This window comes from Clostridium sp. YIM B02500 (assembly GCF_022324665.1).
GTDB classification, from domain to species: Bacteria; Bacillota; Clostridia; order Clostridiales; family Clostridiaceae; genus Clostridium; species Clostridium beijerinckii.
Genome location: NZ_JAKGTE010000002.1, coordinates 230,685 through 288,355, shown reverse-complemented (window position 1 = coordinate 288,355; position 57,671 = coordinate 230,685). Strand labels below are relative to the sequence as shown.

At 29.0% G+C, this 57,671-nt stretch carries 57 protein-coding genes (2 of these 57 cut by a window edge); 10 read left to right on the top strand and 47 right to left on the bottom strand.

Features of this window, described 5'->3' with window-relative positions:
• Positions 1 to 193: the beginning of a PTS sugar transporter subunit IIC gene (locus L1S46_RS02480; protein ID WP_077869533.1), read on the bottom strand. The gene continues 1,058 nt to the left of window position 1, outside the view; 193 of the gene's 1,251 nt are visible here — the first part of the coding sequence; its start codon is at positions 191 to 193; its stop codon lies beyond the left edge, outside the window.
• 28 nt (positions 194 to 221) lie between these two features.
• The gene (locus L1S46_RS02475) at positions 222 to 530 is read right to left on the bottom strand and encodes a PTS sugar transporter subunit IIB (RefSeq protein WP_087701974.1); all 309 of its coding nucleotides are present in this window, start codon (positions 528 to 530) and stop codon (positions 222 to 224) included.
• A 315-nt stretch (positions 531 to 845) separates the two neighbouring features.
• Between L1S46_RS02475 and L1S46_RS02470 the strand changes: the two genes are divergently transcribed.
• Positions 846 to 1,892 (top strand): fatty acid desaturase, encoded by a 1,047-nt coding sequence (locus tag L1S46_RS02470; protein ID WP_238899145.1) that lies wholly within the window; start codon positions 846 to 848, stop codon positions 1,890 to 1,892.
• A gap of 408 nt (positions 1,893 to 2,300) precedes the next feature.
• On the opposite strand, the gene L1S46_RS02465 is transcribed toward L1S46_RS02470, so the two are convergent.
• Both L1S46_RS02465 and L1S46_RS02460 read right to left on the bottom strand, forming a co-directional pair.
• A complete protein-coding gene (locus L1S46_RS02465; RefSeq protein ID WP_077306963.1) occupies positions 2,301 to 3,026 on the bottom strand; it encodes an ABC transporter permease in 726 nt (241 codons plus the stop codon).
• Entirely contained in the window at positions 3,023 to 3,943 is a 921-nt protein-coding gene (locus tag L1S46_RS02460) for an ATP-binding cassette domain-containing protein (RefSeq protein ID WP_238899143.1), read from the bottom strand. The genes L1S46_RS02465 and L1S46_RS02460 overlap by 4 nt, the downstream gene beginning before the upstream one ends.
• Positions 3,944 to 4,503: 560 nt before the next feature.
• Between L1S46_RS02460 and L1S46_RS02455 the strand changes: the two genes are divergently transcribed.
• Together L1S46_RS02455 and L1S46_RS02450 are read left to right on the top strand one after the other, a co-directional pair.
• Entirely contained in the window at positions 4,504 to 6,759 is a 2,256-nt protein-coding gene (locus tag L1S46_RS02455; RefSeq protein ID WP_238899141.1) for an SPFH domain-containing protein, read from the top strand.
• A 654-nt stretch (positions 6,760 to 7,413) separates the two neighbouring features.
• Positions 7,414 to 7,551, top strand: a complete 138-nt coding sequence (locus L1S46_RS02450; RefSeq protein ID WP_023975606.1) for a hypothetical protein — start codon at positions 7,414 to 7,416, stop codon at positions 7,549 to 7,551.
• A gap of 160 nt (positions 7,552 to 7,711) precedes the next feature.
• On the opposite strand, the gene L1S46_RS02445 is transcribed toward L1S46_RS02450, so the two are convergent.
• The 5 genes from L1S46_RS02445 to L1S46_RS02425 form a co-directional block, all read right to left on the bottom strand.
• Positions 7,712 to 7,960, bottom strand: coding sequence for a hypothetical protein (locus L1S46_RS02445; RefSeq protein WP_023975607.1), 249 nt, complete (start codon positions 7,958 to 7,960; stop codon positions 7,712 to 7,714).
• 196 nt (positions 7,961 to 8,156) lie between these two features.
• Positions 8,157 to 8,789: a YkgJ family cysteine cluster protein gene (locus L1S46_RS02440; RefSeq protein ID WP_077869886.1), complete on the bottom strand. Its 633-nt coding sequence runs from the start codon at positions 8,787 to 8,789 to the stop codon at positions 8,157 to 8,159.
• A gap of 252 nt (positions 8,790 to 9,041) precedes the next feature.
• Positions 9,042 to 9,218 carry a 30S ribosomal protein S21 gene (gene rpsU, locus L1S46_RS02435; protein ID WP_012058882.1) on the bottom strand — a complete coding sequence of 59 codons (177 nt, stop codon included), beginning with the start codon at positions 9,216 to 9,218 and terminating at the stop codon, positions 9,042 to 9,044.
• A 426-nt stretch (positions 9,219 to 9,644) separates the two neighbouring features.
• Positions 9,645 to 11,912: a discoidin domain-containing protein gene (locus tag L1S46_RS02430; protein WP_238899139.1), complete on the bottom strand. Its 2,268-nt coding sequence runs from the start codon at positions 11,910 to 11,912 to the stop codon at positions 9,645 to 9,647.
• 734 nt (positions 11,913 to 12,646) lie between these two features.
• Complete coding sequence (locus L1S46_RS02425; protein WP_238899138.1) at positions 12,647 to 13,855, bottom strand: aldo/keto reductase; 1,209 nt, start codon at positions 13,853 to 13,855, stop codon at positions 12,647 to 12,649.
• Positions 13,856 to 14,152: 297 nt separating this feature from the next.
• On the opposite strand from L1S46_RS02425, the gene L1S46_RS02420 reads away from it, so the two are divergent.
• Complete coding sequence (locus L1S46_RS02420; RefSeq protein ID WP_238899136.1) at positions 14,153 to 14,770, top strand: hypothetical protein; 618 nt, start codon at positions 14,153 to 14,155, stop codon at positions 14,768 to 14,770.
• 126 nt (positions 14,771 to 14,896) lie between these two features.
• On the opposite strand, the gene L1S46_RS02415 is transcribed toward L1S46_RS02420, so the two are convergent.
• Positions 14,897 to 15,913, bottom strand: coding sequence for a pirin family protein (locus L1S46_RS02415; RefSeq protein WP_238899134.1), 1,017 nt, complete (start codon positions 15,911 to 15,913; stop codon positions 14,897 to 14,899).
• A gap of 695 nt (positions 15,914 to 16,608) precedes the next feature.
• On the opposite strand from L1S46_RS02415, the gene L1S46_RS02410 reads away from it, so the two are divergent.
• Positions 16,609 to 17,208 (top strand): GPR1/FUN34/YaaH family transporter, encoded by a 600-nt coding sequence (locus tag L1S46_RS02410; protein ID WP_012058887.1) that lies wholly within the window; start codon positions 16,609 to 16,611, stop codon positions 17,206 to 17,208.
• A 454-nt stretch (positions 17,209 to 17,662) separates the two neighbouring features.
• Here the strand turns inward: L1S46_RS02410 and tpx are convergent, their stop codons facing one another.
• A complete protein-coding gene (gene tpx / locus L1S46_RS02405; protein ID WP_238899132.1) occupies positions 17,663 to 18,148 on the bottom strand; it encodes a thiol peroxidase in 486 nt (161 codons plus the stop codon).
• 45 nt (positions 18,149 to 18,193) lie between these two features.
• The gene (gene trxB / locus L1S46_RS02400; RefSeq protein ID WP_077306975.1) at positions 18,194 to 19,102 is read right to left on the bottom strand and encodes a thioredoxin-disulfide reductase; all 909 of its coding nucleotides are present in this window, start codon (positions 19,100 to 19,102) and stop codon (positions 18,194 to 18,196) included.
• A gap of 687 nt (positions 19,103 to 19,789) precedes the next feature.
• Here trxB and L1S46_RS02395 point away from each other — a divergent pair.
• Positions 19,790 to 20,347 (top strand): DUF5662 family protein, encoded by a 558-nt coding sequence (locus tag L1S46_RS02395; RefSeq protein WP_238899131.1) that lies wholly within the window; start codon positions 19,790 to 19,792, stop codon positions 20,345 to 20,347.
• Between the two features lie 88 nt (positions 20,348 to 20,435).
• Here L1S46_RS02395 and L1S46_RS02390 read toward each other — a convergent pair whose 3' ends face one another.
• From L1S46_RS02390 to L1S46_RS02320, 15 genes are all read right to left on the bottom strand, one after another.
• Positions 20,436 to 21,131 (bottom strand): alpha/beta hydrolase, encoded by a 696-nt coding sequence (locus tag L1S46_RS02390; protein WP_238899130.1) that lies wholly within the window; start codon positions 21,129 to 21,131, stop codon positions 20,436 to 20,438.
• Positions 21,110 to 21,739 carry an HD domain-containing protein gene (locus tag L1S46_RS02385; protein ID WP_238899129.1) on the bottom strand — a complete coding sequence of 210 codons (630 nt, stop codon included), beginning with the start codon at positions 21,737 to 21,739 and terminating at the stop codon, positions 21,110 to 21,112. Before L1S46_RS02385 ends, L1S46_RS02390 begins: the two co-directional genes overlap by 22 nt.
• A gap of 905 nt (positions 21,740 to 22,644) precedes the next feature.
• A complete protein-coding gene (locus tag L1S46_RS02380) occupies positions 22,645 to 23,463 on the bottom strand; it encodes a MerR family transcriptional regulator (RefSeq protein WP_238899128.1) in 819 nt (272 codons plus the stop codon).
• Positions 23,464 to 23,584: 121 nt separating this feature from the next.
• Positions 23,585 to 24,061: a hypothetical protein gene (locus L1S46_RS02375; protein ID WP_238899126.1), complete on the bottom strand. Its 477-nt coding sequence runs from the start codon at positions 24,059 to 24,061 to the stop codon at positions 23,585 to 23,587.
• Positions 24,062 to 24,314: 253 nt separating this feature from the next.
• Complete coding sequence (locus tag L1S46_RS02370; RefSeq protein ID WP_023975620.1) at positions 24,315 to 24,830, bottom strand: GNAT family N-acetyltransferase; 516 nt, start codon at positions 24,828 to 24,830, stop codon at positions 24,315 to 24,317.
• Between the two features lie 195 nt (positions 24,831 to 25,025).
• Positions 25,026 to 25,373: a TIGR04076 family protein gene (locus L1S46_RS02365; RefSeq protein ID WP_077854412.1), complete on the bottom strand. Its 348-nt coding sequence runs from the start codon at positions 25,371 to 25,373 to the stop codon at positions 25,026 to 25,028.
• A gap of 110 nt (positions 25,374 to 25,483) precedes the next feature.
• Entirely contained in the window at positions 25,484 to 26,176 is a 693-nt protein-coding gene (locus L1S46_RS02360; RefSeq protein ID WP_087701962.1) for a GNAT family N-acetyltransferase, read from the bottom strand.
• Positions 26,166 to 27,104: a homocysteine S-methyltransferase family protein gene (locus L1S46_RS02355; protein ID WP_238899124.1), complete on the bottom strand. Its 939-nt coding sequence runs from the start codon at positions 27,102 to 27,104 to the stop codon at positions 26,166 to 26,168. The genes L1S46_RS02360 and L1S46_RS02355 overlap by 11 nt, the downstream gene beginning before the upstream one ends.
• Positions 27,105 to 27,259: 155 nt before the next feature.
• A complete protein-coding gene (locus L1S46_RS02350) occupies positions 27,260 to 27,523 on the bottom strand; it encodes a hypothetical protein (protein ID WP_238899122.1) in 264 nt (87 codons plus the stop codon).
• Positions 27,524 to 27,536: 13 nt separating this feature from the next.
• Positions 27,537 to 27,770, bottom strand: coding sequence for a hypothetical protein (locus L1S46_RS02345; RefSeq protein ID WP_238899120.1), 234 nt, complete (start codon positions 27,768 to 27,770; stop codon positions 27,537 to 27,539).
• 130 nt (positions 27,771 to 27,900) lie between these two features.
• Positions 27,901 to 28,146 carry a zeta toxin family protein gene (locus L1S46_RS02340; protein ID WP_238899118.1) on the bottom strand — a complete coding sequence of 82 codons (246 nt, stop codon included), beginning with the start codon at positions 28,144 to 28,146 and terminating at the stop codon, positions 27,901 to 27,903.
• A gap of 256 nt (positions 28,147 to 28,402) precedes the next feature.
• Positions 28,403 to 29,566, bottom strand: coding sequence for a hypothetical protein (locus L1S46_RS02335; protein WP_238899116.1), 1,164 nt, complete (start codon positions 29,564 to 29,566; stop codon positions 28,403 to 28,405).
• A complete protein-coding gene (locus tag L1S46_RS02330) occupies positions 29,553 to 30,044 on the bottom strand; it encodes a sigma-70 family RNA polymerase sigma factor (RefSeq protein ID WP_017210572.1) in 492 nt (163 codons plus the stop codon). Before L1S46_RS02330 ends, L1S46_RS02335 begins: the two co-directional genes overlap by 14 nt.
• 691 nt (positions 30,045 to 30,735) lie before the next feature.
• A complete protein-coding gene (locus L1S46_RS02325; protein WP_238899114.1) occupies positions 30,736 to 31,902 on the bottom strand; it encodes a stalk domain-containing protein in 1,167 nt (388 codons plus the stop codon).
• Between the two features lie 530 nt (positions 31,903 to 32,432).
• Positions 32,433 to 32,798 (bottom strand): helix-turn-helix domain-containing protein, encoded by a 366-nt coding sequence (locus L1S46_RS02320; protein WP_238899113.1) that lies wholly within the window; start codon positions 32,796 to 32,798, stop codon positions 32,433 to 32,435.
• Positions 32,799 to 32,963: 165 nt separating this feature from the next.
• Here L1S46_RS02320 and L1S46_RS02315 point away from each other — a divergent pair, with 165 nt between their 5' ends.
• A complete protein-coding gene (locus L1S46_RS02315) occupies positions 32,964 to 33,500 on the top strand; it encodes an NAD(P)H-dependent oxidoreductase (protein ID WP_238899111.1) in 537 nt (178 codons plus the stop codon).
• A gap of 127 nt (positions 33,501 to 33,627) precedes the next feature.
• On the opposite strand, the gene L1S46_RS02310 is transcribed toward L1S46_RS02315, so the two are convergent.
• The 5 genes from L1S46_RS02310 to L1S46_RS02290 are packed head-to-tail and all read right to left on the bottom strand — an operon-like array spanning position 33,628 to position 39,316.
• Positions 33,628 to 34,494: a ketose-bisphosphate aldolase gene (locus L1S46_RS02310; protein WP_238899109.1), complete on the bottom strand. Its 867-nt coding sequence runs from the start codon at positions 34,492 to 34,494 to the stop codon at positions 33,628 to 33,630.
• A 60-nt stretch (positions 34,495 to 34,554) separates the two neighbouring features.
• Positions 34,555 to 35,409 carry a class II fructose-bisphosphate aldolase gene (locus L1S46_RS02305; protein ID WP_238899106.1) on the bottom strand — a complete coding sequence of 285 codons (855 nt, stop codon included), beginning with the start codon at positions 35,407 to 35,409 and terminating at the stop codon, positions 34,555 to 34,557.
• 27 nt (positions 35,410 to 35,436) lie between these two features.
• The gene (locus L1S46_RS02300; RefSeq protein ID WP_026885984.1) at positions 35,437 to 36,516 is read right to left on the bottom strand and encodes a PTS fructose transporter subunit IIC; all 1,080 of its coding nucleotides are present in this window, start codon (positions 36,514 to 36,516) and stop codon (positions 35,437 to 35,439) included.
• A 30-nt stretch (positions 36,517 to 36,546) separates the two neighbouring features.
• The gene (locus L1S46_RS02295; protein WP_238899104.1) at positions 36,547 to 36,861 is read right to left on the bottom strand and encodes a fructose PTS transporter subunit IIB; all 315 of its coding nucleotides are present in this window, start codon (positions 36,859 to 36,861) and stop codon (positions 36,547 to 36,549) included.
• Positions 36,862 to 36,919: 58 nt separating this feature from the next.
• Positions 36,920 to 39,316, bottom strand: coding sequence for a fructose PTS transporter subunit IIA (locus tag L1S46_RS02290; protein WP_238899102.1), 2,397 nt, complete (start codon positions 39,314 to 39,316; stop codon positions 36,920 to 36,922).
• A gap of 373 nt (positions 39,317 to 39,689) precedes the next feature.
• Here L1S46_RS02290 and fliB point away from each other — a divergent pair, with 373 nt between their 5' ends.
• Together fliB and L1S46_RS02280 are read left to right on the top strand one after the other, a co-directional pair.
• Positions 39,690 to 40,850 (top strand): flagellin lysine-N-methylase, encoded by a 1,161-nt coding sequence (gene fliB, locus L1S46_RS02285; protein ID WP_238899099.1) that lies wholly within the window; start codon positions 39,690 to 39,692, stop codon positions 40,848 to 40,850.
• Between the two features lie 327 nt (positions 40,851 to 41,177).
• Positions 41,178 to 41,384, top strand: a complete 207-nt coding sequence (locus L1S46_RS02280; RefSeq protein ID WP_238899095.1) for a hypothetical protein — start codon at positions 41,178 to 41,180, stop codon at positions 41,382 to 41,384.
• 206 nt (positions 41,385 to 41,590) lie between these two features.
• Here L1S46_RS02280 and L1S46_RS02275 read toward each other — a convergent pair whose 3' ends face one another.
• Both L1S46_RS02275 and L1S46_RS02270 read right to left on the bottom strand, forming a co-directional pair.
• On the bottom strand, positions 41,591 to 43,036 hold the full coding sequence (locus L1S46_RS02275; RefSeq protein ID WP_238899093.1) for a triacylglycerol lipase: 1,446 nt from the start codon (positions 43,034 to 43,036) through the stop codon (positions 41,591 to 41,593).
• A 567-nt stretch (positions 43,037 to 43,603) separates the two neighbouring features.
• Complete coding sequence (locus L1S46_RS02270) at positions 43,604 to 43,891, bottom strand: antibiotic biosynthesis monooxygenase (protein WP_238899091.1); 288 nt, start codon at positions 43,889 to 43,891, stop codon at positions 43,604 to 43,606.
• A gap of 246 nt (positions 43,892 to 44,137) precedes the next feature.
• Here L1S46_RS02270 and L1S46_RS02265 point away from each other — a divergent pair, with 246 nt between their 5' ends.
• The gene (locus tag L1S46_RS02265) at positions 44,138 to 44,476 is read left to right on the top strand and encodes a hypothetical protein (protein ID WP_238899089.1); all 339 of its coding nucleotides are present in this window, start codon (positions 44,138 to 44,140) and stop codon (positions 44,474 to 44,476) included.
• A 366-nt stretch (positions 44,477 to 44,842) separates the two neighbouring features.
• On the opposite strand, the gene L1S46_RS02260 is transcribed toward L1S46_RS02265, so the two are convergent.
• The 13 genes from L1S46_RS02260 to L1S46_RS02200 form a co-directional block, all read right to left on the bottom strand.
• Positions 44,843 to 45,811, bottom strand: a complete 969-nt coding sequence (locus L1S46_RS02260; protein WP_238899087.1) for an alpha/beta hydrolase — start codon at positions 45,809 to 45,811, stop codon at positions 44,843 to 44,845.
• Positions 45,812 to 46,205: 394 nt separating this feature from the next.
• The gene (locus tag L1S46_RS02255) at positions 46,206 to 46,661 is read right to left on the bottom strand and encodes a GyrI-like domain-containing protein (RefSeq protein ID WP_238899085.1); all 456 of its coding nucleotides are present in this window, start codon (positions 46,659 to 46,661) and stop codon (positions 46,206 to 46,208) included.
• A gap of 435 nt (positions 46,662 to 47,096) precedes the next feature.
• Positions 47,097 to 47,600 (bottom strand): class I SAM-dependent methyltransferase, encoded by a 504-nt coding sequence (locus tag L1S46_RS02250; RefSeq protein WP_275298949.1) that lies wholly within the window; start codon positions 47,598 to 47,600, stop codon positions 47,097 to 47,099.
• A gap of 93 nt (positions 47,601 to 47,693) precedes the next feature.
• A complete protein-coding gene (locus L1S46_RS02245) occupies positions 47,694 to 48,152 on the bottom strand; it encodes an AraC family transcriptional regulator (protein WP_238899083.1) in 459 nt (152 codons plus the stop codon).
• Positions 48,153 to 48,214: 62 nt separating this feature from the next.
• Positions 48,215 to 48,835, bottom strand: a complete 621-nt coding sequence (locus L1S46_RS02240) for a GyrI-like domain-containing protein (RefSeq protein WP_238899081.1) — start codon at positions 48,833 to 48,835, stop codon at positions 48,215 to 48,217.
• A gap of 74 nt (positions 48,836 to 48,909) precedes the next feature.
• The gene (locus L1S46_RS02235; protein WP_238899078.1) at positions 48,910 to 49,713 is read right to left on the bottom strand and encodes an EFR1 family ferrodoxin; all 804 of its coding nucleotides are present in this window, start codon (positions 49,711 to 49,713) and stop codon (positions 48,910 to 48,912) included.
• A 125-nt stretch (positions 49,714 to 49,838) separates the two neighbouring features.
• A complete protein-coding gene (locus tag L1S46_RS02230; protein WP_238899077.1) occupies positions 49,839 to 50,246 on the bottom strand; it encodes a MerR family transcriptional regulator in 408 nt (135 codons plus the stop codon).
• 374 nt (positions 50,247 to 50,620) lie between these two features.
• Positions 50,621 to 50,998, bottom strand: coding sequence for a DUF1232 domain-containing protein (locus tag L1S46_RS02225; protein ID WP_238899075.1), 378 nt, complete (start codon positions 50,996 to 50,998; stop codon positions 50,621 to 50,623).
• A 177-nt stretch (positions 50,999 to 51,175) separates the two neighbouring features.
• Positions 51,176 to 52,207, bottom strand: coding sequence for a helix-turn-helix transcriptional regulator (locus L1S46_RS02220; RefSeq protein WP_238899073.1), 1,032 nt, complete (start codon positions 52,205 to 52,207; stop codon positions 51,176 to 51,178).
• A 374-nt stretch (positions 52,208 to 52,581) separates the two neighbouring features.
• Complete coding sequence (gene helD / locus L1S46_RS02215; protein WP_238899071.1) at positions 52,582 to 54,819, bottom strand: RNA polymerase recycling motor HelD; 2,238 nt, start codon at positions 54,817 to 54,819, stop codon at positions 52,582 to 52,584.
• 310 nt (positions 54,820 to 55,129) lie between these two features.
• Positions 55,130 to 56,401 (bottom strand): response regulator, encoded by a 1,272-nt coding sequence (locus L1S46_RS02210; RefSeq protein ID WP_238899069.1) that lies wholly within the window; start codon positions 56,399 to 56,401, stop codon positions 55,130 to 55,132.
• A gap of 12 nt (positions 56,402 to 56,413) precedes the next feature.
• Positions 56,414 to 57,439, bottom strand: a complete 1,026-nt coding sequence (locus tag L1S46_RS02205) for a response regulator (RefSeq protein WP_238899068.1) — start codon at positions 57,437 to 57,439, stop codon at positions 56,414 to 56,416.
• 1 nt (position 57,440) lies between these two features.
• Positions 57,441 to 57,671 carry the final stretch of an HDOD domain-containing protein gene (locus tag L1S46_RS02200; protein ID WP_238899067.1) on the bottom strand. Its footprint extends 945 nt past the window's final position, so the window shows 231 of its 1,176 coding nt (coding positions 946-1,176); its start codon lies off the right edge, out of view; its stop codon occupies positions 57,441 to 57,443.

Below are 57,671 nucleotides of genomic sequence, written 5' to 3'. Positions count from 1 at the left end.
TAACATATGGAGCCACTAATTGCTTTAGCCAGTCATTTGGCGGAACTGCAATTACGAGAAAAAAACTTCCAATTATTATAAGTGGAATAGTAGATACTATACCATCCCTAATAGCTTTTAAGTGCCTCTGCTCAGATAATTTAGTCATTGGTGGCAATAAGTACTTTTCTAGCCAATTAAAAAATTTATTCATACTTCCTCCTTATCTTTTATTACTGTTTTTACTTACAATAGCTCTTTATTTGCTTAAGAACTCTTGCTCCACCAAGTGGTGTATATCCCATTGGTTCAATAGCAGTTACTTCAAGACTATATTCATTAGCTTGATCTTTAAAACCATTTAACCTATGTCTTACTTGAGGCGCAACTAAAACTAAATCATATTTATTTTGCTGAATTTCATCCTCAAAATCGCTAGTTCCTACCGCTTTGATTTCTAGATCAAATCCTTCTTTATCAGCTTCCTTTTTTATCGCTTGTACAACAATTGCACTAGACATTCCCCCGGAGCAAACCATTAAAACTTTCATAACAATATCCCCCTTCAATTAGCAATATATTTAAATGCTGCTTTACAATATATGTATTTTAGTACTATCAGTATTATTACCCGCTTTTGGTTTTAATTTAATAAAGTTTCATAAAAAACTCTTATGATTGAAATTTTGTTTCATCAATTAGCAAAATTAAGATTTGCGAAGAAATATTAACAAATAATTATTGACAACTGATAATGATTATTGTTAACATGAATTAAGTACTTTGGAAATTATATTTTAAATCCATGTACGTTGATTAGATAAATATTATTGATACTTTATGGATCACGAAAGGCGGTAAAATCGATGAAAGAACTTCATAATATAGGGTGGTATGCTAATAAGATATCCCCCAAACTACCTAAAAATGCATTTAAACCAGTACCTTCGAGGCTGTTTGGAGGACTTGCATATACAATTATTATAATTTGTGGAATACTCACAATTACTCTATGTAGATTTAATAACATTATAAACTTTTTAATATCTTTAGTTTTAGGCTTTAGTTTTGCATCCATAGGCTTTCTTGGGCATGAAATTTTACATGGCACTGTTGTAAAAACACATTGGTTAAAAAACTTGCTTGGAGGTATGGCTTTTTTGCCCTTAAGCATAGGTCCAAACCTTTGGATTAAGTGGCACAATATGAGTCATCATGCTAACACTCAACATGAAATAAATGATCCAGATGCTTGGATGAGCTTTGAGCAATTTAGCAATAGATCTTTTATAAAGTACATTTATAAACTTCCTTTGTGGTTTCGCTCACTATTTAGTTTCTCAGCATTAAGTATTTCCTTTACTCTTCATGGAACTCGCATGTTCTTTATATATGTTAAAGAATTTAAAAGACAAAAAAGCATAAAACTATGGATTCAGTTTATACTCCCTTGGATTATATGGATAGGTTTATTCTTCTTAGTTGAAACTGATAAATGGATTTTCTCATATTTACTTCCATTCCTTATAGGAAATTTCATTGTAATGTGTTATATATCAAGTAATCATAGATTAAATCCTCTTGTACCTATAAATGATCCTTTGGTTAATAGTCTTTCGGTAACAGTTCCAAAGTGGCTTGATGTTCTACATTTTAATTTTTCTTACCACACAGAGCATCATCTATTTCCAGGAATGAATCCTAAATACTATTCTCTAGTAAAGGAAGAAATATTAAAACTCTGGCCAGATAGATATCATCAAATGCCGCTTTTAAGTGCTTTGAAGCTTCTTTGGAAAACTCCTAGAATCTATTATAATAACGAGGAATTAATAGATCCAAGAAACAAACGTATATATACTTCACTAGAAAAAGGATTAAAACCTAATAAAATTTCTTATCATAATCTATAAATAGAATTAGAGATATATAGATAAACCAAGTGAGACTTAAATTTATGCATACAACTCGCCGAAATGAATAATATACTTTTGTTCCAGTTTCTGGGTAATTATGATGGGTGATTCTAAGATTAAAAGCCATCAAATTTCTAATGAAACATTTCACAAAAGCATAATTCTTATTTCTAGTTGGGTTATCTATATAAATTATTAAGATTTAATTCGTCATAAATATTAGATTTTTATAAAAACAAAGACTTAAAGTATCTGTTAGTTACTTTAAGTCTTTGTTTTTATCATTTATAGATATCTAAATTAAAAATTTGAGTTATTAGATAAATATATTTTCATAGCTTTTCGGAACCAAAATATTTATGATTTTAGTAAGTTACCACATAAATTTAGATTTATGCTACATCTTTACTCAACATATCTATATTTTCTAATTGATATAGCGAGCCCAATTAAAAAAATAACTACTAGAGATATCATGCTTAAAGTATATGGAATAAAGATTCTTCCAACTCCTTCATGTGGACTTAGCAAGACTGGTGCACTCCATGGATAAAATGCTGATAACTGTGTATTTACTATTACTATATTTGCGAAAGTAGCTGAGATAACAAATATTATGCCTGGCAATACATTTTTTGAGTAGATAGCAACTGCACAAGTTATGCAAACAAGCATAAAGTGATATACTATCATCTTTAAAAGTGATATGAAATAATATATAAGTAAATCCATATTTAAGCTTTCATGCTTTAGTAAAAATCCTAAAATTATTGAAGTGAAGAATACTAATATTAAAGTAATTGCTATAATATAAAGAATGCATGCAAGCTTAGAAAATAAAAGCTTCATTCTATTAATAGGATAAGTAAACATTACGTTCATAGTTTTGGTTTCATATTCATGTCCAAAGATATAAGCAGCTATTATTCCATAAACTATAGGTGCTACAATATCATTTAGGAAAGAAAATATCACATTTAAATAACCTTCCCATAAAAGTAATGAATTATATTTTTTATTAAAGCCATATATTATAAATGAAATAACAGTTGGAATAAATAGCACTATTGTACAGAATTTGATCTTTGCCTTTCTATACTTAAAAATCTCTGCTAAAACATATTTCATCATAACCTTATTCCTCCTGAAATCCTTACAAAATAATCCTCCAAACCTTCCTTATGTTTAATTAATTCAAATAACTCCACACTATTATTTACTAGTGCTTTGCTTATATAGTTTGTTCTCATTTCTTTTCCTTTTATATTAAGTCTTAAATAGTTGTCATCAATTAATGAACTATCTAAGTTCAAATTTTCATTTAATACTTTTTGCGCTTTTTTCACATCGTCAACTTTAACATCAACATATTCCTCGTAACTATCATTAATCTCATTCATTGAAGCTTCTTTTAATAAGATTCCTTTTTCTATAATCCCAAGCTTAGTCACTGTAAGTTCTAGTTCACTTAATATATGACTTGATATTATAAAAGTCATATTGTCCTCATTAGCAAGTCTTAGTATGAAATTTCTAAGATCTCTTATTCCTAGTGGATCTAATCCATTAGTAGGCTCATCTAAAATTAAAAGCTTTGGCTTATGAAGAATTGCACGCGCTATACCAAGCCTTTGTTTCATACCTAATGAGTACTCTTTAACTTTTTTATTCTTATCATTTAAAAGATCAACTTTTTCTAAGCACTCGTCTATTATTCCCTTATCTTCCACCCCCATATAATTAGAATGAAGTTTTAAATTCTCATAAGCAGTTAGGTTTTCATAAGACGATGGAAATTCTATAATAGATCCTATATTTCTTAAATAAGAAATATTCTTTTTATTAACTTCCTTTCCCAAAACCGTTATTTTACCACTAGTTGCAGGAATCAATCCTAAGATCATCTTCAAAGTAGTTGTTTTTCCTGCTCCGTTTCTTCCTATAAACCCATATATATCATTTTCCTCGATGTTAATACATAAGTTACTTACACTCAATTGTGTTCCATACTGTTTTGTTAGATTATCAGTTTTCAATATATAATTCATATTAATATTCCCTTCAATTTGTCTTAAATATTCCTAAGTAAAATAGAAGCTGTTTCTCAACATGCCCAATTCCCATTATACCCCTAAATAATAAAATACTGTAATAAAAATTTATAAGCCTTAATTTATTGGATTCATACAATCTATATTATCATTGTTGAAACCTATACAATTCCTATAGATAAAAGCCATTTATCCCTAAGAGATATTCATTTAAAAGCAAGTGATACAATTGTATTAGTTTATGCAAACATAACATTAAAAAAATTTAATAATAGTGATTTCTGATAGCTTAATTACTAAAAAGTGCTCATAAATCAGGGTGCATTGAAATATTCTTAAAAAGTAAATATATCGGAGGTAGATTTAAAGCGATTGAATGATATTCCGAGAGATAACAAAGTTTAGTTTATTCTAATTGGTAACGGCAACAAATCTAATGAGGAAATCTGACTAATTTGGACATTTACAATTAATGCCTAATATAATATATTACTATCTATACCAATTAAACAAGAAAATGTCTTAGAAAAAGACAATAAATTTATGGAGGGAATTTTATGAATTCAGGAACAATATCAATTTTAATTTATGTGGGTATTGGAATCTTAGCGCTATTTATATTACTCTATGGCATAGGATTTACAAGTATCGGAACTGATGAGGTAGGTATAGTAGAAAAATGGTGGAGCTTAAAAGGATCTGTGCCTGCTGATGGTTTAATTGCATTGAAGGGTGAAGCTGGTTATCAGCCACACGTTCTAAGAGCTGGAGTGCATTTTAAAACTCCTTTTAAGTACAAGGTTAAGAAAGTAAGACTTGTAACAATTCCACAAGGACAGATAGGTTATGTATTTGCAAGATCAGGAGAAAGTCTTGCAGATGGACAAACTTTAGGAAAAGTTATTCCTGAGTGTAAATCCTTTCAGGATGTAGTAGCTTTTTTAAATAATAGAGGGCAAAAAGGTCCTCAAAGGCAAATTCTTCGTGAAGGTACTTATGCATTTAATCTAGCTCAGTTTATCATAATTACAAAGGATAAAGTACATTCAATATTTACTTCAAAGGATGAATCAGAGCAAATAGAAACTATGAGAAGTGACTTGCTTAGAGTTAATGGATTCATTCCTGTAGTTATCTCGAGCTCAAAAAATCTTGAACAAGATGAATTTGGAAACAATATTAAAACTAAAGATACAATTGGTATAGTAACTGTTAATGAAGGACCTACTCCAGATAACGGAGCTATAATCGCTCCAATAGTTGGTGATGGTATTACAAATGAATATTACCATAGTAACTTCCAAGAACCTGAAAAATTCTTAGCTGCTGGTGGTAGAAAAGGTAAGCAGATGCAGGTATTGACAGATGGCGTTTACTTTATTAATAGGTTATTTGCTAATGTGGACATAGTTCCAAAAAGTATTATAGATATTGGTTATGTAGGTGTTGTTGTTAGTTACTTTGGTGAAAAAGGTGAAGATGTATCTGGATCAGATTACTCTCATGGAGAACTTGTTGAGCAAGGCAAGAAAGGTATTTGGAGAGAATGTATGATGCCAGGTAAGTATCCATTTAATACTTATGCAGGTAAAATCATTCCAGTTCCTACTACTAATGTTATATTAAAATGGATTAGCGGTCAGGTTGGAGATCATAAACTAGATGATAATTTAAAAGAAATTAATCTTATAACTAAGGATGCTTTTGAACCTAATCTCCCACTTACTGTAGTGTTTAATATTGATTATAGAAAAGCTTCTTCAGTAATCCAAAGATTTGGTGATATTAAACTTCTTATTGAACAATCACTAGATCCTATGGTTGCAGGTTACTTTAAGAATATTGGACAAACTAAGACTTTAATTGAATTGGTACAGGATAGAAGCGCTATTCAAGAACAAGCTTCTAAAGAAATGAAGGAAAAATTCAAATTATATGATTTAGAATTACAGGAAGTATTAATTGGTACACCTGCTGCTTCTTCAACAGATAAGAGAATTGATCTAATCCTTGCACAACTTAGAGATAGACAAGTTGCATTGGAAGAAATTAAAACAAATGAAGCAAAACAAAAGTCAGCAGAAAAACAAAGAGAACTTAATGAAGCAATTGCTAAAAGTGCAGCTCAAGCGGCTCTTACTCAATCAAGTATCGATATAGAAGTTGCTGATAACAAAGGTAAATCTGAATTAAAACTTGCTGAACAATTAGCTTTAAAGACTCAAAAACTTGCTGAAGCCGATAAGTACAAGAGAACTCAAGAAGCTGATGCTTTAAGATATACAAAAGAAGCTGAAGCTGCCGCTAACGCTAAAGCTACTGAACTTAATGCAGCTGCTAATGCTAAACAAGTAGAATTACAAGCTGGAGCTGAAGCTTTCAAACTTGAAAAAGTCGGTGCAGCTCAAGCTTTAAATATCAAAGCTGTTGCAGAAGCTACTGCAGAACAAGAAACAAAGGTTGGTCTTGCAAAAGGTACTGCTGCTAAAGCCTTAGTTGATGCTTATGGCGGTCCTGAATTACAAGTACAACAAAGCGTATTAACTGCTTTTGCAGAAGCATTAAAGATAAGCAAATCCCCTCTTGTACCACAAACAGTAATTATGGGGGGGGCTGATGGAAAAACTCCTAATGCTATGGAAGGAATTTTAAGCATGATTTTAGCTAACATGGCTAGTGCTAATGGATCAATAGTAAATACTATTACTCCTGCACATTCTGCTATAACTAATCAATCAGAGAATAGTTCTTCTAAAGAATCAAAGATAGCTAAAAAGAAAGATAATATTTCAGCCAAGGAACCTGAAGTATAAACCTATTTTTACTTCTAGTATTATATAGATATCCAACTCTAAAACTAAATTTATGTGGTAACTTACCAAAATCACAAATATTTTGTTCCGAAAAGCTATGAAAATATCGCTGAAGCTTCTAAGCCGCAGGTTGTATCCATTTTAGCATGCTCCAACTTTCAGTTTGACAAGCTAAAATGGAACAACCTACAGCTAAGAACCTTTAACAGTTCATTTTCAAATGTTTTCTCCACAAATATATTTATGATTTCTAGTTGAGATACGAATTTAAATTCTTAACAACTTTATAAATATGTGTTTATCTAATAAGCCAAATCTTTAAATTTGATATCTATAAGAACGAGATGTATCTAAGTAACTTTTGAAGTTATTTGGATACATTTTTTTATAATCCCTAGAAATAAGCAGAACGTATTTGTTGCAATTCACAGTTATGGTTAAATATCTTATAACATTTTTTAGAATTATCATGAAAAATTATTTTTGCAACATATATATTTGTTTTAGTTTATAAACTTTTGAATCTATGATACAATCAATTATAAAATTGTAAAATCATTTGGATTATATGATTTATTATAGGCATATGAAAGAAAATATACGAGAGTTACGACTTGTTATTTTATGAATAGGCCTTACACTGGAGGGATAAACATGAATGAGAAACAAATAGAAATGATGAAGAAATTAATAGAAGAAAAGAAACAAAAGGGAAATAACACTAAAAATAATAAAAGACCTAAGAAGGTTATTGGCCGAATGTTACTAGATAATGGAAAAACAACTCAATAAAACATTATTATTCTAAGGAAGGTAATGTAAATTGAAATAAATTTACTTTAACTTCATATAGAAAGTTCAGTTATTCTTTCTTCAACAAGATCTTACTGATACTTCTGAAGTCGGAATAGCTGGGTTACTATCTATATATAATAGATAGCCTGAAACTCTTCTAAAGCTCTCTGTTCATAAGCTTTATAAAGTCATCATGTTTCATTAGTATTGAAAAGTAAATGCTTGAACCAGTTAAGAATGTGTTTGCCATTGGTACAATACTTAAAATTATTAGACTCGCAAGCACCTGCCATTCAAGTTTATTACTTTTAAAGTCTATTTCTTTCTTATTTATAAATACTCTGATAAAAAATAATACTAGAAATATGTAGCTTAATACTGTAGATATTGAATATAGATATTCCATTTTATCAAGTCCTTTTATTTATTTTTTATGTACATTACTATTGTATACCTCTATTCAATTAATTTCCACTAAAGTTACATTTTTATGGTTATTTTTTATTCATCTTACTTGTAATTACATTTGAGAAAAATCTGGACTATAAGAAAGCACTGCGCGTATATGACTTTAGCACAATGCTTTTATACCGAAAATTATGTTAAAGATTTAGGGGTATTTCTTCGTACAATTCATCTCTTTCATCGGAGTAAAGCCAGCCTTCATCTTCTGCATAATCAAATATTTCTTCTAAAAGTATATCGTATTCTTTAGCAAAAACTGCTGGATTTCTTTTATATTTATCAATCGTTTGTTCAGGGAAATCGTTCTTTCTAATCTTCTCTTCAAGCACAAGTGCTTTTAAATATGTACTTCCTATCAGTTCTCTAATCACATTATACCTATAACTTCTCGCGCTACAGATATAAAGCCTACATATTACTGGTCTCTCTTCATATATAGTGCATAGATTTGTTTCTGTTATGAAATTACAGTCAGTTTTCTTATCTAATACATACTGATCAAAATCCCTATAGTAATTTCTCTTTTTAACTAACTTTTCTTGCACAAAATTCGAAGCAGCTTCATTATCCCAATTACTTAGTTTATTCACACATACATTATCCATTTCAACAGACCAAGACTTTTTGCAGCAGCTCTCCTCACATCCATTACAATCAAGAGGATTATTATTTAAAAATATATCAATTGCATCTAACACATCTTTAACTGTTGTATTTTTAGCAATTTTGTCATAATTCACTTTTCCTTCGCCATCAAATAGTAATTTCATTTTATAGTTCCTCTATTTCAAATTATTTTTTCTTAATAAAAAGAGCCTAAAGCAGAAAATTTTAAAAAAATACTTTCAACTTTAGGCTAAAATTTTTAGTCTGTTAATATTCAGGTAGTTAAATAATAACTACCTGTAAATTTTTAATTTCCCCAAGAATGCTTCCGAGACACAAAATGTGGAAGTCGCTTTTTTGTAAGTAAAATAGTTTTATATTATAATAGTTAATACTATTAGTAACGCTATAATTTATTACTTAAACTTTCTCTTTCTAGCTTCTTCTGACTTTTTCTTTCTTTTTACGCTTGGCTTTTCATAGTGTTGTCTCTTTTTTGCCTCTGAAAGGATTCCAGACATTGAACATTTCTTTTTAAATCTTCTCAATGCTTGCTCTAGAGATTCATTTTCTCCTACTTTAATTTCTGACATACTTTTATCCCTCCCTCCGGCGCTGTATTGTAAACCACATTAATAGTTTACAAATATAAACTCATAATATACTATACATTATTTACTAAAATGCTGTCAATGCCTTAATAGTTTAGTAATAAAGTCTTATGATACTTCTAAGCTAGATATTCTGTGGTCCTCTGCACTTTTTAATGTATATAAAAAAAATCTGAGAGGTGAATTTATTTTTTTATTCTCGTGATTGCATTCAAGATCATTTGAAAATATTGTTTTATAATTTGCCTACAGATTTAATTACATTATATTTTTCTACGAAAATAAAATTATTATACTTTGTAAAGACTTTTCCTTCATAGGTAGTTCCTAAAATAGAAAAAGAGCTCCCACATAAAATGAGAGTTCTTTTTACGAATCGAAAATCAAGAAATTTATACGCTTTTAATTTTAAGAATTAGGATAGTCAGTAACTGATTGCTTCATATTACCAGATTTTGCAGTATTACCTGTATTATTTACTACGTGTGTTATCTCACCATTACCAGATAAAAATACTGAACATGCATGGTGTACTTTAACTCCAGATGCATTTGGAACCTCTATTCCATTATTTTCTGATACTACAGCATCCCTAAAGTATGAGTAAATTCCTGATCCAAAAAGCTGATGAGAAGTAACTGAATCAGCCACTTTGTAAGAAGCATATCCGTTTTGAGTACCATTATTGCTCATCCAAGATGCTTGATTTGGAACATCATATGGTAATTCACTTTGATAGAAGTATACTTTTCCACCATTACCATTCCATATAGTTTGATACTCCTTAAAGTGCTCTACAAACAATCCATATAGTGTAACATTATTACCATTTACAATAACACCATTTTTTGCGTTGTTAACTGTCCAGCCTACTCCTGTACCGTGATCTGCACGCCATACCCAGAAATCATCGCCTATAACATTATTACTATTTATTTTTAGACTTGTATCAGCATTTCCTACTGCTGCCCCACCAATTCTAAAGAATAAATCACTAAGACTTGTAGGATTAGCTGAGTGATCAGCAGAACTTCCATCTTGTCCAACTTTCAATAATACTGGTGAATTCTTTGCTCCAGCATCAAAAAGAACACCAGAAACTTTTACTCCGTCAACATCTGAAATATTCATTGCGGCAGTACCATTGTCTGGGATCAAAGTTGCAAGTCCAAGACCTAATATAACTGTATTAGACTTTGTTACATTTATAGAATCACTAAGATGATATACTCCAGGAGTAAATATAATGTTCTTTCCTTGGCTAAGGGCTGCATTTATGCTTTCAGCTGTAGATGTATCTGGTTTTGCTATATAGAACTGATCTATAGGTAATGATGTACCTTGTCCTAGACCATTTGCCCAAGTTATTCCTTGAGAATTCTTCCTAAGATCAGGAACAAAAACTTGGTAACTTCCATTATCATCAATATAAAGAAATGGTTTTTCTCTAATAGCTGGTGTTTGACTGACTACTGTATCTGGTGTTGATGGATATGCATTGTCATCTGTAGGTGCTCCATTGTTCCCCACAAACACCATGTTCCAGTTTGCACCATTCCAAGATCCCATTTGACTGTTTCTAGTAAAGAATTGTTGTTGTGATCCGGAAGTAATTGAATTATCAATCTTTGAATCAGCTATAAATCCACCACTAGACCAAGCTCCATCATAATTAGTTCCAAGTGGATCCCATAAAGACAATCCACCTTTAATGTGAACACGTCTCATTGGTGCAGCTTGTGATACTGCCCAAGTTAAGGTTCCTGCTGGCGCTAAATTATTAGAAGAATAAGTTGGAGTGACGGCAACATTTTCAACCGATCTCCAGAAGTTACAAGTCGCATTTCCTCCCATCCAATCTGCTTCACAACGTACTGCACCAGTTATATTAACTGCATCTGGTGTCTTTCCAAGTCCTAATACAGACGTAAAGAAACCTACATTTACATTTACGTTATATGAACCTGGCTTAAACAAAAAGGCATATCTTTCATTTCCAAACTGATTTGTCTCCATCTTACTAAATACGCTATCAACAGTGTTTTGAATATCAGAACTTGGCATTGATGGATCAAATATTTTAACATTTGGACCTAAATCTACATTGTTAGCTGTATTACCATCTGGAGTACCGTATACTTCAAATTCCCATAGAGAGTACCCATATTGTGTAGTTCTTGCTGTTCCAAGCATTCTTATATATCTTCCGGTTGCAGTAGAATTAAAAGTTATGTTTTCTACTCCTCCTGTTCCTCCTGTTTTTGTATAAGCATCTATCCAATTTTTATTATCAGTTGATACTTGTATCTTATAATCTTTTGCAGCAGCGGTTTCCCAATTTAGTTTTACTCCTGAGATATTATAATTTCCACCTAAGTCAATAGATATCCATTGAGGATCACTGCCTTGAGTAGACTCCCACCTAGTTCCTGCATTTCCATCAACAGCTAAAGAAGCAGTATTTCCACCTGTAACTGAAGATGAAGTTGCCGACTTATTTAACGCAATATTAGTTGCTACAGCTGCACTTTGTGTAGATGCATTTGAGGTAATTTCACTGTTTGCTCCTAAACTTACAGTTTCAGCCTTTGTGATAAATGAAGTTGACATAAACATAGTAGTAAAGACAGCCATTGAAAGAGTTAATGATAAAATTCTTTTATTTCTCCTAATCATTATTAAACTACCTCCTAAAAATACAATTTAACCTTATATTTTGAATAATTAGCTTCTTAATTAAAAATACTCTACTTGTTTTGTTGCAACAAAGACATTAATTTACTTAACTGTTTTGAGGTTAAGTTTTATATTTTACTTCACTAATACCTAATACTAAAGCGCTTTAGAATTAAGCATGATGAAGATAAATATCATATTATTAAACTTATTTAACTGAATTTATTTAATTAGTAACTGGAAGTAGGTTTTATGTAGAGAACTTAATTAAAACGTATACATAAAGTGCTTCCATTTACTAAACAACAAGAATTTGCTTATTAGATGACTATATTTACAAAGTTGCTGAAACTTTAAGTTAATATCTTCACTAGAAATTATAAATATATTTGTAACCACAAGAGTCATAATATGGAGGAAACATTTGAAAATGAGCTATCAATAATATTGCTTTATTCATTGGTGATTTCATTATAAACGAGAATTTTATAGTTATGTAAAGGACTATTTTTATGATATGCTGCTTGCGATGTGTATGCTTTACTTTATACCTTGATAATACTCTGATAAAAAACCAAAGTAAACACCAATTTCTTTAAACATTCATATTTTAGAACAAAACGCAAATATTCAATATATCTTTTTATAAATATTCCTTTTATTCTTAAAAATGTGCGTTTAATTCTTATAAAAATGCAAAAGCCATCCATTTCACTGGATGACTTTCTATAGAATTAATATAGCTTAAATAATTTTACTGCTGTTTTTGCAATTTTATATACAGGTGTTTCAAGCTCTCTGCTTGCATTCTTAAGTTCTTTTCGAATTTCTATGTGCTGTGGACAATGCTTTTCACATTTACCACATTCAACACATTGTGAAGCGCTGCTTGGATTTTTACGCACTGCAGTACACATTAGGTAATTATGCCTGCCTGACTTTTTATTCTCAGAATACATGAGATTGTACGAATGAAAAGTTCCTGGTATATCTACCCCCTTAGGACATGGCATACAATATCCACAACCTGTGCAGCCAACTTTAATATTTCTATTTAGCTCATTTTTAATCTGTTCTATTAAGTCAAGATCTTCTTTGGTGAATTCATCAACCTCCACATTACTTGCAATATCTATATTTTCCCGAAGCATTTCAAGGGAGTTCATTCCTGATAATACGCACGTAACCTCAGGCTGATTCCAAAGCCATCTAAATGCCCATTCTGCTGGAGTACGTTTCTTTGAATTTTCCTTTATTATGTTCTTAGCTTTTTCAGGTAATAAATTAACTAATCTTCCACCACGTAATGGCTCCATTATAATTACAGGAAGACCTTTTTTATTAGCAGCCTTTAATCCTCTTTTTCCTGCCTGGCTATGTTCATCTAAATAATTATATTGAATCTGGCAAAAGTCCCAATCATAAACCTCCAGTAACTGAAGAAAAGTTTCTGTATTTCCATGATAGGAAAAGCCAACATTACGAATTTGCCCATTTTGAACTTTCTCTTTTAACCAATCGTCTGCGCCTAATGCTTTTAATCTGTTCCAAGTCTGCACATCAGTAAGCATATGCATAAGGTAATAATCAACATAATCTGTTTGCAGCCTTTTTAATTGTTCTTTAAAATATTTTTCTAAATCCTTCTTTGACTTAACCATAAAATGTGGGAGCTTTGTTGCAATAAATATTCTCTCTCTACATTTATTTCTTTTTAAAATTTCCCCAAGTGTAGCCTCACTACCTGGATAAACATAAGCCGTATCAAAGTAATTCACACCGTTATTTATCGCTTCCATAATTTCTTTTTCTGCTTTATCTATATCAATGCTGGTTCCTTTTCTAGTAAAACGCATACAGCCATAACCTAATATTGATAACTTATTTCCGTTTTTGTCTTCTCTATATTTCATTTTTGAAGATTCCTCAACAGAATCCATCATTGCAACCACCTCATCAACAATTTATATAATATATGTATATTATAACAAATTGAACTTTTTGCCAATAGCAGATCTAATATTCTTTCGTTAAGCAGAATATGGTAAATCTGACTCTAAAATATAATTGATTGTTAATTAATTTTAGTCTAATATTGTTGTTACCCCTCAGTAAACTGCTTTAATAATAAATAATACATTTGAAATCCTAGTAAAGCAAATGCTGAGTTTAGATTAAGATGTAGAAATCTAATTACTGTATAATATTAAATAAAAATTTCTAAGACAGGAGAATAGAAAATGAAAACTAAAAGAAACTATGGTTTTAATGACTACTTTGAGTTGTTTTTATATGCTCTTGCTGTAATTTGTTCTATTTATTTTCTTATTAGGGGCGATATGCAAAGAACACTTCAACCCATATTAATAATCCTAGTGTTAACTTTTATAAAAGTATTAATAAATAAAAGTAGAATTCCAATTTCGACTGGTTTAAGATTTTCTGTTTTAGCATTTATTTTTGTTACTATGTTTTTTGCTAACGAATTTAAAGGTTATTCATTTATACCTTATCTTGATAAAATAGAACATCTGTCGTCAGGGGTTATACTCTTCTATATAGGTTCGTTAATATTGGAGCTTATAAATAAAAATGAAACAAATAAGCTTAATGTGAAAACAATCATTCTTTTTAGCCTTTTCTTTGCAATAGCTATGGCTGGAGTTTGGGAGCTTTACGAGTTTACAACTGATAGATTATTTGGTCTTAGAAGCCAAAATAATAGTCTAGTGGATACTATGGGTGACATTATCTGCGGAAGTATTGGAGCTCTATTTACTAGCATTTACGCTTACAAAAATTTTAAAGTAAACTTTAAAGTTTCATCAGAAGTTATTGGTGATTCTGATAACTTATAAAATAGATTTTAATTATATCTTTAAGATAAATAGTCTATATTTGCACATTAATTAAAGGCGTCTAGTAAATTTAGACGCCTTTAATTTTTTCTTATAGATTATTATTAATATTTTATTTTAAAAATATTATCTAAATTCTGTTGTTCCATCAGGATATTGTGCAAATCTTCCTTTTTCTCTTGGGTGAACAAAATCGTCACGTTCCCATGGCCAGCCCCCAAAACCAGTGCTCTTATAGTCTGCAAAAGCATCCATAATTTCTTTATCTGATGTCATAACAAAAGGTCCATAACTTACAACTGGCTCTCCAATAGGTTCTCCTTCTAAAAGCAGAATACAGCTTTCCTTAGCGCCATTTTCTATTTTTACAACTTCATCACCTGCAAGTTTTACACTATTATAAACATCAATATCAGTTCCTTCAATCCTTATTGTCTCTCCATCATAGAAATAAATAGTTCTATTTAATGTTGAAGATACCTTTTGAAGTTCTATACTTGCTTCAGGTTCCATACGTATAATACATATTCTTACATGATTATTATCTTTACTTGCCCATGAATTAGGCGAAGGTTCTAGGCTCTTAGTACCATTATAGGTACCCGAAATAATTTTTACAGTACTTGTTTTTCCATTATTGTCTTTTGAGTTTATAACGGGTATATCCTCTGCCCAAAGCATTTTATAATGTGGTTCAACGAATTTATCTTTCTTAGGCAGATTGAGCCAGATTTGAAATAATTCTAGTGGATTTTCCTTTTCAGTATTAACTAAAGGGAACATTTCTGTATGATTACAGCCTATACCTGCAGTCAGCCACTGCACATCATTAGCTCCATAGCGTCCTGTAGCACCAGCCGAATCAGCATGATCAACATATCCATCTAGAACTATTGTGACTGTTTCAAACCCTCTGTGAGGATGCTGAGGGAATCCTGGAATGGTATCCCCATGATACATATTCCATCCATCAATTCCTCTAAAGTCGTTGCCAATAGTTCTCCCATACAAAGAAGCATCTGGTCCCATCTCACTATTACCCTTTGGATAAGCATCCTTATGATGTGCACAAAATATAAAAGGATCACTTGTCTGCCACTGTGAACTTAGCTTGCTTATTTTAAGTATATTATTTTTTCCCATTTCGTAACCTCCCTTGATACTTCATATAATTTATAAATAGTCTTTAATAATTCCCCTATAATATCAATCAAGTTAGAATTATCTAATTTTTTAAAAATATATTGATTAAATTTTCTCCATTTTATTATGTGTTACTTTTGTAAAATCAATCAAAGCTTATAAGTTTTATTAATTGATAATGATTATTATTTATTGATAAAATTATAGCACAGCTTTCATGATTTGTATATTGCTTCTAATAATTTATTGCATTTTATTAATACGTAGTATATAAGAAAAATTTCTTTACTGTGTACATATTCTTTACAAAGTCAGTAAGTCTATATGAATATTGAGCCATTTATATTTAATAAAATGAATTGAGAAAACTTTAACAATGAATTTCACGCTTTTTATGCAATATCGTAAATGAACAATATTACTATAGAATTATTTTATATTACATATTATTAATTTTTCCTTCTAAATTTTAATGAAATGGCGGTGAAACTCATATATTAGTATTTTTCAATACTAATATTATCTTATTAACTTATAAAGTAAAAAAAGGTTATTAAAGGTGATAAATAATTAACAAAATTGCTCGAAAAACGTTGATTAATTGTACTGTATCCTATATAATTATCTTTAAAGGATGGAAAAAATAATCTTTTCTCCAAACTTTAAAATAATATTATGAAAGTGAGGGTATCATATTGAACCAGGTAAACGGAACGAAAGAATGGTCTAATCCTAGTCCCGCAGGCCTAGTTGCTTTAGCAGTAGCAAGTTTCTGCTTTTTTGCCTTATTATCAGGAAGAGTAACAAGCGGAGCCTTACCACTTCTTGGATGTTGGCTTATTGGAGGATTTGTAGTACAAGTTGTAGTTGCCTTAATTGATTTAAAAGGCGGTAATACTACTGGTGGAAACACATTTTTATTCTTTAGTGCATTTTTTATGTTAACGGGTGGAATTGAAATGCTCATTAAATTTAATGCGGTAACTAACGGAATTTCCCTAGATACGCGTATGGATGGTTGGGCATGGTTAGTACTTAGTATTTCACTTATTATGTGGACACCCGCATTCCTCAAAACACCATTAGTGTTGTCGCTAATCATTTTAGCTTTAGATCTATCTTCACTCTGTATTTCTCTAATTGATTTAGGAGTATTACCAAAGATTTTTTCAAATATACCTGCCTTTGGATTATTAATAGCAGGTATTTTAGGAATTTATCTTGCAGCTGCAATTATTGTTAATACCGCTTTTGGCAGACAAATCTACCCTTCACCAGGTCCAATTATTAAATAGATATCGTCACTTTAACTATACTACTCTATTTATCCAAAAAGTAAATGTATACATAGAACAAAATCTCAGGTTCAATAGTAGCCTGAGATTTTTTATGCGTCTACTTTTTCAAACATATGTGATAAAAATCTAGTATACGAATATATTTTATTTTTTCTTCTACTAAAACTTAACTTACCAGTTATTAGGTTTCATAATCCAGACCTACAATGTTCACAAATTATCTAAAGATATAATTTACACGAAAATAAAACTATTTTTATTATACTTTTTAAAGACTTTTGCCTTAATGGGAAGTTTCTATAGAATAAAAATAAAGACTAAAATCCTCCTATCTATAAATAATATTAGAGAACTTTAATCTTTATTGGTTTTTCTTCTTTAGAAGACATCTTATAGGTACACAAAGGATGCAAAGCTATAACAATATCTCAGTGCCCAATTAAAATTCAACTTACTTTAATGCATTTAAAGCAGCTTCGTAATTTGGTTCTGATGTTACTTCCTCGCAATATTCTACATGAGTAACCTTGTTATTTTCGTCAACTACAAATACTGCTCTTGTTAGCAGCCCTAATTCCTTAATGTAAGTTCCGAATTCCTTACCAAAGCTCCTATCCTTATAATCTGATAATGTTTGAACTGCATCAATGCCTTGATTTCCGCACCATCTTCCTTGTGCAAAAGGTAGATCCATTGATACTACATATATCTTTACATTGTTTAATTTTCCAGCTTCTTCATTAAATTTCCTTACTTCTAAATCACATACTGGTGTATCTATTGATGGAACACTTACATATGCTCTCTTTCCTGTAAAATCTTTCGAATTAACAGCATTTAAACCATTATCTGTTACTACGAAGTCTGGTGCAGTATCACCAACTTTAATTTCTCTTCCTCCTAATGTTACTTCATTTCCTTGAAATTTAACTTTCATAATTCATTCCTCCTAAATTATTAATATTATATTTTAACTATTTTCTTAGTGGTTTATCAAATATTTTTCTGCCCCATATATACTAACGGCTCCATCAGCAGCAGCTGTAAGTACTTGCCTAACTTCTTTTGTTCTAATATCTCCTATGGCAAATATACCATCTACATTTGTTTTACAGCTTTCATCTGCAATAATATAACCATTTTTATCCAAAGCTACTAAGTCTTTAACTAATTCTGATGATGGATCACTTCCAATTGCTACAAAAACACCATTAACTTCTAAATTATCTATCTTACCATCTTTATTATTTTTAATTTCTATACCACTTAATTTTTCTTCTCCATTAAGTTTTGTAACTCCACTATTCCAGATTATTTCTACATTATTTGTTTCAAATAACTTTTTTTGTGCAGATTTATTTGCTCTAAGTGAATCTCTTCTAACAATTACATACACTTTTTCAGCAATTCTTGAAAGATGAAGTGCATCTTCTACTGCTGTATCTCCACCACCTACAACAGCAACTACTTTTTTTCTAAAGAAGCCTCCGTCACAAGTAGCACAGTATGATACACCCTTACCTGTAAGTTCTTCTTCTCTATCAATTCCTAATTTTTTAGGCTTTGCACCCATTGATAAGATTATTACCTTACTTTCATAAGTATTCACACCAGTTATAACTTTTTTTATATCTCCATCAACTTTTATATCTATTACTTCTTCATATTTCATAATGCTTCCAAAATCTTTTGCATGTTCATACATAGTATTGGCAAGTTCTGAACCTGTTATGCTGCGAAAACCAGGATAATTTTCCACTTCATTTGTAGTAACTATCTGGCCACCTTCATATTGTTTTTCAAGCATTAATGCATCTAATCCGGCTCTACCTGCATATAATGCTGCTGTAAGGGCAGCTGGTCCTCCTCCAATTATAATAATATCTTTCATATTACCAACACCTCTCCTAATAATCATTTATATATTCTTTGATAATATACAATTTATAAAAATTTCAATAAGTTGTTCTAAATTAATAATTAAATTTTATAAAATTAAATTTTGTTATATTGTATTTTATAATATTATATTAACTTTATTGATAAAATTAGTCAACTGTTTTCCAATAAAAAAATTTGATATTTATTAAAAAATTATTGTGTATAGATAACATAATCATAAACTATACTTAGACTATGAAATATCTTTCAATCAGAAATCATAAATATATTTTCATAGCTTTTTGGAACAAAAGTGTGTTATTCATTTCGGTGAGGCACACTTATAAGTTCAGGTATTAGTTTAGTTATCTGTAATTCTTAGATATTTTCATTATTCTTATTCTGAGTTTAACCTCTTTATGTTTAAACACAAAAAATATATAATATATATATTGAAAAAATAATACTTCATCATAATTCTAAAAATATTACAATAATTTTATCCGTAATTTTGAATTATGAAATGTGAATTGCAAAATATATAACAAAACTTTAGCCTAGGCCTATACATATAACTCACAGAAATTAGTAATATAATTTTGTGATAAATATTTTAATGGTATTTCGTAGTAAAAATATTCATTACTTCATTAGATTTAAACATAAGCCTAGTTTCAGATAGGAGAAAATAAGAATTATGAATTTTATTAATCATTTTAAAACTATAACTAACCATAAACTATTAGTTATGAAATATTGTTTTAAAGTAGGTTTATATAAACAAGGATTTCTTCATGATTTGTCAAAGTACTCATTAGTGGAGTTTTCAGCTGGGATAAAGTATTATAAGGGGTATGCAAGTCCTAATGGTGTTCAAAAAGCTGTTGAAGGATATTCATCAGCATGGCTACATCATAAAGGTAGGAATAAGCATCATTTCGAGTATTGGATTGATTATGGAGTAAATGAAGCAGAAGGTCTTAAAGGAATGAAAATGCCTGTTAATTATGTTGTAGAAATGTTTATAGACAGGGTTTGTGCTTCAAAAAATTATTTAAAAGAAAAGTATACTGATGAAAGTCCTCTTAGTTATTACGAAAACAGAAAACATTATTATATATTACATGAAGATGTACGTGCTCTTTTAGAAGATTTGCTTAATAAACTCGCCAATGAAGGAGAAGACAAAACTTTTACATATGTTAAAAACAACATTCTGAAAAATACAGAAAAATTTTATAGTAAAACACTCTAATTTATTTTAGTTTTCTTTGAGCTGCCACCCAATATGATTATAGCCTATTATAAGCTTGGATTTATAGAATGCAAATCCGGGCTTACGTTTAGATGTATTTTTCCAACCAGTTTGTGATAGCTTGGGATTGTTCCTCTGTATGAAAATCATGTTCACTTCCAATTGATACGGTTAAATCGCAATTAAATTTTTTTGAAAAATTATCTATAACCTCATGACTTTGCAAATTATCTTCTGATCCATAAATAATTGCAGTAGGTATATTCCATTTATTAATTGAGTGTTCTTTTACATAGCTGTAATAATCCAATGAAAGAGTTTCTATTGGTGTATATATTTCCTTTTTTGCTCTAAGTAGGTCCTCTGTAACATTGAACCATTTAAACATTTTGCATATAAGATGCTCCATATCAACAATTGGTGATTGAAATAAGCATTTCTTTATTGGAAGGTTCTTATATGCGTGCAAACTGAAATACGCGCCAAGACTGCACCCAAATAAGTTCATTTCTCTCCAATTTTTTTGTACATATGCTCCAATTTTTTCGAGATCATGTACTCCATTCCAAACATTGCATAGATAGTTTTTATCTTTCCTTTCACCATGTTCTGGGAGATCAAAACTAAGAACCTGATATCCTCTTTCTGATGCTATCTGTGAAAACTCATGTGCACTTTCTTTGCTAGACATTTTTCCATGAACAAATATATATATTTTATCTGAAGGTTCTCCCCATAAGATCGCTGGAATATTATCTATTTCTATTTTACTGGTGGTTTCCATAATGGCGCCTCCATAAATGTAGTTTCTTTTATATTAGGAAGAATATCATATATAGAGCAATTCATCTGCTTTTCAAAATAATCTTTCATTTCAAATGTTGCATTCCAACGTTCTACTGTAAATGGAAATGTTCCATAGCGTCTTGTAGTATTAACAAATCGCTTTTCTAACATACAAAATCCTTGAGCGTCAGCAAGTGAATCACAAAGAATTAATAATCTATCATAGTCATCATAGGTTAAATCATTAATATATTTTCTAACAAATTCACTTTCTTCATCACTCATATCATTTTGTCCTATTTCTTTATCAAAGTCAGGAACCGGAAATGAATGTGTCAAACAAATTCTTCCTACTTCATCCCAACCCTTTTCTAACATAAATTTATATCCATAAATGCCATGTTTTCTTGCGCTTATACCATATCTTCTACCTATATCATGAAGAAGTCCTAGCACATAAGCTTTGTCTGGATTAAGATTACTACATTTTTCAGCAATAATTTGTGCTGCTAATCCAACATTTATAGAATGCTCTGTCCATGGTCCTTGATTTAATTGTCCTGCTATTTCTAATTCTTTTTCAGCCACTTCTCTACTTGGAAACATATTATCCTCCTAAACGTATCATATAAATTCTAATTTATTATCCTGATTTCAGTTGCTTAAATCACTATTTAATACTCTATGAATATTATGTTTGTTTATAAGTAAATTATAGCATGTTTTGTAAATGTTATACTATTATGTTTTCTAGTAGTACATTTTTTATTTACTGCATCAAATATTAATTAGATCATCTATATTTATCGCTAAATATATCACAAATAAATATTTCATCCTTTAAATTTTCAGATTATATTATTTTTTAAAAGCTTTTCAACATCTCTAAGCCTCCATGTTTCCTATAAATTGTTAACCTTTTTTATTCTTAACTTTTTTTCTTTTTTCTTCTTAAATTCGCTCATTTTTAAATTAAAAAAAAGTTTTATTTAAAACTATGTTCCTTTAAAAGAATGTTTAATGGAAACTTTGAAAATTTATTTATTTTTAACAAGGTTTAAATTATGATATACCATATAATTAAATCCCGGTCGTATTATATTTTTAAAGCTTAAATATAATAATATGCTAAGAAACAATATTCCAATTTCAATTAAGTTTCCGTCAGATACTAAGTATGCTATACGCAGCAAAGGAATAAATATTATTATATAAGCGACTATATGTATCGCTTTCCATACAGATCTTCTTTCATCTCGAAACTTAATGCTTACTAATCTATCTATATAGATTGTGCTTAGAATGGTAAATATAAAAATTATTATAAGATCATGTTATACCTCCATAACAAGAAAATATCACACTATTCATATATTGTTTTGAATAATGTGATATTAAAAACATATATCAACTTTTTAAGTTTTTGCACTAATATACTACATTTTACTATAATTGGTTTATTAATTACAAATATGTTTATTTTTTATATAGAATAACATTCAAAGTAGATTCTATTTACTAATTGGAAAGCAAACCTCAGTAACAAATTCTTCTGGACTTTTAACGCTTTGAGGTCCATTCAAATAGATATCAAAGGGTGCTCCATTATATTTATAGCCATTATCTTCAATCCATTTTACCACTTTAGCATAAGCTTCTCCCAGCCTTGAATAAGGCCCAACAAAAGTTGTGTATGCAACTAGACCTCCTGCAAGTTCCTTTACATTTTCATTTTTCTCTGCATTTACTCTGCTATTTACTGGAACACAAACTTCACAATCCGCATTTTCCACATCAAATTCCTGCTTATCATGATAAATTGTCATTACGGGCCCTGATGGTTTAAGATCCATCTTGAAGATGTCCTCAAATACCTTTCCTATAACACTACTTATATTGCTCATACTTGTTATTGTTCTCCTGCTGATAACAATTAACGACTTTCTGTCCTTCAATTCAACTTTTAAATCCTTCTTAGCTTCCATAATTTTACCTCCTAACTCAATCTTCTTAATTTTTTGTTCAATAGAATCTTTGAGTTTCAAGCTATTTTGGACTTCCTTATTAATCGCAGCAATTTTGTTCTGCAAAAACTTTTTAAGCAAGTCAGCATCTTCCTTATCCATAATGGCTTTAATTTCTTCTAACTTCAATCCATATTCTTTTAATTCAGATATGGAAAGAAGTTTTAAAACCTGTTCATATGCATAATATCTGTACTGAGTATCACTGTCCACATACATAGGTTTTAACAGATTAATCTCATCATAATAACGAAGTGTCTTAGTTGAAACTCTCCCAATTTTAGAAAACTGCCCAATAGTGTACACAATTAATTCTCCTTCCTGCCGACAATCATAGTATAAACCTTCCAGTTAAGGTTAAAGTCAAGAGGTAATTTTATTATTTATATTTTAATTTTATCTTACGAAAAAATATTGTCTTAATTCTTTATTTAATTCTACTAAGTTCATCTAAAAATGCTGGTTTCTTTCTATATAAAGCTATTAATTCATTAACTATTGGGATTTGACTTTGCTTTCCTGCAATCTTTTTATATTTTTTAATTATTCTGCATACATTTTTATAATGACTTCTATTTCTAGCACGACTTGCTTCAAACATTATGTATTTTTTATAAATTTCTATAACTTCATCTTTAAACTTACCAATTAAAATTTCTGCATAACTATCTCTACTTGTAGGATTCTCTATTACATATTCAATTAGTTCATCCAAATCATTTTCTTCTAATATTATCTGAAGAAAAATACTCTTAGCTTGATAACCATTATAATTTTTAAGTTCTTGCTTTAAATCATTATAGAAACCTGTTTCATTTTCTGTGATTTCTTTTAATTCTTTATAATATTCAAAACTGCCTTGAAGTAAAAGTTCTTTAGCTAAGTCTCTTTGTTCATACCTCATAGAAAATTCTTTGTATGCTGTATATCTTATTTTTTCCCATTTTAAAATTAATCCGGCAAATCTAATCTTTTCGCTATTTCTTCTATATGAACATTTTAAGTTTCACAACAACCTCCATAAGTTTTAGAAATAAAATACTTATGAATACATTATGTCACTAATAGAGCTATAATAATTCTAATCCTTTTAAGAAAATCTATTAATAACATAATAATAGTCTAGCTTTGCCTGCTTAGAGAAATTGAAACTTGTGTTATCTTAATACATCTATTTCAAATCCATATTCATGAAATGTAATGTTTGCGTCAATTGTTTCTTCATAGATTCCATCTACCTGCCTTAATCCATTTTTTAGGTATAAATTTATGGCTGGTTTATTTATATTAATAACAAAAAGTCTTAAATATTTAACGTTCATCTGCTTAGTTAGTGTAATGGCATGCTCAAGCATTATACTGCCAATTCCTTGTCTTGAATAATCAACATTAACTCCAAAACGTTCAATATATAATGCTTTAGAGTTGGGATTCTCCCATTTCACACAACTTTCTCCAGCATTTGATTCACATAATGCAAAGGAGCCAACTATATTATCATCTTTCTCAACTAGCAAATAAAGGCGATTATTTTCAATATCCTTGCTGAAAAACTCACACGGATATATTTCGTCCCAAATTGGTATGTTGTTTCTATTCATATTATCAATTATGTTTCCATACACAGCTTTAAGTCTGGGTAAATCATTTAAATTAGATAATCTTAAATTCATATCAATTCACCTCCAAATGACTATTTATAATGTTCAATATTAAATGTTTACAAATTCAGTATTCAAAGGTACATTTTCCATTCTGCCACCTAACTATAGAACAAAATTCAAATTTAAATTCCTGTTTTCCATATTACTAAACTGAAATTTATATATTCGGACTATCTTTAAGCTTAACATAATATAAATTTAAGCCTAATCAAAAAACTTCCCTTTATAAAAATTCTCATTTTCAAATTTCTTAGCCGTCATTCTAAATATAACGCAGCCATCTGGACATACAACATCTTTGCTATACTTGCTATCTCCACCAATATTCTCTAAATCTCCACCACTTCTGACAGCCTCCATGATTGGGAACATAATCATCATTACTTTTGAACAGATACCTTGTCCATCCTCATTTACAGGACAACCATAGGTGCAAGTATACTTATCACCAACTTCCTCCCCGTTCCGACAATACCTTTCTGTGTGGTCACTTCGAAGAAATCCTGTCACCTCAATTTCCCATTCGTACTCTTCATCATACCATTTTTTCATAATTACCCTCCAAATTATAACTTATATGTTTGTTATTGCTTAACATTAATTTCCAATTTTTGAATCAGAGATATTAGCCCATTCTTTATTTACCTATATAATTAAACTTACTAAAACAACCAATACAATTTATCTTTTGATATTTTAAATCCAAGTTTCTTTTGTAAAGCTATTGATTTTTTATTTTCAACTTCAACTTGTGAAAATGGTACTAAACCATTCTCAAGTGTTTTGTTTACCATATGACTTTCAAGTATTGTTCCATATCCTAAACGTCTGTATTCAGGAAATATCTCTAATAGTCCTATACTCCCTTCTAAATGATTTCCTATAAATCCTATGAGCACGTTGTTCTTATATCCTCCAAATATATTCCTATTTTTTAACAGTTTTTCAATTTCATTATTAGATAATTTATTATAACGTTTTAAGATAATTTCTATTTGATTCTGTTTTAATTGTCTTATTTCTATCTCTGATTTTATATCGATCTTTGCCTTATTAATATATACTGCTTGAAAACATTCAAGTTCTTCGTTTAACCCAAATTTACTTGATATATAATTGGTTATAAACTTTTGATGTACAACAATTAAATTGCACTTGGATATGCCATTTATTAGTTCTTGTCCTTTTTCAAAATTGTCTACAGATATCATATATGCATTACTTTCTTGCTCTTTTATCAGTACCCCATCTATTTCAGCATACAAAATTTCTGCCGTATCTCTACGTATCGGCTCAATCATTCCCATATGTAACAAAGGATTTTTTATTAAATATTTAATTGCATCAGATTTCATACTTTTTACCCTTTAACTTTTTCGCTATTTCTTCTATATGAGTATTGTCAGTTCCACAGCAACCTCCTAAAATTTTAGGAACAAAATATTTATATAAATCCATCATGTCATCAGCAAGACTAACACTATCCGAAAATTTCAAATCAGTAGAATTATCTAATTCTTCTGGGGATAATGGCGAAGTGTTTGCTTGTATTCCATGAAATCTTTCTTTAACTAATTTTGTTTTATTGAAAGAATAAGATAAAGATTTTTTTAATATTACTGGATGAACACAGTTTACCATATAGCAAATCGGCTTTTTAATTGTAGCATTATCCATATGTAAAATTGCATCATTAATGGTAGTTCCATCTATTAGTCGCCCATCATCCCTAATCATAAAACTAATTATATATGGCAATTCCGTACTTTCCATAGCCTTTGCCATTCCAGTAGCTTCAGACAACGCAGGCATAATACCCGCAAATAGAAAATCTACTCCCGATTCTTTAAATAAATTTGCCTGCCATGAATGGAATTCCTGTGCGTCATCTATTGATAAGACATCACTAGCTTTATATGCATCTCCTTTACATCCCATTAAACCGCCTACAAACATATCTATTTTTGCATTACTCCTTATTTTTTGTAGGAATCTCACATTATCTTCTATTATTTTTTCAGTAAATTCAGATTCTAAGACACGATTTTTATTGGCTCTTCTTGTAGGTGTTGTTACAATAAAGGGAAATTCATATTTTTCAGCAGTTTTCAGATATTCTGTATAAATACTACACATGGCTTGTCTTGAATCAGAATCATAAACTAAACCAGCCATCCCAACCTTATCATCAAATATAATATTAAATTCTCTTTTTAATCTTTCTCCTAAAGCTCCCTCCATTAAAATAGATGAAGATTTATCAAAGCAAGTTTTAAAGTCCATATATACTCCTCTTTACATTTCAGCTTTTGAAATTTTTCACGCCATTGACTAGATATTTAACTTACGGCACTCATTAAATTTTATATATAACAATAGAATATCTTATATTAGGTCTACTACTGATTATATTTATTATATAAACATTGCTTATACACTTATTTTGATGCTAATGAAAAAATAACACCATATAAAACACATCCTAAAGGAAATAATATAAATATGCTTCCTAAAATTATTGAACCTATATTAAATGAAAAATTTAATGCACTGCCTTTTGTTTTAATCTGTTTCAAGTATATTTTATTCATTGCTATGCCTGTACCACCGATAATTATCAAGCCTGTTCCTATAAAACAAATAAGAGCAATGATAATTCCAATTATAGCTGCAAAGAATGGAAAGAAAATTATAAATCCCATTAGATCACCTCTCCTATAATTTATTTAAAATGAAAACTCCTGCAATCAAATAACACAATGTTACCAAAATGCCGACCCACATATGTATAGCAGAAAGTAACCAATAACTAACTTTTATTTTTTTATCTGATGTATCAAAGCGTTTACTCATCTTCATCCCTTTATATCCTCTAATTATTGCAATAACAGCAAAAAATAAAGCGGCTATAAATGCTAAAATGATAAGTACATTTCCTAATTTTATCATTCCTTTCCCCCTTTTATCTAAATACTATGTTTAAATTTTGAATTAACTTAGCATAACATTTTTCCTAATTTACCCAATTAAAAAATTTGAATTCATAATTTTATTTTTTATGATTTAAAGATTATTCCCATTACCACTTTGAATTTAAAATTCCTTCTAAAATTACTATATCACAATGATTCTTTCCATATAGTACAAGTTCAAATATTAATTCACCTACTTTTTGATTGGATCCATCTTTTGCAAATGGGACGTCCCTTCTAACAACATCTTGCGAAATCAGCATTGTGTTTTGTCCGAATTTTTTCTGCAAAGCTTTTCCTGTAGTGGTCTTACCACTTCCAGAATTGCCTCTTAGAATTATTAACTTCGCCAATCTTTAACACTCCATCCCCCAGTGTATTTCTGTTTTTAGTTAATTAAGCTGCTGCCCATATCTAACTAATTATAGCATATTATGTAAATAAAATGCTAAATAAATATTAAAGAGAATCAATTCTAATTTATTTTTCATAAAAATAGCAACCATAAATATCTAAAAAATTAGTGTTGTCCAGTACAAAGCTTATAAAACCATGAAATATCATTATAAGATACCTCATGGTTTTATAAGCTTTAAAAAAATAGTGTGGTTACATTATCATATCTAATACTGTTTTTTCATTAATACCATCTTCAGTTGAAATTGAATATGATACATCATCCTTTTTCCATGTTGCTAAGTTATACTCTTCATTTTTGTTTCCTTCAAGAGTTACGTCTATCCCATTTACTTTTACTGTATTCTTAACTTGATAGGTATTATAATCTCCACTTATATTATCAGTGCTTTTACCTGCTCTGAAAATCATATTGTCATTACCATTGTTATAATCTATTTGTATCATTTCATTTGATATAACACTTACATTTTCCACTTTAAATCCATTAGGCAATGTTTTTAATGGATTTACTTTCAAATTCAATGCTTTTTCCGCTTCATCTAATGTCTTATATTCTTGACTATAACCTACATTTTTGTCCATTACAACCGATGTACTAGAGACACTATCATCTGTATTATCTTCTGATATTTTATTTTCTTTTACATCTTCTGGAGCTGTTTTTTGATCTACGCTTGTTGGATTTCTTTCTTCTTTATTATTAATATCATCGTTATGATTTGTTTTTGAAGAAGTATTTAAATTTTCTATAGCCTTATTATCAGTAGCTTTATTATCATTATTTTTATTCTCGGGTGTCTGCCTCTTCTTTTCCTCTGATCCTGAGTTAGATTGTGAGTTATCTTTTCTTTCCTGTCCAGCTTTTGAGACATTATTGGTATTTTTGTTCACATGATTACTGCCATTATTATAGTTATTATCATTTTTATTATTATTTCTATTATTTTGATTTACAGCTATCTCTTCTTTATGATCATTATCAGATGCTTCTTTACTATCATTATTATAGATCAATTCACTATTATCACTAGATTTTAAGTCATTATTCTTATCCTCATGATTTTCTTCCACTTCAGTCTGTTCTAAATCATTAGACGAATGTTTGAAAAGCATAGGATAACTTTTAGCTACACTTAAACATATAAGTATTGCACCACAGGCTGCCGCCATTTGCATATTTCTTTTAACATTATATTTCTTTACTTTTGGCATAGTAGTTTCAACTTTTATTTCTTTTTCTTCATTGTTATCATTTTTATTTTCAGCCAAAACATTTTGGAGTATTCTTTTTTTTATATCATCATTCATCACTATTTTATTTAGTTCTTCTTTATATTTCTTACTCAAAATCATACTCCTCCTTCAGCTCTATTTTTAACATATTTCTTCCTCTGCTAAGTAATGATCTTACTGTAGCTTCTTTCTTATTTACTATATTTGATATTTCAACCGTAGTATAGCCTTCATAATAATATAAATGAATAATTTCTCTATATTTCAGTGGAAGTTTCATAACCTGATTTAAAACATTGTTATCTTTATATTCATCATAATAGGGCATATCAGTTAACTCTACATGCTTTTTAAACCATACTGATTTCAACTTATTTTTGCATATATTTCTGGTAACACAAATAAGCCAATGCTTTTTGTGATCGTCGCTTTCAAATATCTCTATATTTTTAAGCAATTGTACAAAAACATCTTGAACCGCATCTTCTGCATCGTATATATTTTTCATATATGAATATGCAAGCCTCAGCAGCATATCTCCATAATGATCTAAATCTTGTGAAATAATTTCATCCGTACGCAATGAAACATCTTTCATTAAAAAACTCATCCTTCCATCCAGTAGCACAACAATGTATTGTAGATATTCAACTTTAAAACTAAATTTATGTGGTAACTTACCGAAATCATAAATATTTTGTTCCGAAAGCTATGAAAATATCGCCGAAGATTCTAAGGTGTAGATTTCACCATTTTAGCAACTAAATATCTTTATCTAATAAATACCATATGAAACGTTATAGTATTGCTTAAATCTATATTTAAAACTGTTTATCCATAGTCCCAAAATAAACTCTTCCTTATTATTCATGTCTCTACTTATGTTACTTGTTATTTAAATTTCTTTCTAATACAAGTTCTGATTAACTTACTTTATTTAATTGTAATTATAATAATATGTAATGAGAATTATTTGCTAGAATATATAATCATAAACTTGGTTAATATGTATCTATATTTTTTTACAAAACCTGTTTTGTACCTCTAGATAGAAACAAGATACATATTTGCTATGGTGTTACTTGAAATTTATCTTAATAAATATCCTTAGATAGAGGTTGTCCTAGATATTGCATCTCTAAAACTTGTTTATGAAATATGCATAAATAGATAAAACCTTCTTCTTCGAACATTCCAGTAAAAATTTCATCAATCCATATGAAGAAATATGTATTGAATTTCTATCATTTGAGGCACAAATTAGGTCTTTGTGTTGATTTTCTGTATAACTAAAAAGTACTTTTTATAATATTAATAATATCCTCTTGTTTCATACCATCATTTAGTGAGATAGAATATGACATATTATTTACGCTCCAAACGGCAACTTTAATAAGATTGTCATCTCCTTTTACTTTTACATTGATTCCGTTTATATTTACAGTATTATTGATTTTGTAGTTGTTATAATCACCACTTATATCATAAGTTCCTTGTCCCATTCTAAATATGATGTCATTTTGTTTGTTTACATAGCATATTTGAAATAAATCTCTTGATATAGTATTTATATATTTTATATTGTATTTACCTAATAATTCTTTTGGCACTGTAATCTTAAATTTTAATGCTTTTTGTGCTTCGTCTATAGTATCAAATCTCTCAATAGGACTTATTATATCATCTGCATCTTCAGGTTTATTTACTACAGTAGCAGCTGGTTTACCATCCCATTTTCCATTTTCATCTACTTTATATCCATCTGGGGTTACTGTGCCTGCAGCCATTTCTCCATTATTTAATAAATAGTACCAATTGCCATTAGTTTGAGCCCATCCTCTTTGCATTATGCCATTATTATTCATGAAATACCACTTATTATTTATTAATTTCCATCCCACTGCTAACTCCCCATTAGCTGAATAAATCCATTGTCCATCTTTATCTCTTACAAAAAAGCTTCCTACTGTTTTTTGATCACTGAATAGAAAATTATAAAAATTAATTGGCACATACACCATATTATCCTCTATTATAGGTTCTGCACCTAATTCATGCATCATAGTTAATCCTATTGCTTTGCTGCTTGAGTAATAATAACTATCTTGTCCCACATAAACATTTGTCTTAATTGTACCATTATCTAAGCTTATAACTTTATTATCCTTATCTGGCTCAACTTTAAACCCAAGACTCTCTGCCGTAAATTTTAGCGGAACCATAATTTTTCCCTTATATATTGAAACTCCGTTTCTTCCAATTTCAATATTTTTTCCGCATATTGCTACCTTGTTTATATCAACATCCTTAGGTGCATAGTTTGATATTGGAACAGTATCAGAAATAATATTCGCTGGATTAGATTTGTGCCTTGATATATCATCTGCTGCAAATGCTTGAGCTGACATCCCAACAATTGTTACTGCTGTTAATAAACCTATCATTAATTTTTTCATAATCTTATCTTCTCCTTCTAAGCTTACACAATCTAATATTATATTTATTTTTATGTGCTTGCATCTTAAATTTTCATCTTAGGCACTTGAAAGAAAATAACAAGTCCAAAATTGCCATGGATATATCATTCGCCAAGAAAGCGGATATCACTCATAGTGGACCGGACATATTAGTGTTATCTGCCTAAAAAGCATGATTGAATATAAACTGGCAGATGGACTAATTATTTTTTAAATTGCCTTTATATTAGTAATACAATCCAACTTAGAGAAGTGTTGCAAAAAAATTAAAATTTTTATAAAAATTTTTAAGTTGTTGTAGAATCGAAGATTTTTTATGTATATTTTTTAAGAATAATATGATAGAGCTCTTTTATATTACTATTATTAAGTAAATAAAAAAGCCATATATGAAGTTCATTACTTATTGCTTATCATTTTAATGAACTTCTTATATAAATAATGGTATGTTTTAAGAATCTCTACATTTGTTATTTTTACATCAAATTTATGTTGTTCACATAATTAAATTATTCAACATTTTCAAACTTATTATTTAATAATTCAATATCTTCTCCTTGGTTTTGTCTTCTTTTGATATTATCCCTTCCCCAAGAACACATTGAATCAATAATCTTATTTACCGTTTTACCGTATTCAGTAATGTAATATTCAACTTTGGGCGGCATTTGATTATATACAGTTCTTCCGATGATTCCATCGGCTTCTAGTTCACGTAATTGTTGAATAAGAACCTTTTGTGTTATTGATGGAATACAACGTTGCAATTCACTTGTTCTTCTCTTTCCATGCATAAGAAAGCAAATAATCAACGCTTTCCATTTTCCTCCTATGATTTCTAATGTAGCTTCTATTCCTAAATTGTATTTTTTCATATTTCCCTCGCCTGCTATCTATAGTGTACTTTTCTTGATAACATACTAACATTCTTCCATACTTACTTTCAAGTAACTTTGTTACTTTATTGTGTGTATTTACATATATAACCAGGCATCATAAAATATTATTATAAAAATACTAATGCGAAAAGGAGAAAACATATGAAAACACTTGTTATTTTAGCTCATCCTGATATAGAAAGTTCAAAAGTAAATAAAGTATGGAAGAGAGAATTGATTAAACATCCTAATGAGATCATCATCCATGAGTTGTATAAAGAATATCCTGATTGGAATATAGATGTCCGTAGAGAACAAAATTTAATTGAAACATATGAAAAAATAGTATTTCAATTTCCTTTATATTGGTATAGCTATCCACCTCTATTAAAAAAATGGCTCGATGATGTTTTTGCTTATGGCTGGGCATATGGGTCTAAAGGTGACAAACTTAAAGGGAAAAAATTTGGCATAGCCATATCTATTGGTGATAAAAAGGCTAACTACTCTAAAAAAGGCCCTATAACATTTACTGTTGATGAAATTATTGCACCATTTAAGGCAACTGCAATCCATGTTGGAGCGATTTCATTACCTTATTTTTCGATTTTCGGTTCATCCTTTAATGCTAGTAATGAAGAAATTGAACAAAGTGCAAAAGATTATGTAAATTATATTTTAAATGAGAACAACAATTAGTTCCTATAACTTTTGAAGAAAGTTATATAGTCTGTGTCCACTTTATTTCATCGATTAAATACTGAAATGAAGTTTACACAGACTATTTACATGGAAAAATTATTTAATGCAGTTCACTTTCTATCTTTTATTTGTAATATTTTACTTTGTCTTCATCATTAAATAAATTTATTTTATGATAAATAACCTCCTTCATAGCTTCTATACATGGTGGATAAATTGCATTTGGTTCACGAGCACCTAAATCCTCTGTTAATATTTCACGGCATTTCTTATAAAATGCATCTTTTATATCACTAGAAATATTTATTTTAGATATTCCTAATTTTACAGACTCAGCAATTTCATCATCTGAATTAGCTGATCCTCCGTGTAATACTAATGGAATTTGTACAGTTTCTCTTATAGTTTTTAATAAATCCAACTTTAATTTTGGTTTCATATTTTTAGGATAAATTCCATGAGATGTACCAATGGCAATTGCTAAAGTGTCTACACCAGTTCTTTCAACAAACTCTTTTGCTTTTTCAGGATCTGTATAAATTATTTCATCAGCTCCATATTCTCCGCCATTACCAGTTGTACCTATAGTTCCAAGTTCTGCTTCAACCGAAACATTAATTGGATGTGCTACTTCTACTACCTTTTTTGTAATTGCAATATTTTCTTCAAAGGACATATGTGAAGCATCAATCATTACTGATGTAAACCCACATTTTATTGCTCTTAAAATCTGTTCAAAAGTTCCACCATGATCTAAATGAATAACTACTGGTACATTTGATTTAAAAGCTTCTTCCTTTACACTTGCTATAAAGCTGTCCTCAACAAATGATAATTCATCTGGATGTATTGCAATAATTACTGGAGCTTGTTTTTCTTTGCAAGCTTCCATTACACCTCTTAAAATCATATTGCTGCTTGTATTAAAAGCTGGTACAGCAAATTTATTTTCTTGAGCTACAGATAACAACTCTTTCATATTTATTAACATAATATCATTCTCCTTTTTATTTCAATTTGTATTCTAAAATTATTACATTGAGCATTTTTACTACTGGTTTTTATTATTTGATCCTGATAATCTAATGTAGCTTCTCACCAATTCGATACTTTCTCGTTCCACTTTATTCATTAGAGCATAGTAGTTAATGTTTGGATCTTTTTGCAGTATTGCTTTTATAGCTTCAACATTTGCATTCATAAAGTCACAGCCAACATTAATTTTATTAATACCATATTTAACAGCCTTTAAAATATTATCTCTTCCTGAGCCAGAGCCTCCGTGAAGAACTAGCGGCATTTTTGTTAATTTTTTAATAGTTTTCAATCTTTCAAAATCAAATTCTGGTATCATTCCATCTGGATAATTTCCATGTGACGTACCAATTGATATTGCCAATGCATCGATTCCAGTTTCTTTAGCAAACTTTAATGCTTCTTCTGGATTCGTATACATATCATCATTCGTAAATGCATGTCCTTCTGTAGCACCCAAGCACCCGATTTCACCTTCAACACTAACACCCTTTGGATGAGCATAATTTACAACTTCTCTTGTCATGTCGATATTTCCCTGCAATCCAAAGCGTGATGCGTCCACCATTACTGATGAAAAACCATCATCTATTGCTTTTTTTAAAAATATAACTTCCTGTCCATGATCAAAGTTTAAGGCTATATTTATAGATGTTCTACTCGCTAGTGTTTTTACGATAGGAGTTATTAGTTCACTATCACAATGATCAATTAAATGTTCTTGATATAAATTGATTATAATAGGTGCATTTTCTAGCTCTGCAGCCTTAATTACGCTTCTTGCTGTCTCCAAATTAAAGCAATTAATAGCCATAACTGCATAATTTTCTTCATTTGCTTTTTTAAGCATTTCTCTCATAGAAACATACATAGCACTTCTCCTTATCTATACGAATATTTATTTTATTTCTATACCTGATAAATCCACTTGTTCCTCTTCTTCCTCCTCTTCATATATTTTTTCTTTAGCGTCTTTTTTAAGAGCTACAAGTAAAATTGCTGTAATAACTGATCCAACACCTAATGCTACTAAGAAACCAATTGGATTTTGCATTGCAGGTACAATAAACATTCCTCCTGAGGGAACTGGAGAACCAACATTTAATAACATGATTAACGCACCGCCAACAGCTGCACCAAAAGAACAAGAGAAAATTACACGAAGTGGATCAACTGCTGCAATAGGAATAACACCTTCAGTAATCATACATATACCCATTGGAAATGCTATTTTTATATTATCTGACTCGCCCTTGGTATATCTGGATCTTCTTATTAACCATGATAATGTAACTCCAAAAGGTGGAATCATAGAAGCACAAATCTTAATAGCTTCTGGACCATAAACTCCTTGTAATAGAAGTCCATCTGCAAAAAGAGATGCAACTTTATTAACAGGACCACCAAAATCAAATGCTGCCATAGCACCCATAATAGCACCAAACACTGCTTTTGATCCTCCTTGCATGTTGTTAAGCATATTTGTAAGTGCAGCTGAAGCTGCTGCTATAGGCCTGCCAATTACAAAAAACATAACTAATCCTATGACTACAGAAGATATTAATGGAATGATCATCATTGGCAATAACCCTTGCGCCCACTTAGGTACAACTATGACTTTCTTTAGATAATTTACAAAATAACCTGCAAGATAACCTCCAAGCATTCCACCTAAGAAACCAGCACCCATAGCATTAGCTACCATACCCATTAATAAACCAGGTGCAATACCAGGGCGGTCTGCAATAGAGTATGCAATGGCAGCACCCATAACTGAAGGTAACAATCCCATACCAAATACACCTAGTGAAACTGCAGCCTGCCAAACATTATAAGAACTTTTATAATCAGAAATTAATGATGGATTTCCCCCTGCCAAATTACCAATGGCGATTAATAGACCTGATGCTACAACTAGTGGAAGCATGTATGATATACCTGTCATAGCATGTTTTTTTAATTGTAAACTTTTTAACATAATAAGTTCTCTCCCCTTTTCACAAAATTTTTACTTTGACCCTAAATCTTGTTGAATCTTATTAATAAGTGCTTTTGGAGCTTTAATTACAATATCTGTTGAGATATCAATAACTTTCTTTCCTTTAAATCTCTCCCTCCCTCCTACTTTAATGTCTGCAGCAATAATCACTACATCTGCTTCTTCAATTTCTTTAAGACTAAGCTCATCTTCTGTCCCAATTGTTCCTTGTGTTTCAATATGGATTTCATGGTTCAATGCTTTTGCAGCACGTACTAATTTTTCTTTTGCTATATAAGTGTGTGCAATTCCAGATGTGCAAGCTGCTATTCCTACAATTTTCATATACAGTTGTCCCCCTTTAATTTTTTATTTATATAAATTTTAATTTTAAGCATTATGATTAGATTTCTTCTGTTCTTGTAAATATTTCATATACTTCTTCTGGTGTTGTTGCTTTTAATAAATCTTCACAGGCTTCATCATCTCCAAGTTTTGCTGCTACTTTGGAAAGTAACCTAACATGAACACTATTTTTGTCAGATTCAGTTACAGCAAATAGTATAACGAAATTCACAGGCTTTCCGTCTAAAGTCTCCCATTTAATATCTGAATTGGTTTTACCAAAAGCTATGGATGTTTTGTTTACAAATTTAGATTTTCCATGTGGAATTGCAATTCCATTGCCTATACCTGTTGAACCTAAAGTTTCTCTGTAATATACATCTTCCAAAAATTCTTCCTTATTTGAAAGTGCACCTGCATCATATAATAATTCCGTAAGTTCTCTTAATGCTTCATCCTTTGTAGTTGCTTTCATATTTAGTTTTATTGTTTCCTTTTGTATTACTTTTGCTAAATCTGCTTCCATTTCTGTACCACCTTCGCTATTTAATTTAAAGTATTGCTTTATATCTTTTTCTTTCTTACATTTCATTAAATAATTAGCATAACTTTCTTTAACACTAAAATTTACTGCTTCTCTTAAAATGTGAGTCATTAGCTCAATATCGTCCATAGCAACATAGAATACTAATTGCTTCTCATTATTTTCTATGTCATTTATAGAAAGTCCAAGTATACATTCTTCAGTGCAAAATCCTAATTGTATTTTTAAATTTCTGTTAATATCTACTTCATTAAAATTAATGTTCACCTTGATATTTTTTTTAATTTCTTTCTCTATGTCACTCTCGTTTTTATTGAAATATATTAAATTCTCCCATAAATACTCTCCTATAAATTTAGTTGCGACCGGCAACTTAGAAAATCTTTCTTTATTATTAAGTAAAAAATCTGATATATTTTTAATATCATGCTCATTTAAAAAAGTTGATACTAACAAGAACGGATTACTCTCTAAATCTAATGGAACTGTCGATATTACAAAATCAATATCATCAAGCTTCCTATTCATGAGCCTATTTGCTGAAATACTTTCTATAATTTCAAATTCTGGAAAATATCTTTTAAGCCTTGTACTTAAGAGCTTGGAGGTCCCGTATCCACTATGACAAACAACTAAAACTCGTTTCCTTTCAGAATAACATTCCTCCAAGCCTAACTGATAATATAAAGTTAAGTATCCAATTTCATCTATAGGAATAACCTCTAGTTTCATATCATGAGACACCATAAGTGCAGCGGCTTTGCACACATTTAAAAGAATAGGATAGTGGTCTTTTATATCACTCATAAGTGAATTTGATATTTGAATATCATGCTCCATACGATTTAGCATAGGACGTATATGAAGTAATAATTTTTCCATTATACTTTGATTTTTTGCAATGTTTACTTGTAAGATCTCTTCCATGCATTGTGTCATCTTATTTCTATAGGTTATTGCTAAACAATCTAATTTGTTTAGCACTTTATCTTCATTTTCAATTACATCTTTAATTAATCCAAAAGATACGAAATATTGATATAAGTAATAAACTTCACTCTCATCTAATTTCATCCCAAAATCTCTATTAATTTTGTTAATGCATGAGACAGCTTCTTTATAATCCTTTTCTGATTTAAATTCACCGATGACATCCTTTTTGTATACTGTCCTCCCCTTTGACCCCCTTTCCATTGAAATTAAAATATGAGTAAGTAAGTTAATATAATATGGATCGTCTATTCTACAGTTGTATTTATTTTCCAAGCCAAGTAAAAGTTTATTAACATATATCACCTTGTCTTTCTCAAACAACTCTGACAATCCATTTAATGTAATTACATCTAAACGTGTTGCTAATTCTTCAATAGTCTTTTTATTTCTTCCATCTTTCGAATATTCAAATAGCAAGGATGCAATAGCTCTACGGATATTAACTTCAAAGCCTTTTATTTGTGTTCCCTCTACTGTTTTTTCTAATTTTAAGTTAAAAGAATGAAGCCAGTCCTCTATATATTTAAAATCATTAATTATGCTTGTCTTACTCACATAATACTTATCAGAAAGCTTCTGGATCGAAGTACTATTATGAGAATCAATGAGCATGTCTCTAATGATCTCAATTCTTCTATCATTAATAGAAATCTTCTTATTTTTATTTCTTTGTGATTCAAGAGTATTGCGTAAAATTAGTTTTGAATTCATAACATCTTTTATCGCTATTCCAATGCTATGTTTTTTATCTAATTCAACATTAAATTTGTTCAAATATTCTTCAATTGCAACTAAATCTTTCTTTAAAGTTTTATCAGACACATTCAAGAATTCTGCATAATATTTAATTGGCCTATATTGATTCTCATCCAATAACAAATTTATAAATTCAACCTGCCTAGTATTTAGGTTATACATTCTTTTCCCCCTTTACTTTTCTTTTTTGTGTCTTCCTTGTGTATACGATAACATATATTCTCATGCAGTAAAACTACAAATATGTTCCCTTTAAAATGGAATTTATGTATCATTCATCCTTAACATGAGATATCAAAAGTATTACACTAGAGCTTTTTATAATAACATTGGATTAAAACAGAATTTTATTGTAAGTTTGGCATCAAATCAAAACTTTGTGAAGTTACAAAATAAAAATGTACATGTCTTTTAATTTATTCAAATCATTTATAATATATTTCTAAACGTGAACTTATTAAAATACTTTTCTAAGTGTTCAATTAAGTGGTATATTATAATGGAATTTAATTTATAAACATAAGAGGTAATCTACATGAAAACAATAGTACCCCATTATTATAAAGATTTTAAATGCATCGCTTCAAAATGTGCTGATACTTGTTGTGCTGGGTGGGAAATTATAATTGATGATGAAACATATAAGAATTATAACAAGATAAGTGGTGAATTTGGTGAAAGATTAAGATCAAATTTAACATTATATGAAGATGGAGAGCCTGGTTTTGTATTACAAAATAATAACTGCCCATTTTTAAATAAAAATAACCTGTGTGATATCTATACTGAACTTGGAGAAAAAAGCTTATGTTATACATGCAAAACATACCCAAGGTTTATTGAGGAGTATAGTAATTCACGTGAAATGGGCATATCTTTATCCTGTCCTGAGGCTGCAAGATTAATTCTTAAAGATTCTAAACCAATTACTTTTGAAGTTTCAGATGATTATGAAATAGAAAGTCAATATGATGATATAAATTTTGATATTTCCGTGCAGCTAATATCGGCTAGGAAAATGGTCTTAGATATTCTAAAAGATCGATCTCTAGATTTAAGTCATAGGATTGCATTAGTAATTAATTTTGCTCATGATATTCAAGAAGAAATAAATACAAATGAGCTATCAAAAATTAAAAATATAATAAATAGATATTCTAGCGAATCCTATAAGAAAGAACTCCTTAATAAATTTGATGAGTATAAAGCAATGCAATCTGATAAGTATGAAAATATGCTTAAATGTATGAATGTGTATAAAAACCTCAATCCCATTAATGATAACTGGCCACAAATACTAGATCATGCTATTGACTGTTTTTATAAAATATACGATGTTGCTTTTTATAAAAAACAATATGATGCTTTTAATGAATATTATGAAACAAAAACCTATGAATATGAACATTTAATGGTATATTTTATATTTCAATATTTTATGAAAGCTATTTTTGATGAAGAATTATACTCTAAAGTTACACTAGCTGTCATGAGTTATCTCATTATTAAAGAATTAAATGTAGTACGCTGGATTGATAATAATTATAACTTTGATATAAATGATCAAATAGATATAATGCATATGTATTCTAAGGAAGTAGAAAATTCAGAAAAAACCCTTTATGACCTTGGGGAAATATTTAATACGAGCAGAATATTTGATTTAGAACAATTACTTATTTTAATAATGAATTAGAAATAATGTTAAGTATACGGAATACTTATCTTTCACAGTAACGTCTAGTATTGGTACTATACTCTCATTTTTGACTATTATTGATTATTTGACAAAATTTCAAAACCTTATACAGTATTCTCAGTTGAAGAATGATATATACAGAGTCTTTGGGTTAAATACACTATGCATTTAGTATATTTTTAGCTTTGCATCCTGTTTTTAAAATCAATATACGAAATTTATATGTAGGTACATTAGACATTTGAATATTTACAATTAAAGGTATATAATTAAACAAATATAAAATTAACTATTTGTGTATAAATCTAAGGAGATGTATTTCTAGTGAATAAAGACGATGACCCTAGGCATTGGAAACTTGGAATTTTCTACTATAATCCAGATAATCCATCTGAATCTGTTGATAAGAGAAATGGTATAGGAAACACTATTAATTTTGGAAGTAAAATTGGTAGGCGTATAATGGCATCTATTTTGTCTATTCCAGTTATAATAATATTATTAGTATTTGCTGCTTTTAGATTTTTTTAATAATACAAAATTTTAAAGTTTGAATCAGAATATACTTGTAAGATGACACGTTTAAGAAGTAATAAATATTGGTTTTAGGCGATAAAATAAAAATGTTTAAAATATAAAGGATTAAAAATATTAAGCGAAGTTAAATACACTTCCCTTAGTATTTTTAATCCTTTATTTATAAGCTATAATGCTTCATATAAATTTTATAATACTACCTAAAAGCCCTTATTTTTAAGATCTGATACAATTTCAACATATTTTTCTATTACATCAAAGTCTTTATAGTCATCTCTTCTTAGATCTATAATATCCCCATGAGAGATTCCACGCCTTCGTTTATTTCTCAATACACCTTTAAATTGTCCCCATTTAGCAGATTCAATAGATACCAGACCATCATTTTCACCTTCTGTTAACTTTACTAAAATGTATGGTATTGCAACAACATAATCACTAAATAGATTTCTTACTACAGATGTGTAACTTTGATAATACACCCCATCTACATCTTTTACCTCTTCATTGAATTTCTTACTATGGTAAGTTGAAAACTGTCTGCTTGCAGTATAAAAGTCAGGATTCTTATCACCTAGAAATCTATAACGCTTATCAAAAAATCTTGCAATGGATTTATAGATTCTATCGGGAATTTTACAAGCAAGATCAACAAACTTACATCCTCTGTGTGGGGATGATATCATAGTTAATGATGCAACGTAACCTCCCATTTCTAATTTACTAATCATATAACGTGAATCTAGACCGCCTTTTGAGTGCGCAATAATATTTACCTTTTCACATCCCGTTTCTTTCAATATATCTAATATTTTATTTTTAATATCTTTTGCATTATACTCAACTGTTCCCCAAGCTTCTTGATTTCCATAATAAAATGTGGCTCCATTACGAATTAACTCTTTAGGTATCCTCCCCCAGTAATTAATATATTTTAAATCTCTAAACCCTACACCATGAACTAATACAAGAGGATATTTTGTTTTACATACTTCTGAATCAACACGCGCTTCATGATTAATTACTTTATAACACTCATGATCATACTCTATTGCTGCAATATGGCAAGCATATAACATCACAACAATATTTACAATTGGAATAAGACTCCAAAATCCTACGATAAGTCTTTTTACAATATTTAATCTTCTTGAAGTACATAAAATTCTTAGCATTCCATTGATAATTAAAATAATAATGTTTAACACAACAATAATACTATCAATTACTAATATGTGTTCTGGAATTTCTAATCTTTGCATTATTGTATTTCCTATTAAATATATAATAATTTGAACAAATGCTGTATATAATCCATATAAAACAAGACTTCTTCCGCCTAACATTATCCTTAATCTAAGGTTTACTATTTGCTTTTTATTATTTGGAATTATGTTTACTTTTATAAAAATATATAGAATAAAAATAATTATCTCTGTTAAAATGATCCACTTGCATATATCATTATCTTGTCCAAATTTGGTATGTTGTATTAAGAAATATCCTAACGCAACAATATGTGGAGCAAATATAAAATATATATACACTAAAATTTTATGTAACAAATTTAATCTTTTAGTGATATCCAAGAATATGGTGCTAAGCGTTATTAGCGTTAATGCAAAAATCACTATAATTTCGGTCATATTTTCTCCTTTCTTTCATTATAATTCTTATTAAACATTTCAATTTTACCATATTATATGATAAAACCCTATAGTTCTCAAAAAAGATATATATGCAACTAAATTTACTATCTTACATATCATCTTTTGATTAAGTAAAGATTTTAAAAAAGTAAATTGTATGGGGACTTTGATGTGGCAAAAATTTCTTCAAGTATCTAGGCTTTCAAATGATCTGATAAAATCTGTTAGTTTGATTCAAGTTATGCATAACGCTATATAATCTATTACCTATATATCTAATAACCTAACATTTTATCTATCAAATGATTACAAAAGCATTTTGTAATGATATTACTTTAATAAGAAGCGTCAGTTTAATATTTATGATTATCTTAAAATAGATTTTAATTCTGTTGATGTTTAAGATAAAATATTTAAAGCTAAGATTCTCTAAATTTAAGAAAATCTTAGCTTAACTCAATTTATTCTTACTACTTCAGAACGCCTGAAATTAGACTTAATAAGAATTATTTTCTCTATTAAAGTAAAATAAAGTAATCATTTTATCTTGAATGTTTATACTATTTATGGAACAGGTATGTATGTAGCCTTATCTCTTGGAGCTGAAAACCACGGTTCAACTGTATTTATCCATTTTTTAAAGTGTTCGGTTTCCATATGTTTGTTCACATCGTCTTCTGATTTATAGCCTTCGTAAAGTAAAAACCTAGTTGAATCATCTTTGCATTGAAAAAAATCAAAGCATATAATTCCTTCTTCTTTCAATGAATTATTTTTATTTTCCTTAGTTGCTTTAATAAACTCATCTATGTGCTCTTGTTTTACATAAATTGTTACACTTTTTACTATCATAATTAATCCCCCTTTACATACAAAATAAATTTTTAATAAATTAATTATAGCATATTAAATAAGTATTTCATTATTCATCACAGATAGATGCATCTTATATAGCATTTTTTAACTTTATAACCTGATTATTTACCAGCCATTTTTTAATCTATTTTACCATAACATCTAGATCTCCTAATATGAATATTTTCTTTTCGCTTTCACATAATAAATTTAGCTACTAAAATTATGAAGAGGTGCAAATCGATGAAAAAAATTATATTTATCTGCTCCATTTTTCTTTTCTTATCGCTTAACCTAAATACAATTCCTTCTTTTGCGTCTCCAGCTCAAAAAACATTCTCACAAGGTATTTACAGAATGAAGGATTTGAATCTGCTCCCAAATGTTGCGTATACTGCTCAGAATGTTTCCCCCACTGAAGTTTTCTTAATTATATTCGATGGCAGCAAAGTAATACAGCAATCTATACGATTAGAAGGTAACTCAATACATTATGTTTTAAGGCCAATGAAAGAGGATTTTAATTTTGTTGTATTAGGTAATGGTCAATTAGTTTTTACTCCAACAAACATAACTCCATAATAATATTTTGGGTTTTTTACGATAATTTATTGTAAAAATATCTTCAAATCTATTAAATACTATGATAAGTCTATTTTCTATTAAGTTAAAGTACTTATCTTGCCCCAGTAGAGGGGCTTTTTTTATTATATAGATTCACCTTAAGTTAAATTGTTAACCTTTTTTGTTTTAACCTTCGTAACTTTTTTACTTTTTAAATTAAAAAAAGGTTTATTTAAAATAATATTCATTTAAATGATGTTTAAAGAAAACTTTAAAAATTTAATTATTTTTAATAAGCTTTCTTTAAAAGAATGTACCTTTATTAGTATTTCATATAACAAATGCCGTAAATTAATAATACGGCATTTGTTTATTACTTTATGTTCAGTTTTCTAAAAGTTTTAATATCTCATTATTTATTACATCAGGATGTGTATGGTATATGGCATGTCCTGCGCCATTAACAATTATCTGCTCGCTATCTGTTGACCAATCTTTTAATTCAGCTTGACTATTATTCCATATATCATCATCTGGAGCTGTTAAAATTTTCATAGGCAAATCACCTAAAGTTCCATTTTTTAATACAGTTTTTGCATTACTTTCTGCCAAGTTACCTTCATCAATAATATTTTTATTATACATAGTCTTCAAAATCATTGATAAATATGTTTGTTGTAAATTATCAGGGAGTAAATTAAGATTCTTAGAATAATTATTTGTGTAATTAACTACTAGCCTTGCTACTCCTATAGACTTTAAAAACTTGTAAGTATAAGCTGTGCTCTTAGAAATTTCTAGTCCATTTTCCGCATAGTACTCTGGATTACCACCATCTATTAGAACTATTCCTGAAACTTCATTTTTGTACATCTGTGCAAATCTTATTACTTGTAACGATGCATATGAATGTCCAACTAATATATAAGGAGCTTTTTGTCCTGATTCTTCAAGGGCATCATGCATTTCTTTCACTATAGTATCTATATCTCTTTGTTCATCTGTAACTTCACTCCATCCATGACCAGGTCTATCGTAAGTTACTACTTTAGCATACTTTGAAATTTCGTTATAGAGAGGATAAAAATCTGCATAAGAATTAGGTTCCGTGTGACCTGAACAAAAAATAACAGTTGAATTTCCTTTACCTTCGCTAAAAATATTAATCTTATGATTATTTACTTCAACCATTTCTCCAACTACAGGAAATTTTTTTGAATCTCTATATTCACCTGTTTTCTCATAAGTAAATCCTACAGCTAAAATTAATAAAATAGAACTTAAAAACATGTATTTTATGGTTATTCTTTTAGTTTTGTATTTTTGTTTATTTTTCCATTTATTAAAGTACATTTATAGACACTCCCTAAAAATATCATAATTTTTTCATTCATAAATAGCTATAATAAATCACCACTATACTCCAATGTTTACAAATGCTCCCTAAAGTATAGCATAGCATTAAGTACAAAAAGCTTTTATCCATAAGAATTAATAAATTCTTAATTAATCCGTCATATTTTATCATGCTTATGATGATTTCTCTATTTTTCCAATATATATGTAAAATATTAATTTATCTACACAAAGAAGAAGTATCTTTGTCTTTTTAGATACTTCTTCCTAATATGCAGATATTTAATTTTAATTCTTAAACGCTTATCATTATATTAAAATCCAAAATCAATCATAGCATGCCACTTTCATATTGTTTGCTCAGGTAAACTAGAATTTGTTTTAATATTTTTTATAATATAGGTACACAAATTTCACAATAATGGTTACTTATCATTTGCATGGTATATCGTTCAATAATCTTTCTTTTATCATCAATTTTATAATTTCTCTTTGATAACTCCGAAAATATTTCAATCCATGCTTTTTGTATAGCATCTACTGTATGATTTATTTTAAACACACAATATTTTCCACCCATAGTTTTTCCAATGTTAATATTCTTACTTTCAAAATCAAATTCATCAGAAACAACTATACATGCATCATAGCGGCAATCTGCAGGTTCTGTAATCTCAGGATTATCTTGAGTTATTCCTAATATTATTGACCTTTCATTAAATAAGCCATTTTCTGTAGCCCAGCTTTTCAATTGTTCCATTACTTGCACATTTTCTAAACCATAAGGACCCACTTTCCTTATATAAGCAATCTTATATTCTGGTATCATTTCAATATTAGTATCCATGTTTTACCTTCTTTTTCAATAAAGTACACCGGTGCCTGAATTCATAATATAGCGCTTTAAAATGTATTTCAACTTATTTTTTAAAATTACTAATTAAATAGTTTTAAATATACATTACTTTAGACACTATATATGCAATAAATCAGAACTGTGTTTAAGTTCATTTATTTATTAGAATATCTTTATTTATTGTGATTAGCTTTAAATTATAAATTTGATAATAAGATATTCTCTTTAAAGTATGCTATTTTTTTCGAAGTTTAAGGTGATGAAAGAAGGAAACTGCCTTAAATTCCTCAATATCACAAACCCTCTGCTCTATATCAATCATTTACTTTTGCCACTTTTCATCTTTTTGTATGTCTTGATTTTGTTGTAAATCCCAAAAGGTTCGCATTCCTAACATTTTTTCTATTTCTAAATCATTTGACCATTTTAAAATATCCTTATCATCATAATAATGAATATCTCCAAACTTTTCTGCCTTCCGTTCTTCCCATCTAATAATTCATTAGCATGATCAAAATTATTTAATAAAACAATCATCTGCATAATTCTTCCTGCCTTATTATGTTTCAATATAGAAAGCACTCCACCTTTTTTTAGAATTCTTGCAAACTCTTTAGTAACCTCTTCTCTTTCCAAGGCGTATTCGAAAACATTATGGCATAATATGACATCAAATGATTCATCATCAAATTCCTTAAGATTATTTATATTTCCACATATTTGAGTATAGTAATTTTCAGCAATTCTTTCTGAAATCATTTTGTTATCAGGCTCAATTGCAACAACTTCATTATCACATGCAAAATATGAAGCTGTTATTCCCCTACCGCTTCCAAAATCTAATACTCTTTTGTTATGTATAAAATTTAATTGGCTCCATGTTATTTGCTTTTGCAATAACTCCCATACCGGAATATCTACACTATCCATTTGCAACCTCCTAGTCAAGTTATTATTTGTGATGCTCAGTTTTAAATCAAACTTCATCAATTTGGTATCATCTCTACAATCCTGTTTTCTATTTTACTGAACAGAAATATATAAATAGCAATGTGCTTTTCCATCTTTTGCGTATTCACTAGGAACAGTGATTTCATAATCCTCCGAAAATGCTCTCTTTATAGCTCCTAATTTTTGCTCACTCCATACCTTTTCCCATGCTTTTTTTGCACACACATCTATTTTTCCATCTTCATCTTTTTCATCGTATTTCTTATATAAGCCTGTACTCACTTTCATTTCCATTTTCTCAAAAAAATCAGGTGTTACATTCATTATTGTAAGGTCATAATCCCCTCTTTCATCGCTAGAATAGTTGCTATATTTTGAAATTGGAGAATCATCTTTTTGAAGTATATGTCCACTATCAAAAAGAAGAGGTAATTTACCACTTACAATATCACCCCATAGTTCATCAATCATTTTTATTCCCTCATCAGAATTATTTGTTCTTATTGTTATTTCTTTTAATTTATATGCCATAGTATTTCTCCTTTATTGTATAAATGATTATTAATTTAAACTCTTGTATAAATATAAGTTTATTATTTAGTTACCGTATATCTTAATACTGTTTTTAATTTATCTCTTTCAACTTTTCTAGCGTCTGATAAATATATTTCTCTATGAACTAAGCTTTTAATTTTTAATTTATTTTCGTTAATATAGTCTTTCATCTTACTAAAAGTTTCTGGCTCATTGTCATAAGAACCTATGTGTAGCATTTGAACTGATAATCCATCTTCTATTTCATCAAAATAAGCTTCTTGTAATAATTTATCTGGCTTCTTCTTGTTAGCAATTTCAAAGGCTTTCTTGGCCACTTCCTCGCTTACAAAGTCTGGTTGCTTTATCATTATCGTATATATAAGTTCATTTTTATTAAATACATCACTACTCTTGCCACCTTCAGTCATATCCCATAATCCTTCTAACGGATAAACAGTATATTCAAAATATCCATCAGGTATAAAACCACTTTTAGGCATCATTCTTACTGCATAAGCAAGAGAGTATAATACAGTAATTCTATTAGAAAAATCCCCATTATTCGGATTCCCCTCTCCCTTGATACAGAAATATTTTGCTTTAGGGACTTTAACTAAAGTTGGTTTTTCTTTTGGCAGATAGATATCTTTTTCCTCTTTTCTCCATTCATATTTCAAAATCAACACCTCCATAATCATTATAAATTGTTAAATATGACAACAGTCTGGCATATTATAAATAATTTTTAATACTAATACCCTATAAGTTCATTAATACTTATATTAGGATTTCTATATCTTCTTCTTTTCTTAGTTTTCGTTCTCCATTGAATTGCTTCTTTTGGACAGTATTGTATACAAGCTGCACACTGCTCGCAATTATGTTTCCATATTGGCTTATTAATATTAAACTGTATGTTATTGACAGGGCAAATTTTTTCACATAATCTGCAGCCATTGCAATTATCATCAACCCAAAAATCTTTATCTCTTAGATGTAGGTTTTTCACTATCTTGTCGGTAGTTTTGATAAAAATCTTATCAATTAATGTATCAAATATTAATGGGCTAACTTCACTTTTGTAATTTTCGTGTTTTGCAACTATATGTGCTATATGTTTTACTTTATATCTTTCTTTTTGAAAAATTTTGTTTTGTTTTTCAATAGAAATTGATCCAAAAGCAAAAATATTATTTAATGGCATATGGATTAAAAAACCAGAATTAAGCATTATATTATTATTTTGCAATAACTTTTTTAGTTTATTTAACACTTCAGCTGGTGTTCCACCATGAGTTGCTACCGCAAAAACATACGTATCTTTATTAATTTCTAGATTTTTCATAATTCTCTCTACAACCAATGGCAAACGATTGTATATTACAGGAAAAACTATTCCAAGTGTTTTTCCTTCAATCTTTATTTTTTCTTTTGCTACAAGTGAAGTTATTTTGCACAAATTAAAATTGCCTAATTCACGTGCTATATCATTGGCTACTTGCAAGCTGTTACCTGTTCCTGAAAAATATAATATTGTGTCCTCTTCTATTATCATAAAAACCTCCTATTTCATTTACATAATCAAGTAATTTCCTAATAACTCTTATTATGAAAATTATCATATTTAAATAGATATACTAGTTTTTAATGATATTTTAAGGCATGTACTATACTACACAGTCAAGATTTAATTTTTAAATAAACTTCCATATCACCACAGCATCCTAAATTCTTATCTAATATATTTTTCTTTACCTTTTCAAGCAGATATTTTGTTTCTATAAGCTCATTCATTTTACTATTAATCTCATTTATCTTATTTCCAACAAGTTCCCTAATTCTTGTAATATCACCGCATAAAACTTCATTATGCATTAATGTACTTATTTCCCTTAATGAGAAACCAAATTTTTTAATAATAAGTATAAATTTAATCTTTTCTATATCTTCCTCCGAATATAACCTATACCCGTTTTTATCACGTTTAGTTTCAGAGAGCAATCCAATTTTTTCATAATATCTTATAGTCTCTTTATTGATATTTAATTCCTTAACTAATTTTCCAATATTGTACTCGCCTTTTTTCATAATTCATCTTCCTCAAATACAGAATTTTATATTATATTAGAAATTGATATTGTTTAATAATCTAACCTTAATTACCACTATGAACCAATTATAACATGTATTACAAAGAACATTATTTGCATTACAAAAAAATACCACAAAACTCATTATGAATATTATGGCATCTTAATTTCTTAATTTATGCATATTGTGGTTTAATTAACCTAACATGATAATAGAGGAATATTGGTTTTAATTACGTAACATTCTTGTAATTTACATCAAAAATTTAAGTACTAAATTTCTAAACTCTTTTCTATTACTAAACATAGCTGGATGATTTCCATTTTAAATTGTAAAAAGTTTTATTTAAAACATTGAACATTTATTTATTTTTAATAAGGTTTCATTAAAAAAAGTTTTAATGTTAGAAATATTAACGCTATCCATACTAATAAAATTGGTATGGCAAAATACCACCTTTTAGGTTTTCCGTTAATCCATAAGTTTTCTGCTTCAATTCTACATTGGCTAATTATTTCTTCTGGTATAAATTTTATTGTTATTGTAATAAGTATTGGAAGTAAAATTATGTCATCCAGCAAACCTATAACTGGTATAAAATCAGGTATAAGATCAATTGGTGATAACGCATATATAATTGTAATCATCGCAAAAACTTTTGCAATTACTGGAGCTTCCTTCTTTTTTAATGCTATGTATATTGCAGGTATATCTGATCTTAATTTTTTTGCTCTGTCTTTTAGCCACAAATTTAAATCTCCTTTAATAAGATTATTTTTACTACAAACTTATAGTAATACAATTCTTTTTTACTTTATATTATGTATGCTGCAATATCCTTAAATTTATGCAAAATTAAAAATCACTTAGATAAATATTAAGTCCATTTTATTTCTAATTTTAAAATAAAATAGACTTAATATTGTTTATTCCAACAGAGACTTTACTCTTGGATCATCTTTAACAAAATCAATATTCTTTCTCTTTTTTAATCCCCTCTTTACTAAATCTTTATATTTATCTTTAGTCCAATTATTAGTCACATCAAATTTCATATGCTTATATAATTTTGATTTAATAGAGTCATCCATTGTACTTGCTTCATTTACCATATTTATAACCATTTCTATGGTCTTTTCTTTATCTTTTTTTTCTATTGCTAAAGATAAATCTAATTGATATTTATGGTACGCCCCTAAATCAAATACTTCAGCAATTTTTTTTGCACGCTCTATGTATTCTTCTGCATCTCTAAATTTCTTTTCTTTATATAGCATCATTATTATAAGAGATAAAACAGAAAATGTTTCATGACCATTTTTCCTTAATTTATCTTCACAAACACCATAAGCCTCATCTATTTTACCCATACTTTCAAATAATATTGCTTGTTGAATTTTTTTATCAACGTCTACTTCTGGAATTTTATCTAATATTTCCTGCGCCTTTTCATATTCTTTTTTCTCCCTATAAATTGCTGCTAAATCTAATTTTGCCATAGAAGCTGTCTTTTCCTTATTACCAGCTGCTACAATTTCAAGCCAAGCAATAATTTTTCTTTCATATTTTTCTTTTTCCTCAATTTGAGGTCCTAACAAATATATTCTTAGCACTTCTGATATCATTAATATTAACTCATCACAACCTGGATATTGTTTAATTAAATCATTGCCTTTCTCAAAAGCTTTTTTAATTCCATCTTTTGATGCAGTTTCACCTACCTCTTTTGTAAGTTTTTTTACTTCCGTATCTGTTAATTCTTCATTAAATGCCAATAAAGTGTTAACATCTATTTTTAGGATACGAGCAAGAGGCGGGAGCAATGTTATATCTGGATATGAAACTCCATTTTCCCACTTATTTACTGCTGGGGTGCTTACATTTAAATAATCAGCAACCTGCTCTTGAGTAAGATTTCCCATTTTTCTATAATGCCTAATAACTTCACTTATCATCATAAAATTAGCTCCTCTATTTAGTATGTTCTTATTGATTAACTAAAATAATATTAGGTTCCTCATTAAAAATTTGAAATATCTCAATTTCGGCCGATATCTACATAAATTTCACTATCATCTCAGAACCTTATAATTAAATGATATCAAAGCTACATAATTTGGGCAATTGAAGACTTTTCATCTTTTATTCATAAAAATTAACCAATAGTTAATTTTTTATATAATATCACCATTTAAAATATCAGCATGAGACGTCAATCTTATTTTTTAATTCATCTGTGCTTCATACTGATTTTAATATAATTTTGGTCATAATCTTCTTTTGCCTTTTATTAAACTTCTTACACAAAGTTATTAAACACTCAATAATAATTCTACTTAAGTAATGGCGTTATATTTCCTGAATAGTATACGTGCAAAACATGAAGTGCTCTGGTACAAGCGGTATAAAGCAAAAGTCTTTCCTCTTCACAACTATAATTTTCATCTCCTGCATCATATATAATCACTACATCAAATTCTAATCCTTTAGCAAGATAAGCAGGTATTATCAATACGCCACTCACATACTCATCGTCATCCTTCATTATTGCTCTAACATTAGTTTTATCTTTTAAAAAATTATATACCTCATTTGCTTCCTTAGCAGTTTTTGTTATGATTCCAATGGATTTATAATTTTTCTCATTATATATTTTTATATCTTCAAGAAGTTTTTCTTTTATAGCTTCTTCATTTAAAAAACCAAGAAGTAAAGGCTCTTCTCCACTTCTTTCCACGCATTGAGCCTCAAGCCCCTTATCAAGGAGTCTTCTTGAAAATTTAGTAATTTCCATTGTTGATCTGTAACTTTTTGTTAAATTTATTATGCATGTATTATTTTCAGCAAATATATGCGATATATTCGTATAGTCTCCAACATTCATAAATGGGTTTATAGATTGATTTAAATCCCCAAGTATAGTCATGTTTGCATGGTTAAAAATCTGATAAAAAATTTCATATTGAAGTGGTGAATAGTCCTGTGCCTCGTCAATAATAACGTATTTGATTTCTGAGGTTTTAGGAAGATCTCCCATAGCACCTTTTAGATACAGAAGGGCTATCTGATCCTCATAATTAAGCCTGCGGGCTTTTATTTTTTCTAAGGTATAGCTCTTTATTTCACTAATTTTCTTCTTGTTGAACTCAATATTTGAATCCTTCAAGAAAAACTCAAGATTCTCAAATAACTTTTTATAAATACCCAATAAGTCAAATTTTGTCATTCCATTTATCTTATGATAAATCTCTTTCAGTTCATTCTTTACCATAGCTGTACTATGTTCTACAATTTCAGCTTTATCTAAATAAGAACCTGAGTCCTTAAGTTCATTAGCAACTTCTTCTATACGCTGTTCTTCATATGGCTTTAAAAGAAATAAAATACGCTCTCTTATCTTTTGAAGTCTTCTTTTTCGTGGAAGTTTTACATAATCTTTGTAAAATAATTCTTCTAAATCCTGAGATGAAATTATTAAATTTCCTCTAAATTTAATATTCTTAAAGTTTGTATCTTCCTTTTCCATAAAGGTTACATAACGCTTTAATATATCTATAAACTCCATTGATGATTTAAACTTTATATTATTGATTCTGATTTGATAGTCAGCTTCCTTCTTTGATGCTAAAATGTATTCCATCATTTCACTATAGTTTTCTTTACTAAGTGCACCACCTAGGGCTTTGTGCATATATTCCTTAAATGTAGTCTGACACATATTATCTTCTCCAAGTTCAGGTAATACATCAGAAATGTACTCATTAAAAATATCATTTGGCGAAAATATCACTATATTTTTAGGAGTTATTTTATCCCTATGCTTATATAAAAGATAAGCAATTCTATGAAGAGCGACAGAAGTCTTACCACTTCCAGCTGGCCCTTGAACAATCAGATTTTTATATTCTTCATTACGAATCACTTTATTCTGCTCTCTTTGTATGGTTGTTACAATTCCCTTCATCTTTGTGTCGGTACTTTTACTCAAGATATCCTGTAACACTTCATCATCTATCTTAAGATTGCTCTCAAACATATATTCAATTTCACCATTATTAATTTTATACTGTCTTTTAAGTGTAAGTTCACCCTCTACTATACCCTCAGGACATTTAAACTCTGCTTGTCCAATTTCGTAATCATAAAACATACTTGAAATTGGCGCTCTCCAGTCATATATTAGAAAATCAAAGTTTTCATTAATAAGATTAGATATTCCTATATAACACTTTTCGGCCCTTTCCTCCCCTTTTTCAATAAAATCCATTCTTGCAAAATATGGAGATAAAAGTACTCTTTCGTATTTTTGCTCAAGCTTTCTTGTGAATTCATGAGTTCTCTTCTGTATTTTCATAGTATTAATAGACTGCATAAAGTCTACAATCTGTTCTAATCCATTATTTACAGAAACTGATCCTACATTCTCCCATAACTCCCTTTGTACTTCAATCGCATCACTTTTAAATTTTTCTCTAAAGCTACGTTTTTCATCAAGTTGTTTTTGAGCTTCTTTAAGTACCTCCTGCAGCCATTCATGTTCAAGTTTCCATTCAAAGTCGTTATTTTTCATAATACTTCGCTCCTTATGATAAAATAATTTTACAGAACTAATTCCAAACTCTATTGACATTGCTTTTTCGAAAGTGTATAATATAATTAGAAATTTATAAACAATATTATAAAAAGCGATATCTAACTTATTGTATCGTTTTTATTTTGTTGTGTCAATAATAAAGACATTTGTCATTAGACAAATGTCTTTTGTTTTTTTCTTTATGAATTTATATTTGAGTGAATTCTGCAGACTGATTACTTCTTGAAGGCATAACCTTAGAAAGTATCAGAAATACATAGTCTGCACGGCACTCTGATTTTCTCCATTAAAGTGGCAATTTCATAATAATAGCTGAACCTTCCCCATATACACTTTGCGCTGACAAATGTCCCTTATGTTTAACTACAACAATATCATAACAAATGCTCAAACCTAAGCCAGTTCCTTCGCCAGGTTCTTTTGTCGTGAAGAAAGGATCAAATATTTTATTTATATTTTCTTCTTCAATCCCAGTACCATCATCTCGTATTTCCAAACAAAAATATTCCGCTTCCTTATAAGTCTTGATTTTTATGCTACCTTTTTTATCTTTGATGCCGATATAATAAATTGAATTTTTTATTATATTAAAGATAACTTGTTCAATTTGAAACCTATTACACTTAATATAATCATCATCAATTAAGTCTAGCTCTAAGTCAAATAAATCATCAAGTTTGTATTCTTTAAGTTCCATTTTCAAAATTTTCATAGATTCTTCTATTAATTCACTGAACTTATTCATTTCAAAATTACCGTAAGCATCTTCATTAGAAAATCTAATAATATTTTTTATTATACTACTTATTTTTTCAAGACCTTCATTTGTCTCCGTTATAACTGGTTCAAAGTCTGATAGGATAAATTCTAATTTACCTCTTGAATTCAGTAGCTCTTCAAGTTCTTTTTTATCAGAAAAATACTCCTCATTTTCCTTAATGAAAGTTAAATATCTATCTAAATATTCTTTTAGAGTTTTAGCATAACTTTGAATTGTATATATATTAGAGTTAACATACCCTAAAGGTGTATTAATCTCATGAGCTATTCCCGCTGAAAACCTTCCTATAGTAGATAATTTTTCTCTATTTACTAATTCAATTTGTGTTGTTTTAAGCTTTGCATTTGACTCCTTAAGTTGAGCATTAGCATTTTTTAAATTATTATAAGATTCCATCAAAGCATTTTGATATTCCCTCATCTTTATTGCTGATTTTAATCTCGATGTGAATTCTATAGGCTCAATTGGTTTATTAATGTAGTCATTAGCTCCAAATTCAAAACTTTTTTCCAAGTATTTTTTATCTGTTAGCGATGTAAACATTAAAATAATCACATTCTTATTGTTTCTTCTTATAATCTCTAAAGTTTCTATTCCAGATAATCTAGGCATAACTATGTCTAATAGTATAATATCTATATTCTGAGTATTTACAATTTCAATAGCTTCTTCTCCTGATGCTGCTGTTATAATATTGCATTTAATTTCACTAATTTTAATTACCTCTCTTGCCGTCATTATGTTAAATTTTGTATCATCAACAATTAAAATATTCATAATTCCCAACCCCTAATCTGCAATTTTTAGACCTGTATTAATATTTATTAAGAACTTGTCAGGAACTATAGTAATCTTGCCTCCAAATATTTTGCTTAAACCATCTAGGAAATTTAATATAAGCTTAGCTTCTGGCTTAGTAATAGTCTTTAAAAAATTATTTTTGTTTCTAATGAAAAAATTAATATTTAAAGTTGTGTTATGCATAAAATTTAATAATAGTTCTTCTTCTTTTGAATCCCAAGTAATAACCTCTAAAACATTATTAAATATTAACTCAAACACTCGCTTGTTGCCTAAATAATTAATTTTAGCTGTATTATTATTATCATAAATTATAGGTAAATTTCTGCTTTTTAACTCATCAAATCTAGGCTGTAGTGAAGTTAAATTAAAAGTTTCAGAAATACTTGGAACAGTCTCTAAATATTGAAAATATACTTTATCTATTAATTCACTAATGTACTTTTGCCTAGAGCATTCATTATTTGAGCCATCATACATACTATTTTTTAAATCAAATATTATTTTTGAAACCACTTTAATATAATTAATATCCTTCTGGCTATTTTTCACTAAATTATTGTTGCTATCCAGGATCTTCTTATATAACTTATTTTTTTCTTCTATTTGAACGTTAAATATCTCATTTTCTTTTACTAATTTATAATATTTTAAAGCTTCATGAATAGCTGGAAGAAATTCCTCTTCATTATTCCATGGCTTTGTAATATATTTAAAAACACCTACTTTATTTACTGTAACTATTACCTGTGATATTTGAGCATATCCTGAAAGTACTATTCTAACTGTGTTCGGAGATATTTCTTTTACTTTTTCTAAAAGCTCTAAGCCATTCATCTTAGGCATTCTCATATCTGTAACTATTACAGCAATCTCATTTTCCTGAAACTGTTCTAAGGCTTTTTCTCCACTACCTGCAAAAAGCGACTTAAAATCTTCTTGAATAGTTATTCTATTTATTGAATTTAATATATTAGTTTCATCATCCACAAAAAGTACATTAAATCTATCCATACTAATTCTTCCTTTCCACTAAGTTTTTTACTATCTGTTCACATCTTTCTTCAGATATTCCGTAATTGTCGAAAACCTCTAAATAAAGCTTTGGTTTATAATTTGGATTTATAATCTGCCAAGAATAATAATCTGCAATGTAGATCATTGATACGAGCTCTCTATTTGCATCACTGCTTGACATAGGATTATGATGATATAACGCACTTTCTACTATTGCATAAGGTATATC

Coding starts and splice junctions, on each gene's coding strand:
- L1S46_RS02320 (WP_238899113.1), bottom strand. CDS start 32,798: ATGAAAAAATACAATTTAGGAATAGAAGCTACATTAGAAATCATAGGA.
- trxB (WP_077306975.1), bottom strand. CDS start 19,102: ATGAAAGATATTATTATAATTGGAGGAGGACCAGCTGCCCTTACAGCA.
- L1S46_RS02385 (WP_238899129.1), bottom strand. CDS start 21,739: ATGTTTCCAAGTAGAGAAGTGGCTGAAAAAGAATTAGAAATAGCAGGA.
- L1S46_RS02390 (WP_238899130.1), bottom strand. CDS start 21,131: ATGGAAACCACCAGTAAAATAGAAATAGATAATATTCCAGCGATCTTA.
- L1S46_RS02430 (WP_238899139.1), bottom strand. CDS start 11,912: ATGATTAGGAGAAATAAAAGAATTTTATCATTAACTCTTTCAATGGCT.
- L1S46_RS02205 (WP_238899068.1), bottom strand. CDS start 57,439: ATGGATAGATTTAATGTACTTTTTGTGGATGATGAAACTAATATATTA.
- L1S46_RS02265 (WP_238899089.1), top strand. CDS start 44,138: ATGAAAAAAATTATATTTATCTGCTCCATTTTTCTTTTCTTATCGCTT.
- L1S46_RS02365 (WP_077854412.1), bottom strand. CDS start 25,373: ATGAAAAAATGGTATGATGAAGAGTACGAATGGGAAATTGAGGTGACA.
- L1S46_RS02295 (WP_238899104.1), bottom strand. CDS start 36,861: ATGAAAATTGTAGGAATAGCAGCTTGCACATCTGGAATTGCACACACT.
- L1S46_RS02455 (WP_238899141.1), top strand. CDS start 4,504: ATGAATTCAGGAACAATATCAATTTTAATTTATGTGGGTATTGGAATC.
- rpsU (WP_012058882.1), bottom strand. CDS start 9,218: ATGTCAGAAATTAAAGTAGGAGAAAATGAATCTCTAGAGCAAGCATTG.
- L1S46_RS02270 (WP_238899091.1), bottom strand. CDS start 43,891: ATGATAGTAAAAAGTGTAACAATTTATGTAAAACAAGAGCACATAGAT.
- L1S46_RS02445 (WP_023975607.1), bottom strand. CDS start 7,960: ATGGAATATCTATATTCAATATCTACAGTATTAAGCTACATATTTCTA.
- L1S46_RS02325 (WP_238899114.1), bottom strand. CDS start 31,902: ATGAAAAAATTAATGATAGGTTTATTAACAGCAGTAACAATTGTTGGG.
- L1S46_RS02475 (WP_087701974.1), bottom strand. CDS start 530: ATGAAAGTTTTAATGGTTTGCTCCGGGGGAATGTCTAGTGCAATTGTT.
- L1S46_RS02360 (WP_087701962.1), bottom strand. CDS start 26,176: ATGAAATCTGATGCAATTAAATATTTAATAAAAAATCCTTTGTTACAT.
- L1S46_RS02345 (WP_238899120.1), bottom strand. CDS start 27,770: ATGATAAAATTAGGAAATGTACTTATCATTTTAGCATTTATAGCCGCT.
- L1S46_RS02210 (WP_238899069.1), bottom strand. CDS start 56,401: ATGAATATTTTAATTGTTGATGATACAAAATTTAACATAATGACGGCA.
- L1S46_RS02310 (WP_238899109.1), bottom strand. CDS start 34,494: ATGTTAATAAATATGAAAGAGTTGTTATCTGTAGCTCAAGAAAATAAA.
- L1S46_RS02425 (WP_238899138.1), bottom strand. CDS start 13,855: ATGATGGATTCTGTTGAGGAATCTTCAAAAATGAAATATAGAGAAGAC.
- L1S46_RS02355 (WP_238899124.1), bottom strand. CDS start 27,104: ATGGACTTTAAAACTTGCTTTGATAAATCTTCATCTATTTTAATGGAG.
- L1S46_RS02290 (WP_238899102.1), bottom strand. CDS start 39,316: ATGTATAACCTAAATACTAGGCAGGTTGAATTTATAAATTTGTTATTG.
- L1S46_RS02245 (WP_238899083.1), bottom strand. CDS start 48,152: ATGGCATATAAATTAAAAGAAATAACAATAAGAACAAATAATTCTGAT.
- L1S46_RS02440 (WP_077869886.1), bottom strand. CDS start 8,789: ATGAAATTACTATTTGATGGCGAAGGAAAAGTGAATTATGACAAAATT.
- L1S46_RS02220 (WP_238899073.1), bottom strand. CDS start 52,207: ATGATGATAAGTGAAGTTATTAGGCATTATAGAAAAATGGGAAATCTT.
- L1S46_RS02350 (WP_238899122.1), bottom strand. CDS start 27,523: ATGGGATTTATAATTTTCTTTCCATTCTTTGCAGCTATAATTGGAATT.
- L1S46_RS02315 (WP_238899111.1), top strand. CDS start 32,964: ATGAAAACACTTGTTATTTTAGCTCATCCTGATATAGAAAGTTCAAAA.
- L1S46_RS02250 (WP_275298949.1), bottom strand. CDS start 47,600: ATGGATAGTGTAGATATTCCGGTATGGGAGTTATTGCAAAAGCAAATA.
- L1S46_RS02305 (WP_238899106.1), bottom strand. CDS start 35,409: ATGTATGTTTCTATGAGAGAAATGCTTAAAAAAGCAAATGAAGAAAAT.
- L1S46_RS02235 (WP_238899078.1), bottom strand. CDS start 49,713: ATGATAATAGAAGAGGACACAATATTATATTTTTCAGGAACAGGTAAC.
- L1S46_RS02375 (WP_238899126.1), bottom strand. CDS start 24,061: ATGAGGTATGAACAAAGAGACTTAGCTAAAGAACTTTTACTTCAAGGC.
- helD (WP_238899071.1), bottom strand. CDS start 54,819: ATGAAAAATAACGACTTTGAATGGAAACTTGAACATGAATGGCTGCAG.
- L1S46_RS02460 (WP_238899143.1), bottom strand. CDS start 3,943: ATGAATTATATATTGAAAACTGATAATCTAACAAAACAGTATGGAACA.
- L1S46_RS02275 (WP_238899093.1), bottom strand. CDS start 43,036: ATGACCGAAATTATAGTGATTTTTGCATTAACGCTAATAACGCTTAGC.
- L1S46_RS02420 (WP_238899136.1), top strand. CDS start 14,153: ATGAAAACTAAAAGAAACTATGGTTTTAATGACTACTTTGAGTTGTTT.
- L1S46_RS02370 (WP_023975620.1), bottom strand. CDS start 24,830: ATGAATTTAAGATTATCTAATTTAAATGATTTACCCAGACTTAAAGCT.
- L1S46_RS02330 (WP_017210572.1), bottom strand. CDS start 30,044: ATGAAAGATGTTTCATTGCGTACGGATGAAATTATTTCACAAGATTTA.
- L1S46_RS02395 (WP_238899131.1), top strand. CDS start 19,790: ATGAATTTTATTAATCATTTTAAAACTATAACTAACCATAAACTATTA.
- L1S46_RS02415 (WP_238899134.1), bottom strand. CDS start 15,913: ATGGGAAAAAATAATATACTTAAAATAAGCAAGCTAAGTTCACAGTGG.
- L1S46_RS02230 (WP_238899077.1), bottom strand. CDS start 50,246: ATGAAAAAAGGCGAGTACAATATTGGAAAATTAGTTAAGGAATTAAAT.
- L1S46_RS02450 (WP_023975606.1), top strand. CDS start 7,414: ATGAATGAGAAACAAATAGAAATGATGAAGAAATTAATAGAAGAAAAG.
- fliB (WP_238899099.1), top strand. CDS start 39,690: ATGAAAACAATAGTACCCCATTATTATAAAGATTTTAAATGCATCGCT.
- L1S46_RS02300 (WP_026885984.1), bottom strand. CDS start 36,516: ATGTTAAAAAGTTTACAATTAAAAAAACATGCTATGACAGGTATATCA.
- L1S46_RS02465 (WP_077306963.1), bottom strand. CDS start 3,026: ATGATGAAATATGTTTTAGCAGAGATTTTTAAGTATAGAAAGGCAAAG.
- L1S46_RS02470 (WP_238899145.1), top strand. CDS start 846: ATGAAAGAACTTCATAATATAGGGTGGTATGCTAATAAGATATCCCCC.
- L1S46_RS02260 (WP_238899087.1), bottom strand. CDS start 45,811: ATGTACTTTAATAAATGGAAAAATAAACAAAAATACAAAACTAAAAGA.
- L1S46_RS02335 (WP_238899116.1), bottom strand. CDS start 29,566: ATGATTTTGAGTAAGAAATATAAAGAAGAACTAAATAAAATAGTGATG.
- tpx (WP_238899132.1), bottom strand. CDS start 18,148: ATGAAAGTTAAATTTCAAGGAAATGAAGTAACATTAGGAGGAAGAGAA.
- L1S46_RS02255 (WP_238899085.1), bottom strand. CDS start 46,661: ATGGATACTAATATTGAAATGATACCAGAATATAAGATTGCTTATATA.